Genomic DNA, 56,130 nt, shown 5'->3' on the forward strand with positions numbered 1-56,130 from the left:
CCTTTCGTATTCAGTTGTGGCCGGCACGCGCGCCGACCGGTGCTGAACAGATAAATGCGGGCGTGCGGACGCGTAATCGCAGGGCGGACGGAAAACCTTGCAGATCGTTCGCACTTGCCGAGAACCAGCCAAACCGGCTCACCAAGCTGTGTTTGGCCAGTTGATCAGTCCCCGCTTAGGCTGAACGTGTCTATGGTGGAGAAAGCGGATGATCCGATTTGCCTTGATCTGGGTTTTGTTGGCCGGCCATGCGTTGGCACAGGAAGCCGAGCCACCGATGACCTACGAGAGACTGGGCAAGATCATCTTTGCCCTCGACCCCGATGCCGAGCCGCAGGGTCCGGGCTTTACCATGACGATTTCCGATGTGCCGGTGCTGGTTGTTACTGATGTGCTTGCAGACCGGATGCGGGCAATGGTTGCGATCAGCGGCACCTCAGAGCTTTCGGCCGAAGACTTGCAGCGCATGATGCAGGCCAATTTCGACAGTACGCTGGACGCGCGCTATGCGATCGCCAACGGTACCTTGTGGGCCGTGTTCATCCACCCGCTGTCACGGCTGAACAAGGATCAACTGATCTCGGGCCTGGCGCAGACCGTCAATATCGCTCGGACCTATGGCACTCTCTATTCCGGGGGTGCGGCCGAGTTCGGCGGAGGGGACAGCCATGATCTGCAACGCGAACTGATCGACGATCTTCTGAAGAAAGGCGAGGACATCTGAGGCTGCCTCGGAAGGCTCAACCGTCATCGCTGTCCGTTCAGTGCAAGGGAAGCAGGTCGTGACCATGCGTTGCTTTGGCAAAGGCGCCCGTTTGGGCCCACTTGATGCCGCCATTGGCCCTAGCTGGATGCCTGAAAGCTGCTATAGTTTCCCTCAGCGATAAGGGGAGGTCGCCACCGAGGCCCGGCAAAACGGGCAGGCGGCCGCATAATCCTCACAGCCAACAGGGACAGAACAACATGAATAATCGTTTGCAAAAAATCACCATCGTGGGTGGCGGTACGGCCGGCTGGATGACGGCGCTGCTACTCGAGATGGTGTTTTCGCGCACGTCAGCACCCAAGGACCGTCCGCGGATATGCCTGATCGAAAGCCCGAACATCGCCACGGTCGGCGTTGGTGAAGCGACCGTGCCACGTATGCCAGTCACGCTCCGTCAGGCTGGAATTTCCGAGCGAGACTTTTTCCGCGAAACCAATGCTTCGTTCAAGCTGGGCGTCAAATTCTGCAACTGGAACAAGGACGCAAAGGGAAAGCGCATCGACTACGTGAACCCATTTGCCCATGGCCAGATGCTGGAGGGCCTCGAGGCCGCCGAATACTACCTTCGGTTTGGCAATGGGGACCGAGATTTCACTCAGTCCATCTCGCCGCATGATGACCTGGCTCGGCTGTGCAGGGGCGCGCGGCTTCTGGGGCAACCCGAATTCGAGCAGCGGTTTGGCTATGCCTATCACCTGGACGCCGTTAAATTCGCAGGCATGCTGACAAGGGTCTGTACGCAGCGTGGCGTCGAACATATCCGCGATGAGGTGCAGTCGGTCGAGTTGAATGAACAGGGCAATGTCAGCCATCTGATGCTTGAGCGTGCAGGCCGCCACGATATTGAAATGGTTGTGGACTGCACCGGTTTCCGCGGCCTGATCATCAATCAGGCACTGGGCGAGCCGTTCATGGATTATTCGGACTATCTGCCGAACGACCGTGCCATGGCGTTGCAGATCGAGCACCCCAATCCGCGGAAGATCGAAAGCGTCACGCGATCGACTGCACTTGGCGCTGGTTGGACTTGGCGCGTGCCTCTCTACAACCGAGTGGGCACGGGATACGTGTATTCATCCGCGCACCGGACCGATGATCAGGCGGCGGACGAATATCTGGAGTGGCTGGGTGACAGCGGCAAAGGCGCGACGCCGCGGGTGATCCCTATGCGGATCGGGCGCGTCCGTAACGCGTGGGTCAAGAACTGCGTTGCAATCGGGCTGGCCGGTGGGTTCATCGAGCCGCTGGAAAGCACTGCGATCCATATGGTCGACCATGCCGTACGCTGGTTCGCCGAGCATCTGCCGACCCGCGATATCGAACCCTCGCTTAGGGATAGATACAATCGTCAGATGAACAAGCTCTATGACGAGGTGCTGGATTTCATTTGCCTGCATTACAAGCTGAACAATCGTACCGATGATCAATACTGGATCGACGCGCGGACCGAGATGAAGGTGCCGGACAGGCTGGCTGAAAACCTCGAGCTTTGGAAGAACCGCCTTCCGATGCAGCACGATGTCGAGTTTGCAACGCTGTTTGACCATCGCGTCTATCAGACGGTTCTGCTGGGCAAGCAGGTCTATGATACGGGGTATGGCACTGGAATTCGTGATCGCATTCGACCATTGCGGAAGGACATCTGGTTCCAATGGTGGAAGGGCGCGAAAGTGGACCTTGCGCAGATCCTGAAAGCGATGCCGGATCACAAAACCCTTCTGCGCGACATTCGCGGAGAGCTCAAGCAACCCACCTTTGCGATGGCCAAGGCGGCACAGCCGACCGTTCCGATGCCGGGTGCCGCGCCCGAACCGGTGGTCATCCAGAACATGCCGAACCTGGCCGAGATTCAAAGCGGCAAGAAAGACCTGCAACTGTTCTAGGTCTCTCGGCTTCGGCTGATATTGAGAGCTTCGAAATGGTTGAGGGCAGGGTTGCAGAACCCTGCCTTTTTTGACCTCAATCCGGGGTTGCGCACTAAAATAATGTTACGTAATAACATACCATATCAGTTGGGACGTTTCCCCAACCCATTCCATCCGGTCCAGTTCCCGCTCTGAAAACTCGCATTGGTACAGTCGATGCCCATGACCAATCAAAGACGCAATCTGCGCAGCCGCCTGAACCGCCGGAGACGGCAACGCCCCGCGATGCAGGCCTATGACACCCTTCCGCCTCAGTTGCGTCAGTGGCTTGCGAATGCCTGTTTGCCGTGGAGTCCGAACTCGGCCCTCAAGATTTGGAAGGCAGCCGGTGGGGCAAAGGCCCCGGCCGACGCTCTGGCACGTTTGAATGCGATCGAGCAGGCCATGCTGCTGAGGGATGCCCGGATTTGGGAGGAGTAGCTGGCCCGGAAAACGCAAGCGGAATCCCGCGTCGGCTTGCAACAAGGGCCTTTATGCTTGCGCTGCGCCCAGAATCCGCCTATACGCGCGCTGTCTGAACAAGGGCGGTCAACGCCCGGACGACGTATCTGAGCAGGGCCGGGTTTCCTCGGCCCTTTGTGTTTGTTTAGCCAGATGCGCACCGGGTCACGCCAGAGGACATCATGAAACAAGACCGGCGGAGACAACCGCTCGGCCAGCAAAAACGTTATGTAAAGGAAAACAACGCCACATGGCTAACGCATCCATGGAGGAATTCGAAGCCCTCCTGAACGAAAGCTTCGAAATGGACACCCCCGAAGAGGGTTCGGTTGTCAAAGGCAAGGTCATCGCGATCGAAGCGGGCCAGGCCATCATCGACGTAGGCTACAAGATGGAAGGCCGTGTCGATCTGAAAGAATTCGCAAATCCCGGCGAAGCTCCTGAAATCGCTGTTGGCGACGAGGTCGAAGTCTACCTGCGCGCCGCAGAAAACGCCCGTGGCGAAGCCGTCATCTCGCGCGAGATGGCCCGCCGTGAAGAGGCATGGGACCGTCTGGAAAAAGCATATGCCGACGACCAACGCGTCGAAGGTGCAATCTTTGGTCGCGTCAAAGGTGGCTTCACCGTGGACCTGGGTGGCGCAGTTGCGTTCCTGCCCGGCAGCCAGGTTGACGTTCGCCCCGTGCGCGACGCTGGCCCGCTGATGGGTCTGAAGCAGCCGTTCCAGATCCTGAAAATGGACCGCCGCCGTGGCAACATCGTTGTCTCGCGTCGTGCAATTCTGGAAGAATCGCGTGCCGAACAGCGTGCCGAGGTCATCGGCAACCTGTCCGAAGGTCAGACCGTCGAGGGTGTCGTCAAGAACATCACCGAATACGGTGCATTCGTTGACCTGGGCGGCGTTGACGGCCTGCTGCACGTCACGGACATGGCATGGCGCCGCGTGAACCACCCGTCCGAGATCCTGACGATCGGCGAAACCATCAAGGTTCAGGTTATCAAGATCAACAAGGAAACCCACCGCATCAGCCTGGGCATGAAGCAGCTGCAGGAAGATCCGTGGGATCTGGTTGGCGCCAAGTACCCGCTGGGTTCGGTGCACAAGGGTCGCGTCACCAACATCACCGACTACGGCGCGTTCGTCGAGCTGGAGCCCGGTGTCGAAGGTCTGGTGCACGTGTCCGAGATGTCTTGGACCAAGAAAAACGTCCACCCCGGCAAGATCGTTTCGACCAGCCAGGAAGTCGACGTCATGGTTCTGGAAATCGACGGCGCCAAGCGTCGCGTGTCTCTGGGCCTCAAGCAGACCCAGCGCAACCCGTGGGAAGTGTTTGCAGAAACGCACCCCGAGGGCACGCAGGTCGAAGGCGAAGTCAAGAACATCACCGAATTCGGTCTGTTCATCGGCCTGGAAGGCGACATCGACGGCATGGTTCACCTGTCCGACCTGTCGTGGGACGAGCGTGGCGAAGATGCCATCCAGAACTACCGCAAGGGCGACGTCGTTCAGGCGGTTGTCTCGGAAGTTGACGTCGAAAAAGAGCGGATCTCGCTGTCGATCAAAGCCCTGGGCGGTGACAAGTTCGCCGAAGCCGTGGGCGGCGTGAAGCGTGGCTCGGTCATCACCGTCGAAGTGACCGCGATCGAAGATGGCGGTATCGAGGTGGAGTACGAAGGCATGAAGTCCTTCATCCGCCGTTCGGACCTGAGCCGCGACCGTGCCGAACAGCGCCCCGAGCGTTTCTCGGTCGGTGACAAGGTCGACGTCCGCGTCACCAACGTGGACAGCAAGACCCGCCGTCTGGGCCTGTCGATCAAGGCGCGCGAAATCGCCGAAGAGAAAGAGGCCGTGGAACAGTACGGTTCCTCCGACTCGGGTGCATCGCTGGGCGATATCCTTGGCGCAGCGCTGAAGTCCGGCGACTAAGCCAGACTTGCAGTTTTGAACACTCAGACGGCCCCGCTCATCCCGAGCGGGGCCGTTTCTTTTGCGAATCAATGTGTTCCGGTTTTGCGAGTTATTCGGTGATAGGTGCAGGCATGAACCGCCGGATTCGCGTCTCTACAGGCGAATTTCCGGTGCTTTCTTGGAAAATGCACCCCGGACACACAGAGTTTACATTCCACCCGGCACCGTTTTTTCCTATACTGACCAAACCAGTAGACGAGATGACACGGTGACCTGGGAGGGTAGCACGCATGATCCGTTCAGAACTGATTCAGAAAATCGCCGACGAAAATCCACATCTGTACCAACGTGATGTCGAGCGGATCGTGAATACCGTATTCGAGGAAGTCACAGACGCGATGGCGCGCGGTGACCGTGTCGAACTGCGGGGCTTCGGAGCTTTTTCGGTCAAGAAACGGGATGCGCGGGTCGGCCGGAACCCACGCACTGGCGAGACGGTTCAAGTCGAGGAAAAGTGCGTGCCGTTTTTCAAGACCGGCAAGTTGCTAAGGGATCGTTTGAACGGTAAAGCGTGATCTCATGATGCGCTACATTCGATACGGTTTTCTTGCGGTCCTGGGGATCGTCCTTGTCTCGGTCTCGTTGGCCAATCGCCAGATGGTTCAGTTGCAGTTGATGCCGGACGCCTTGTCTGACTTGCTTGGCTTCAATCTGGCCACTTCGCTGCCGTTGTTTCTTGTAGTTCTTGGCGGGATTGTGGCCGGCCTTGTCATCGGTTTTCTGTGGGAATGGCTGCGTGAGCACAAGCACCGCAAGGACGCCACCGTCAAAAAGACCGAGGTCAAGAAGCTCGAGCGCGAGGTCAAGAAGCTCAAGAAGAAGCAGAACGAAGGCCAGGACGATGTGCTTGCCCTTCTGGACGAGGCCAGCTGAGAGCCGATGTCTTCCGAGATCAGCGTAAAAATATGCGGCTTGACCGCACCCGAGCATGTGCGTGCCGCCGTTGAAGCAGGTGCGCGTTACATTGGGTTCAATTTCTTTCCCAAGTCGCCACGCTATGCACCGATTGCCCAGGCAGCCGCGCTGGCCAGTGACGTGCCTGTCGGCGTGGCCAAGGTGGCCTTGGCGGTGAACTTCACGGATGCGCAGTTGGATGAGATCGTAGCGGGGGTTCCACTGGACATGCTGCAGCTGCATGGCGCCGAAAGCCCCGAGCGCGTGGCCGAGGTCAAATCACGCTACGGCTTGCCGGTGATCAAGGCGATTGGAGTGGCGGAAGCCGAGGATTTGGCCGCAATAGACCTGTATTCGGACGTGGCCGATCAGTTGTTGGTTGACGCCAAACCGCCGAAGAACTCTGAGCTGCCCGGCGGCAACGGTTTGCCCTTTGATTGGCGTCTGCTCGCCGGTCGCAAATACTGGCGGACGCCGTGGATGCTGTCGGGGGGACTCAACCCGGGCAACGTAGCCGAGGCGATCCGTATGACCGGTGCAAGGCAGGTTGATGTGGCATCGGGCGTGGAAAGCGCCCCGGGTGTCAAGGATCCGGGCCTGATCCGCTCATTTATTGAAGCGGCACGGTGATCTGACCAGAACGCGCTTGCGTATCCTTCTCAAAGGGGAGGATGCGGGATGCTGGCTGCAATTGGAGCGGTTTCACTCAAGCGATGGTACCATGGGCCAGAGTTTTTCTGGCGCGCGGGCAAGGCCTTGCGCCAGGCCAAGGGCGATCCCTTGTGCCTCCATGCCGAGGTGTTTTCGCATGAGGGCGCGTATTTCTCGCTGAGCGTTTGGCACGACGTCGAAGCCATGCTGACCTTTGCCCAGTCGAACCCGCACCGAGGGGTGATGCAAGCCGCCCCGCGTTTGGCCAATACCTACCACTTCCGTCACTTTGCCTGCATCGCCATTCCGACCCGGGAACAGGCGCTGACTATCTGGATGAACGGCAGTACCGCGGCGGAATAGTGCGATTTGCGATGGCAAATCCCGCCGGCACCTCCTAATAACAACAGGCACGACGATGGAGACCACCATGGCCAATGATCTGTTCAATTCCTTCATGTCCGGCCCGGATGAAAACGGCCGCTTCGGTATTTTCGGCGGGCGGTTCGTCAGCGAGACTCTGATGCCGTTGATCCTGTCGCTGGAGGAGGAATACGAGAAGGCTAAGACCGACCCGAGCTTCTGGGCCGAGATGGATGATCTGTGGGCCAACTATGTGGGCCGTCCGTCGCCACTGTATCACGCCGAGCGCCTGACCGAGCATCTGGGCGGCGCCAAGATCTATATGAAGCGCGACGAGTTGAACCACACCGGCGCGCACAAGATCAACAACGTGCTGGGCCAGATCATCCTGGCGCGCCGCATGGGAAAGACCCGGATCATCGCCGAAACCGGGGCCGGGCAGCACGGCGTCGCTACCGCGACCGTCTGCGCCAAGTTCGGCCTGAAATGCGTGGTCTATATGGGCGCACATGACGTTCAGAGGCAAGCGCCCAACGTGTTCCGCATGCGTCTGCTGGGGGCCGAGGTGATTCCGGTGACATCCGGTCGCGGCACCCTGAAGGACGCGATGAACGACGCGCTGCGCGATTGGGTGACCAATGTGCGCGATACCTTCTACTGCATCGGCACCGTGGCCGGCCCTCACCCTTATCCGGCGATGGTGCGCGACTTTCAGTCGATCATCGGCAAGGAAGCCAAGGAACAGATGATGAAGGCCGAGGGTCGCTTGCCCGACACCATCATCGCCGCCATCGGTGGCGGCTCGAACGCCATGGGGCTGTTCTATCCCTTCCTCGACGACAAATCGGTCAACATCATCGGCGTCGAAGCGGGTGGCAAGGGCGTCAACGAAAAGATGGAGCATTGCGCCTCGCTCACGGGCGGCCGGCCTGGTGTTCTGCATGGTAACCGTACCTATCTGCTGCAGGACGACGACGGCCAGATCCTCGAGGGGTACTCGATTTCGGCCGGGCTCGACTATCCGGGCATCGGCCCCGAACATTCCTGGCTGCACGATATCGGGCGCGCGCAGTATGTCTCGGTCACCGACAAAGAGGCGCTTGAGGCGTTCCAGCTGTGCTGCGCGACCGAGGGGATCATCCCCGCGCTCGAACCCAGCCACGCGCTGGCGCATGTCATGAAGATCGCGCCCGATCTGCCCAAGGATCACATCATCTGCATGAATATGTGCGGACGCGGCGACAAGGATGTTCAAACGGTCGCCAAGTATCTGAACTTCGACATGTCTGATACCGAGGGTCGCGACGCAACCTAAGGGCAGCCCAAGTATCCGGACCCGGCACGCTTCGACCGTGCCGGGTTTTTCATTCCCGGTTCACTGTCCAGAGTCTGCGCGGTGGCTGGTCAGAACGTGCAGCGGCACGATTTCCAATGCGCGCTGGTGAGTCGCCTCAAGATGGACCTTTGGCGCACAGCCTTCGTCATGGGCCTGCATGAACCGCGCGGCACACAGGCACCAGCTGTCGCCAGGCTTCAGGCCCGGGAAATCGAATTCGGGCCGTGGCGTGCTCAGGTCGTTGCCGACATATTTTGAATAGGCCAGAAACTCGGCCGTCATCACAGCGCAGACCGTGTGGCTGCCGCGATCCTCAGGGCAGGTGTTGCAGGCCCCGTCGCGGAAAAAACCGGTCAGGGGCTTTCGTGAACACGGAGCCAGCACGCCGCCCAGAACATTTATGCTGTCCTGCTTTTGCATGCAGCCACCTTACAGGTTTTGCGCGATCTTGCGGAACATTTCGATGTTCTGCTCATTAACACCGGGCTCGCGGAACTTCCGATCAGCGCCCGTGGCTACGATCAGCACGCCGCGCGACTGGTCGAAATACATGTACTGGCCATAAACACCGCGTGCCAGAAACTCACCGTCATGGGCGCCAACGGGGATCCACCACTGATATCCGTAGCCGATCTTTCCGGGTTCGGTCGGCGCGCTTGGCAAGGTGGATTCCTTGATCCAGTCGGCCGGAACGATCTGGCGCCCATCGCGCACGCCGTTCTGCAGGATCATTTGGCCAAAGCGGGCGTAATCCCGCGTCGTGAAATTCAAGCCACCCAGAACAAAGGCGACGCCTGCGCCGTCGGTGATATAGTATCCGTCCCGCTCAAGACCGAGGTGCTGCAGGATCTTTTCGTCCAGCAATGCGGCGACGCTTTGACCCGTCGCCCCTCGGATCACCATTCCAATGACATGGGTATCGATGGAAACATACTGCCAGGTCTCGCCAGGTGCCGCGAAACTGTCCTTCAACGAGGCCGCAAAGTCATCCAACTCGCCCCCCAGGGCGACGACCCGACCCATACGGTTGATGTCGGATTTCGGGTCCAGATAGTCTTCGTCAAAGGTTACACCGCTGGCCATGTTCAGCACGTTGCGGATCGTGGCTGTTTCATAGGCGCTGCCCTGCAGCTTGGGGGCATATTTGATGACCGGATCATCCAGCGAGGCTATGGCACCCTCCTCAAGAAGGATGCCGAACAGAGCGGACAAATAGCTTTTGGCCATCGACCACGAGATCCGGCGGTCCTCCGGCGATGTGCTCAGAAAATACTCCTCGAACCGGATCTGCCCGTCCTGCATCACCAGCAGCGATGTGACGGCGCGCTCTTCGATCCAGTCCTGCGTCTCGGCGGGCAGGTCGAATTCAGCGCCGTAGGGCAGGTCCCAGGTGGGACCATTCCCGCGAGGGAGGTCGACAGTCAGAAACGCCGCGTCCATGTGAGAGAAATTCTGAACGATCTTTTCTTCGGAAAACAGAGAGTTCACCGCCAGAAGGCGCTGGATTTCCTCGCGCTTCCAGAAACCGACAACTGCAGCGGCCAAGACCAGCGTCAGGACGATTCGCAGCAGCCACTTCAAACCTGTTTTCATGATTTTCCTCCCGTTTGGCGGCATTGGATCGTGATGACGGAAATTCTGCAATTGCTACGTTGCGGAAGGTCTTTGCCGCTATCGGAACTTGTCCAACAGCTTCTGCATCGCCGTGCGGTCATCGGGCGTTGGCGTCTCGGCTTGCGGGGCAGGAGAGGTCTTGGTTTCGGATTTGGGCGTCGTGGTGGAACTGCGCGGTGGCGCTGTTCGCAGCGCCACGGCGTTCATGAACTTGGCCGCATCGCCCGCAGCCAGATGGACCGCCCCGTCTGCAACACCTTGCAGAACATCGTCCAGCCAGTCGGCGTCGGCCTTGGCGAAATCGCCCAGAACATAGGGCGAAACCAGCTCTTTGCGTCCGGGATGGCCGATCCCCAGCCGGACACGGTCATACGCGGCACCGATATGGTCGTGGATCGACCGCAGGCCGTTATGCCCGGCATGGCCGCCACCGGCCTTGGCGCGAACCTTCCCGGGTGCAAGGTCCAGTTCGTCATGGAAAACGGTCACATCGGTTGAGTCGAGCTTGAAGAACCGCATGGCCTCGCCGACCGATTGGCCCGAGCGGTTCATGAAGGTCATGGGTTTCAGCAGCAGGACCTTCTCTCGGCCCAGCATTCCTTCGGATATTTCACCCTGAAATTTCGAACGCCATGGCCCAAAGCCATGATCCCTGGCGATGGCATCCACCGCCATGAAACCGATATTGTGCCGGTTGCGGGCATACTTTGCGCCCGGATTGCCCAATCCGACAAACAGCTTCATCGCGAATTCCTTGTGCGTTTCGGTCCGGCGCAGAATTGCACGAGATTCCTTTCCGGCGCCAGCCGGTCTTTCAAAGAAAAACGGGGCCCTGGAAGAGGCCCCGCTTCAAATTCCAATCCGAAGGATCCGGATTTATTCTTCGTCTTTGCCTACGACTTCAACTTCGTCGGCTGCGACTTCCTCTTCACCTTCGCCTTCTTCATCGTCGCTGGACGCCAGGCCGGTCGGTGCCGAGATGTTCGCAATCACGAAGTCACGGTCGATGGTCGGTTTGGTGCCGTTGGGCAGGTCAACAGACGAGATGGTGACAACGTCGTTGATTTCCAGGCCGGTAAGATCGACGGTGATCTTTTCGGGGATGTCGCCGGCGGTGCAGACCAGCTCGACCTCGGGACGGACAACGGTCAGAACGCCGCCCTTTTTGATGCCGGGGGCCTCTTCCTCGTTGATGAATTCGACGGGGATGTACAGGGCGATCTTGGTCGTACGACGCAGACGCATCAGGTCCAGGTGGGTCGGCAGGTCCTTGACGACATCACGCTGAACGTCGCGGCAGATGACGCGGACGTCCTCGTGGCCTTCGACCTTCAGGTTCCACAGGGTCGACTTGAAGCGGCCTGCCTTCAGGCGCTTGAACAGTTCGTTGAACGGAATCTGGATCGGCAGCGGGTCTTTCTCGCCACCAAATACGATGCCCGGAACCATGCCGTCGCGGCGTGCCTGACGAGCGGCGCCCTTGCCCGTCCCCGTCCGTTCCAGAGCTACGAGATCAGGAATCTCACCAGCCATGATAAATCTCCAATGTTAGGGCAGGGTGCCTCCAAGGCTGTCACCCCGCGTGAAGCGGCGTCCTTAGACCGAATCCGGCCATTTGGAAAGGGGTAAAAACGAATTCCGCGTCATTCCTGCCAGCGGCCGCAGAAATCCTGCGGGACAAGCAAGTTGTGCGGCCCCAGATCGGCCACGTTGCGCTCGCCGCACAGGGCCATGGTGGTGTCCAGTTCCTTCTGGATCACCTCCAGCGCGGTGGTCACGCCCTTTTGTCCCATCGCGCCCAGCCCGTAGACGAATGCGCGCCCGATATAGGTGCCCTTGGCCCCCAGCGCCAGCGCCTTGAGCACGTCCTGCCCCGAGCGGATGCCGCTGTCGAGATGCACTTCGACGTCGCCGCCCACCGCATCCATGATCCGTGGCAGCATCCGGATCGAGCTGAGCGCGCCATCCAACTGCCGCCCGCCGTGGTTCGACACCACGATGGCGTCGGCGCCCAACTTGGCCGCCATCTTGGCGTCTTCGGGGTCCAGGATGCCCTTCAGGATCACCTTGCCGCCCCATTGCTCCATCAGTTTCTCGATCTTCTTCCAGTCGAGGCTGGGATCGAACTGCTCGGCGGTCCACGCGCCCAGCGATGAGGCGTCCGAGATGCCCTCGACATGGCCCACGATATTGCCGAACTCGCGTCGTTTCGCGCCCAACATCTCGATGCCCCAGGCCCATTTCGTCATCAGGTTGGCGATCGTTTTGGCCGTCAGTTTCGGCGGGGCGGACAGGCCGTTCTTCAGGTCCTTGTGCCGTTGGCCGAGGATTTGCAGATCCAGGGTGATGACCAGGGCCGAGCATTTGGCATCCTTGGCGCGCTGGATCAGGCGGCGGACGTAATCTTCGTCCTTCATGGTGTACAGCTGAAACCAGAACGGCGCGCCGGTATGTTCGGCCACATCTTCGATCGAGTTGATCGACATGGTCGACAACGTGAAGGGCACGCCGAATTCCAGCGCGGCCTTGGCGGCCTTCATTTCACCATCCGCATGCTGCATCCCGGTCAGGCCCACGGGTGCCAGGGCCACCGGCATGGCAACGTCCTGTCCGATCATCTGCGACGCGGTCGAGCGGCCGGACATGTCCACCGCAACCTTCTGGCGCAGGCGGATGTCGTGGAAGTCCGAGCTGTTGTCGTGGAAGGTCTGCTCGGTCCAGCTGCCGCTTTCGGCATAGTCATAGAACATCCGGGGCACCCGGCGTTCATAGATGCGTTTGAGGTCGTCGATATTGGTAATGACAGGCATGGCCGCGCCCTTCTGCAGATTGGTTAGGTTTCTTTACCAATTCTTCCGCCGCGGCGCAACGGCCAGTTGCGCATGTGGTCAGGTGGGTCAAAGGCGCAAAGAAAAACCGCCGCAGGCGTGCGGCCTGCAGCGGTTGCAATCCGTTTGGGATTTGGCCTCAGGCGCTGTGGGCGCCGTCTGCCAGCGATTTCACGAAGTCCAGAACCTCGGCCACGGGTTTGCCGGCGGCGATCTGACTGACGATGGCCGAGCCGACCACCGCTCCGTCAGCAACGCTGGCGATGGCACGTGATTTCTCGGGCGTATTGATGCCGAACCCCACGATCACCGGAAGATCGGTCGCCGCCTTGATGCGCGCGACCTCGGGGCCGACATCGGTGGCCTTGGCCTCGGCCGCGCCGGTGATGCCGGTGATCGAGACGTAATAGACGAAGCCCGAGGTGTTCTGCAGCACCCGCGGCAGGCGCTTGTCATCGGTGGTGGGCGTTGCCAGCCGGATGAAGTTCAGCCCGGCCGCCTGCGCGGGCAGGCACAGCTCGTCATCTTCCTCGGGCGGCAGGTCGACGACGATCAGGCCGTCGATGCCAGCCTTTTTGGCGTCGGCCAGAAACTTGTCTACGCCGCGGCTGTAGATCGGGTTGTAATAGCCCATCAGTACGATCGGGGTGGTGTCATCGGTTTCCCGGAACGCCTTGGCCAGATCCAGCGTGCGTTGCAGCGTCATGCCGCCGTCCAGCGCCCGTTGACCCGCCGCCTGAATGGTGGGGCCGTCCGCCATCGGATCGGTGAAGGGCAGGCCCAGTTCGATCACGTCCACGCCGGCCCCCGGCAGGCCGCGAACGATCTCAAGCGAGGTGTCATAGTCGGGATCCCCGGCCATGATATAGGCGACAAAGGCCTTCTTCCCCTCGGCTTTAAGGGCGGCGAACTTGGCGTCGATACGGGTCATGGACGATCCTTGCATACAGGTTTGGACCTGATGTGCAGAAACTTTGGCCGAAAATCAATCCCGTCCTGAGCGGTGGGGTCAGAAGTTCAGGTGATACCGCAGCAAGAGCGCGTTCACGCCGGGGTTTTCCTCTTGCGTGCTGGCGTTCGATTTGTGGGTCACGGCCAGCGATATGTCATTGCCGTTGTTCAACGTGTAGCCCAGCCCGAAAAGGCTTCGGATTTCGAAGCTCCCGCCAAGGTCGTTCAATTCGTTGGCTTCGCTGTAGAAACCCGGCATCACGCTGCCTTCCACGAACCATCTGTCGGCAAAGGAATAGACCCCGATCACCCCGGCGCCGATATGTGTGTTTCCATCCTCGTCCACCGACAGCGCGGCCCCCAGCGCAGCGCTGAAGCGGGTGGCCTCGTGAAATGGCCGGTGCTGGTATTCGAGGGAAAAGATCGCCTGGTCAATCGAACTGCTGTCGGAATAGTCGGCGAAGCCGGCGCCGAAAATCACCGACTGCGCCTGCGCGGCTGTTGAAAAAGCCAGAAAAGCGGCGCTTGAAAGGAGGTTTTTCATGGGGATGTTCGCTGTTGATATTCGTTAAATGTTAAAGTTTGACACTATTCTTTCGTGTTCAATGTCAACAAGCACACGTTTTCCCTACATTTTCGTGATGTTGCAGATTGGACTCAGGGCCAGCAGCCGCAGGTGCCTTGCGCATTGCACCGGACCCGCATAGAAGCAGCCCGCGAATGGCATCAGGAGGCCGTCATGGGCTTTAAAATGGGTATCGTGGGTCTGCCGAATGTCGGCAAGTCGACCCTGTTCAACGCGCTGACCAAGACCGCGGCCGCGCAGGCGGCGAATTTCCCGTTCTGCACAATCGAACCCAATGTGGGTGACGTGGCCGTTCCCGATGCGCGTCTGGACAAGTTAGCTGCGATCGCCAAGTCGAAGCAGATCATCCCGACCCGGATGACCTTCGTAGATATTGCAGGCCTGGTCAAAGGCGCTTCAAAAGGTGAGGGGCTGGGGAACCAGTTTCTGGCCAACATTCGCGAAACCGATGCCATCGCTCATGTGCTGCGCTGTTTCGAGGATGGCGACGTGACCCATGTCGAAGGCAAGGTCGATCCGGTGGCCGATGCCGAGACCATCGAGACCGAACTGATGCTGGCCGATCTGGAAAGCATCGAAAAGCGTCGCGCCAACCTCGTGCGCAAGCTCAAGGGCAACGACAAGGAGGCGCAGCAGCAGGATCGGTTGCTGGCCACCGCGCAAGAGATGCTGGAAAGCGGCAAACCCGCCCGTTTGGTCGAGGTGTCTGACGAGGATGCAAAAGCCTGGAAGATGCTGCAGTTGCTGACCACCAAGCCGGTCCTGTATGTCTGCAATGTCTCGGAAGAAGACGCTGCCGAAGGCAATGAATATTCCGCGCGTGTGGCCGAGATGGCCGCGGCGCAGGGCAATGCCCATGTCATCATCAGCGCCAAGATCGAAGAAGAGATCAGTCTGCTGGAGCCTGAAGAGGCGCAGATGTTCCTCGAAGAGATGGGGCTCGAAGAACCGGGCCTCGATCGGCTGATCCGTGCGGGGTACGACCTGCTCAAACTGGAAACCTATTTCACGGTCGGCCCGAAAGAGGCCCGCGCCTGGACCATTCGCAGGGGTACTGCAGCGCCTCAGGCGGCCGGTGTCATCCACGGGGACTTTGAAAAGGGTTTCATCCGCGCCGAGACCATTGCCTATGATGACTTCGTGGCGTGCAATGGCGAACAGGGTGCCAAAGAGGCCGGCAAGATGCGTGCAGAAGGCAAAAGCTATGTCGTCAAGGACGGCGACGTGATGCACTTCCTGTTCAACACCTGATCACGAAACAGCTTTTCTGGGCGGGCATTGGCGGTATCTTACGGTATCGCTCCAATCCGCCCGAGGCCCGCACGTGTTCGAAATCCGCGATCTGCAACTGCTCAGCGCCTTGGCGCGCCACCGCCATTTTGCCAAGGCGGCCGAGGAGTGCGGTATTTCGCAGCCCGCGTTCTCGATGCGTATCCGCAACCTCGAGGATCGGCTTGGCGTGTCCATCGTCCGCCGTGCGAACCGCTTTCAGGGCCTGACCGAAGAGGGCGAGATGATCGTCCGCCGCGCTCGCCGCATACTGGATGACGCCAAAGCGCTCGAGCAGGAGGTGCAGGCGATCAAGGGCGAGATCACCGGTACACTGATCCTGGGCGTGATCCCGACCGCCATCGCGTTTACTGGCCGCTTGGTCAAGCGGCTGCAGCAGGCGCATCCGCGTATCCTGTCGCGGATCGAGACGATGTCGGCCACGGCAATCCAGCACCGTCTGGACGAAGGCAGCCTGGATGCCGGGATCACCTATGGCGACAGCATCGGCACTGATCTGCGCTATGTGCAGCCTTTGTACGAGGAAACCTATGTTTTGCTCGTACCCGAGCATATGACGCAGGGCACGGGCCCGATCCCCTGGGCTCGGGTGGCCGAGTTCCCGCTCAGCCTGCTGGAGCCCCAGATGCAGAACAGGCGCATTCTCGACAGGATATTTGCCGAACAGGGGTTGCATCCGCGTGTGGTGGCCGAAACCAGCGGATTTACTGCCTCGATGGTCATGGCGCGCGAAGGGCTGGCGGCGACGGTCGTGCCAAGAGTTCTGGTGCGGGCGCTCGGCGATTTGAAAGGCACACGTGTCCTGCCTCTGGTTGATCCTGTGGTCAGCAAGCCGATCTGTCTGGCGACGCTGGCGCGGGATCCGGAATTGCCCACCGTTGGCGCATTGCGGCAGGTCGTGACGTCTTTGCGGTGATAAACTGTCGTTATCGTGTCATTGGTTTTTGCGATTTGACGATATGCTACTCTGATGAGAGACGAGGCTCGATCGGAGGGCATCATGGCACCATTGGATACCAAGCCATCAGGCGCGCCAAAAGGCGTCTGGAAGTCAGGTAAAGGCAAGGGGCGGCACACGCCCAAGGGCCGACAATTCACAGACGAGGCGCAGGCCGAGATTCAGCGCCTGCTGGGCGACCGTCCGCGCCGCCGCGACCTGCTGATCGAGTTTCTGCACCTGATCCAGGACACGCACGGCCATATCAGTTCCGACCACATCGCCGCGTTGGCCGTCGAGATGCGGATCGGGCAGGCCGAGATCTACGAGACCGCGACTTTCTATGCCCATTTCGACGTGGTGAAAGAGGGTGAAACTCCTCCCCCGGCCTTGACGATCCGCGTCTGCGATTCCCTGTCCTGTGAAATGGCAGGCGCGCAACAGCTGAAGAAGGCGCTGGAGGACGGGCTGGACCCGTCCGAAGTGCGCGTTCTGCGTGCTCCCTGCATGGGTCGTTGCGACACTGCGCCGGTGCTGGAAATCGGGCACAACCATATCGACCACGCGACCCCTGAAAAGGTGCAGGCCGCCATCACGGCGGGCGACACCCATGCGCATCTGGCCGAGTATGAGACCTTCGCGACCTATGTCGAAAACGGCGGTTACGCCAAGCTGAAAGAACTGCGCGAGGGCGGAGACTGGGAAGCGGTTCAGGAACAGGTTCTGGCCTCGGGGCTGCGCGGTTTGGGCGGCGCCGGTTTCCCGTCGGGCAAGAAATGGGGCTTTGTCCGCATGAATGACGGCCCGCGTTACCTGGCCGTGAACGGCGACGAGGGCGAACCGGGCACCTTCAAGGATCGCTACTATCTGGAACGCACGCCGCATGTTTTTCTCGAAGGCATGCTGATCGCCGCATGGGCAGTCGAGGCACAGACATGCTTCATCTACATGCGCGACGAATATCCGGCGGTGCTGGAAATCCTGCGGCGCGAGATTGCGGCGCTGGAACAGGCCGGGATCGTCGAGAAAGATTACATCGACCTGCGCCGCGGCGCGGGCGCTTACATCTGCGGCGAAGAATCCGCGATGATCGAATCGATTGAGGGCAAAAAGGGCCTACCGCGTCACCGCCCGCCTTTCGTGGCGCAGGTCGGCGTATTCGGCCGCCCGACGCTGGTCCACAATGTCGAGACGCTCTACTGGGTGTCCAAGATCTGCCGGGAAGGCCCGGAAATCCTGAATTCGGTTGAAAAGAATGGCCGCAAGGGCCTGCGCAGCTACTCGGTCTCGGGCCGGGTGGCGAAACCCGGCGTCTACCTGCTGCCGGCAGGGTCGACCATTCTTGACGTGATTGATGCAGCCGGGGGCATGGCCGAAGGTTATGTGTTCAAGGCGTATCAACCGGGCGGGCCGTCGTCAGGTCTTCTCCCCTCCAGCATCGACGACGTCCCGCTCGACTTTGACACCCTACAGCCGCTGGGCACCTTCATCGGGTCTGCTGCGGTTGTGGTTCTGTCCGATCAGGACACGGCCCGCGATGCGGCGCTGAACATGCTGCGGTTCTTCGAGGACGAAAGCTGTGGCCAGTGCACGCCCTGCCGGGCGGGCTGCGAAAAGGCGGTCAAGCTGATGCAGGCCGAGAAGTGGGATACCGACCTGCTGGAAGATCTGTGCCAGGTGATGGGCGATGCCTCGATCTGCGGTCTGGGGCAGGCGGCCCCGAACCCGATCCGCCTGGTCATGAAACACTTCGCCAATGAGATCTGAGGGAGACAGCCATGCTTGATGCAAGCGAAACCAAGACCGTCACCTTCAACCTGAACGGCGAAGACGTGACGGTGCCCGAGGGCACCACGATCTGGGAAGCGGCCAACGGCAAGGGTCTGGTCATCCCGCACCTGTGCCATAAGCCCGCGCCGGGCTATCGCCCCGACGGCAACTGCCGCGCCTGCATGGTCGAGGTCGAGGGCGAGCGTACGCTGGTCGCCTCGTGCATCCGCCCGGTGGCCGAGGGGATGGTGGTGAAAACCGACACCGACCGCGCCGAGAAATCCCGCGCGCTGGTGATGGAGCTGCTGGTGGCCGATCAGCCCGAGCAGCCGCACGATGCATCCAGCCATTTCTGGGACATGGCCAAGCTGAACGATGTCAGCGACAGCCGCTTTCCGGCGAAAGAGCCCGAGAAGATCCCACTGCTGGATGACAGCCATGTGGCGATGCGGGTCAATCTGGATGCCTGTATCAACTGCAACCTCTGCGTCCGCGCCTGCCGCGAGGTGCAGGTGAATGACGTGATCGGCATGGCCGGTCGCGGGCACACCGCGCAGGTGGTGTTTGACCAGAACGACCCGATGGGCGAGTCGACCTGCGTCGCCTGCGGCGAATGCGTTCAGGCCTGCCCGACCGGCGCGCTGATGCCGGCCACCGTGCTGGACGACCAGCAGCGCGGCGACAGCAAAGACTACGACAGCGAGACCGAAAGCGTCTGCCCCTTCTGCGGCGTGGGCTGCAAGGTCAGCCTCAAGGTCAAGGACGGCAAGGTCAAATATGTCGAGGGCATCAACGGTCCCGCCAACGAAGGCCGCCTGTGCGTCAAGGGCCGGTTCGGGTTCGACTATATCCACCACCCGCACCGCCTGACCAAGCCGCTGATCCGGCGCGATGATGCGCCGCCGAAGCGCCTGAACGTCGATCCCGCCGACTGGAGCACCCATTTCCGCGAGGCGACCTGGGACGAGGCGCTGGATCTGGCCGCCAAGGGGCTGATGGAGTTGCGGGATGAAGATCCGCGCAGCGTGGCGGGCTTTGGCTCGGCCAAATGCACCAACGAAGAGGCCTATCTGTTCCAGAAGTTCATCCGGCAGGGCTTTGGCCACAACAACGTGGACCACTGCACGCGGCTGTGCCACGCCTCGTCGGTGGCGGCGCTGATCGAGAACGTGGGCTCGGGCGCGGTAACCGCGACCTTCAACGAGATCGAGAACGCCGATGTGGCCATCATCATCGGCGCCAACCCGATCGAGAACCACCCCGTCGCAGCCACCTATTTCAAGCAGTTCGCTAAGCGCGGCGGCAAGCTGATCGTGATGGACCCGCGCGGCGTGGGCATGCGCAAATTCGCGACCGAGATGCTGCAGTTCCGGCCCGGTGCCGATGTCTCGATGCTGAACGCGATCATGAACGTGATCGTCGAGGAAGAGCTGTATGACAGCCAGTACATCCACCGCTGGACCGAGAACTGGGAGGCCGAGAAGGAGCACCTGCGCCAGTTCACCCCCGAGAAGATGGCACCGATCTGCGGGATCGAACCCGATCAGCTGCGCCGCGTGGCCCGGATTTTCGCCAATGCGAATGCGGGCCTAATCTTCTGGGGCATGGGCGTCAGCCAGCATATCCACGGCACCGATAATTCGCGCTGTCTGATCTCGCTGGCGCTGATGACGGGCAATGTGGGCAAGCCCGGCGCGGGTCTGCACCCGCTGCGGGGGCAGAACAACGTGCAGGGGGCCTCGGACGCAGGCCTGATCCCGATGTTCCTGCCCGACTACCAGTCGGTCACCGACGACGCCGTGCGCGCCAAGTTCAGTCAGGTCTGGAACTCGGGCGACTTCTCGAACGAGAAGGGCCTGACCGTGACCGAGATCATCGACCACGCCTATGCGGGCAAGATCAAAGGCATGTACATCCTGGGCGAAAACCCGGCCATGTCCGACCCCGACGTGCACCACGCCCGCGAGGCGCTGGCCAAGCTGGACCTGATGATCGTGCAGGACATCTTCCTGACCGAGACGGCGAACTATGCCGACATCATCCTGCCGGCCTCGGCGCTGTATGAAAAGAACGGCACGGTGTCGAACACCAACCGTCAGGTGCAGCGCGTGCGCCCTGCGGTGCCGCCGCCGGGCCAGGCGCGCGAGGACTGGGCGATCACCGTCGATCTGGCGCAGCGCATCGGGCTGAACTGGGATTACAAGGATGTCTCGCAGGTGTTCAACGAGATGAAGCTGACGATGGCTTCGCTGGACAACATCACCTGGGAGCGGCTCGAGACCGAGAGCATCACCTATCCGTCGCTGTCCGAGACCGATCCGGGCCAGTCCATCGTGTTCGGCGACGGCTTCCCGCGCCCGGATGGCCGTGCGAAGTTCACTCCGGCCAGCATCATCCCCCCGGATGAGGCCCCGGACGAGGAATTCCCCATGATCGCCACTACAGGGCGGCAGCTGGAACACTGGCACACCGGGTCCATGACCCGTCGTGCCAAGGTTCTGGACGCGGTCGAACCCGAGGCGAACTGTTCGATGAACCCGCGTACGCTCAAGCTGATGGGGATCGAACCCGGCGAGATGGTGCGTCTGACCACCCGGCGCGGCTCGATCGAGATCATGGTGCGTGCCGACCGGGCGATCGCCGAGGACATGGTGTTCATCCCCTTCGCCTATGTCGAGGCGGCGGCGAACATCCTGACGAACCCGGCCATCGACCCCTATGGCAAAATCCCCGAGTTCAAGTTCTCGGCCATCCGTGTTGAAAAGATCGAGGACGCCATCGCGGCCGAGTAACGACTGCCACCACTCACCAAAAGTCTGGAAAGGCGGGCCAGCGTGCCCGCCTTTTTCTTGGCTTGACAGATGCTTGCAGCCAGCCAACCCTTGGGCCGCGCAATCCCGGAAGAGTTCATGGCCCGCCGTTTCGTCGATCTGTCCGTCCCGCTGGAAACTGGCATCGTGTCGGACCCGCCGATCATGCTGCCGCAGATCGAATACATGAGCCACGACCAGACGGCCGAGCAGGTGATGGCCTTTTTCCCCGGCCTGAAGAAGGAGGACCTGCCCGGCGGCGAGGGCTGGGCCATCGAACGGCTGCAGATCGCCACCCATAACGGCACCCACTTGGACGCGCCGTACCATCACCACTCGACCATGAACCGGGGCGAGCGGGCGATCACCATCGACGAGGTGCCGCTGGAGTGGTGCATGAACCCGGGCGTGAAGCTGGATTTCCGGCATTTCGAGGATGGCTACGTCGTCACCGCCGCCGATGTCGCAGCCGAGCTGAAGCGGATCGGGCATGACCTGCGACCGCTGGATATCGTCGTGGTCAACACCTCGGCCGGCACCTGTTATGGCCAGCCGGATTACCTGATGAAAGGCTGCGGGATGGGGCGCGAGGCCACGCTGTACCTGACCGAGCGCGGCGTGCGCGTGACTGGCACCGACGCCTGGAGCTGGGACGCGCCCTTTCCGCTGACCGCGCAGGAATACGCGGAAACCCATGACCCCTCGATCATCTGGGAGGGGCATCGCGCGTCGATGGAGATCGGCTATTGCCACATGGAGAAGCTGACCAATCTGGAAAGCCTGCCGCCCACGGGGTTCGAGATCTCGTGCTTTCCGTTCAAGATCAAGGGCGCCTCGGCCGGGTTCATCCGCGCGGTGGCGATCTTCGAGGAGGAAGACGACGAATGACCCGGGAAAACGAGCTTTTGGGAGGCCATGACGGCCCGTACCCCGCACCGGTCGAAATCACCGGTTTCACGGTCCGGCCCGACTGGATCGACTATAACGGTCACATGAATGTGGGGTATTATGGCGTGGTGTTCGATCTGGCCTTTGAACGGCTGCTGGTCGATCATCTGGGCTTGGGCGAACCGCAGGTCGCGGCGCTGGAGCAGGGGCCGTACATCCTGCAGTCGCATCTGCATTTCCTGCGCGAGGTTCGCGAGGGCGAGGCATTGGTTTTCCGGTTTCGGATGCTGGACGCCGATCACAAGCGCGGTCACTATTTTGCGCAGATGGTGTCGGCCGAGGATGGCGTGGTCTGTGCCACCCAAGAGGCGCTGTTCATGAATGTCAGCCACACAACAGGCCGGTCGGAACCCTACCCGGACTGGGCTGCGGTGCGGCTGGCGCGAATGGTGTCCGACCATGCCGCATTGCCCCCCGAGCCGCAGATCGGCAGACCAATCGGCATTCGGCGCAAATAGCCTGAGAGTGGCCTTTGTTGCCAGAATTCCAGGAGCGGGTTACGCTGACCACCCGGTTCGAGCTTGGTCACGGGAGGGCAACCAAATGTGGATCTTGAGGAAATGCGCACAGGCGCCAGCCTGTATATTGGCGGCATCGCTGATCGTCTTGCCTGCGTCAGCCGCTTTGGCGGAGAAGAAGAAGGAAGAAGACGCGCTGAAGGGCGCCCTGATCGGCGCCGGCGTCGGAGCGTTGATTGGAGATGGCAAAGGCGCGGCCGCAGGTGCGGTTGTCGGTGCCATCATTGGGGCAAACCGCAAGTGACGGGGGTGTCCATGACTGACCGCCATCAGAAAGGAGCCCTGATGCGACTGCTTGATTTCAAACCGGTTCTGGCCGGCTTGATCCTTCTCCCTTCCATCGGCACGGCGGACGAGGCCGCCGACCAGATGGCGCAAGACGCGCTTCCGCTGATGTACCACACCTGCGCTTCGGTCATCGAAGAGGCTGATGGGAATGATGAATACGTTTTCGACGTCGTCAGAAAGATGACCGCTCTTTCGCTCTACAACCGTCAGGTTGATATCGAAGAGTTTGCATCCTCGGACGAAGAAAAGGCCAAGCTACGTGAGGCTTTTCTTTCAGCGTTGACCGCAGGTTGCGCAGGCGATGAGGATGCCCTGTTGGGTGGTGTCGTCGACGATGCCGTTAGATCAACGCTTGGGCTGTAGGGGTCGGGCTCAATAGTGCGGTGGGCGCTCGTCGCCCAGAATGACCCCGCCGGATCCTTCCTGCGCACGTTCGGCTTCGCGCTGCATCAGCATCGCGACGTGGCGGGTCAGGCGATCGATCTCGTCCTGCTGCTTGGCGACCACCATACTCAGGTCATCCACGGTGCGGGTCAGATGGGCAATTTTTTCTTCCAGATGCTGCATCGCTGGGGCTCCTGTGATCTGGTGCGGTCATACCGCTGTGGCGCGCGCAATGCCAGCGCTGGCTTGCCCCGACCCAGACCATGGGATAGACCGCGCGCGCAAGTGATGAAATCCCAAGGACGCCCCACATGGCCAAGCCCAAGAAACAGCCCCGCCCCAAGGCCGTCACGCCGAAAGGGTTCCGCGACTATTTCGGCCAGGAAGTCACGCAGCGCACCGAGATGCTGCGGACGATTGCGGACGTCTATCATCGCTATGGGTTTGACGCGCTGGAAAGCAGCGCCGTGGAAACGGTCGAGGCGCTGGGCAAATTTCTGCCCGACGTCGATCGCCCGAACGAAGGCGTGTTCGCCTGGCAGGAGTTTGACGAGGGCGGCAACGGCGACTGGATGGCGTTGCGCTATGATCTGACAGCACCTTTGGCCCGGGTCTATGCCCAGCACCGCAACGACCTGCCCACGCCCTATCGCCGCTATGCGATGGGGCCGGTCTGGCGCAACGAAAAGCCGGGGCCGGGGCGGTATCGCCAGTTCTATCAGTGTGATGCGGATACTGTGGGTACGGCTAGTATGGCCGCCGATGCCGAAATCTGCGCCATGCTTTCCGACACGCTGGAGACCGTGGGCATCCCGCGCGGCGACTATGTGGTGCGGGTCAACAACCGCAAGGTCCTGAACGGCGTGCTCGAGGCCATGGGCCTCAGCACGGACGCGGCGGCGCGCGATGACGTTCTGCGCACCATCGACAAGTTCGACAAGGTGGGCGAGCAGGGCGTGCGCGAATTGCTGACCAAGGGCCGGCTGGACGCCTCGGGCGCGTTCATCGATGGTGTGGGCCTGTCCGACGATCAGGCCGAGCCGGTGATCGCCTTCCTGACATCCAAGGCTGATGACGCCGCCGGAACGCTGGCTAACCTGCGCGCGGCCGTGGGCGACAGCAAGATCGGCGCCGAAGGCATCTCGGAACTGGAACAGATCGGCGAATTGCTAGCCGCGGGCGGTTATGGCGCCGATCGCATCCAGATCGACCCCTCGGTCGTGCGAGGGCTGGGATACTACACCGGTCCAGTCTACGAGGCCGAGCTGACCTTCGAGATCTTCGACGAAAAGGGCCGCAAGAGGCAGTTCGGGTCGGTCTCGGGCGGCGGGCGCTATGATGATCTGGTGAAGCGTTTCACCGGACAGGAAGTGCCCGCGACGGGTATCTCGATCGGGGTCGACCGGTTGTTGGCCGCGCTGCGCGAAAAAGGGCGGATCAAGTCGCATGACACCGGGCCGGTCGTCGTGACCGTGATGGACCGGGACCGCATGGCCGACTATCAAGCCATGGTGGCCGAACTGCGCAATGCCGGCATCCGCGCCGAGGTCTACCTGGGCAACCCCAAGAATTTCGGCAATCAACTGAAATACGCGGACAAGCGGAACTCGCCCGTCGCGGTGATCGAGGGCGGGGACGAGAAGGACCGCGGCGTGGTTCAGATCAAGGACCTGATCCTGGGTGCCAAGATCGCCGAGAGCGCCACGCTCGAGGAATGGAAGGAACGCCCCAGCCAGTTCGAGGTGCCGCGCGGCGATCTGGTCGCCAAGGTGCGCGAGATTCTGGACAGTCAGGACTGAGCCATGCCCAACCGATCCCAGATCCAGGCCCGGGCCGCGATGATGCGCGTGCTTTTCGAGGCCGCCGGGGCGCAGGTCGTCGACACGCCGCTGCTGCAATCGGCCGAGACGCTGCTGGACCTTTACGGCGAGGATATCCGCGCGCGCGCCTATGTCACCTCGGACGCGCTGCGCGGCGAACAGATGCTGCGCCCGGATTTCACCCTGCCGGTGGTGCAGATGCACATGCGCGACGGGGCCGAACCGGCCCGCTATACCTATTCGGGCGAGGTGTTCCGCCGTCAGGAACACGACCCCGACCGCGCCAATGAATACATCCAGGTGGGCTATGAGGTTTTTGACCGCGACGATCCGGCAGGGGCCGATGCCGAGGTGTTCTCGCTGTTTGCCCTGCAATTGCGGGGCCTGCCGCTGCGCGCGGCGACCGGCGACATCGGCATTCTGACCGCAGCCGTACAAGGCCTGCGCACCTCCGACCAACGCAAGGCCGCGCTGATGCGCCATCTGTGGCGTCCGCGCCGGTTCCGGTCTCTGCTCGACCGGTTCGCGGGCCGCAAGCCCGAGCCGGACCACCGCGCCGCGTTGCTTGAGGCGGACGACCCGATGGCCTGCGACGCGCCGATGATCGGCAAGCGCCGACCGGCCGAGATCGCCGCCCGCATCGACGCCCTGCGCGCCGACCGTGACACACCGCCGATTTCCGATACGGAGATGGCCGGGCTGGATTCGTTGCTGGGCGTGCGCGAGACCATGCCCTATGCGCTGGAGCATCTGCGCGACATCGCGGTCGATCTGCCCCAGATCACCCCCGCGCTGGACCGGCTCGAGGCGCGGATCGCCGCCCTGCAGGCGCGTGGCGTCGATGTCAGCAAGCTGGATTTCGAGGCCTCGTATGGGCGCACCTCGATGGAATATTACGACGGGTTCGTCTTCGGCTTCTACGCCGAGCGCCGCCCCGACCTGCCGCCCATCGCCACCGGCGGGCGCTATGACGCGCTGACGCGGCGGCTGGGCAACGGGGCCGAGATCCCGGCGGTGGGTGGAGTGCTGCGCCCCGACCTGATGCTGGAAATCGAGGAGGCGGGCCAATGACCCTGAAGCTGGGCGTGCCGTCCAAGGGGCGGCTGATGGAGAAAACCTTTGCCTGGTTCGCCCGCCACGGTATCGAGCTGTCGCGCGCCGGGTCCGACCGGGAATACGCAGGCAAGGTAGACGGGATCGAGGATGTCTCGCTGATCCTGCTGTCGGCCGGAGAGATCCCGCGCGAACTGGCCGCTGGCCGTATTCACCTGGGCGTGACAGGCACCGACCTAGTACACGAGAAATTGCCGCGCTGGGAACAGCAGGTCGAAGAAATCGCACCGCTGGGCTTTGGCCAGGCCGATCTGGTGATTGCGGTTCCGGCCTGCTGGGTCGATGTCGAGACGCTGGATGACCTGGACGCCGCCGCCGCCGCCTTTCGGGCCACGCACGGACACCGCCTGCGGATCGCCACCAAGTACCACCGTCTGGTGCGCGAGTTCCTGACCGATTCCGGGGTTGCCGATTATACGCTGGTCGACAGCCAGGGGGCGACCGAGGGCACGGTGATGAACGAAACCGCCGAGGCGATTGCCGACATCACCTCGACCGGCGAGACCCTGCGCGCCAACCACCTCAAGATTCTGTCAGATGGATTGATCCTGCAATCGCAGGCCACTTTGTGGCGCAGCCGGGTTGCGGAGTACGGCTCCGCGGAAAAGGCCGCCTTGGCAGAAGTGATGCGCCGTCTGGGCTGAGGTCAGAGCACGCCGATTTCAGCCAACGAACGGTTCAGATCCTCGGGCAGGGCGTCGTCCTGCGCGCGGCTTTCGGGCAGGTCTGCGGGGCTGTCTTCGGGTTTCAGATAGCGCCAGCCCTGAAACGGCCGTTTCTGCGCGCCCTGGGTGCGGTGGACCTGCGGGTCCAGCACGATGGCGCAGCGGCGGATGCCGTCCTCTCCTGTCACCTCGTCCAGCCGCAAGATGCGCTGGCGGCACTGTATGACACCCTTGATGACCCAGAAGATCGATCCGCCGTTCAGAATCTCGGCCTCGCGCTTGGGCCACATGCGGGTGATGTGGCGGGGCAGGCCGTCCGCGAACCGCCGGCGATAGCTGTCCTGCCAGGCGATCAGGCTGTCCACGCTCTCGGACCCGACCGAGAGTTTCACGAGGTTGATGTACTTATCCACAGCTTTCCCACAGAGTCGTCCCACGAACTATCTTTATATTGTAGCCTACCGTTGCGCGCTATCAAGCTGTTGTGGTTCGACGCTGGTTTGGTCTAATCTGGATGCCTCTTTCAAGACAGGGAATCACCAATGAGCCGCTTTGCCGCCTCCATCGCCGAGCAGATCTGGGACATGAAATACCGCTTCAAGAAGGCGGATGGCACGCCGATCGACAAGTCGGTCGAGGATACGTGGCGGCGGATTGCGCGCGATCTGGCACGGGTGGAAAAGGACCCCGCGCATTGGGAACAGAAGTTCTACGAGGCGCTTGAGGACTTCAAATACCTGCCCGCCGGGCGCATCACGGCCGGAGCGGGTACCGCGCGGCAGGTGACCCTGTTCAACTGTTTCGTCATGGGCACGATCCCTGACAGCATGGGTGGCATTTTCGACATGCTGAGAGAGGCCGCGCTGACCATGCAGCAGGGCGGGGGGATCGGCTATGATTTCTCGACCATCCGGCCGCGCGGCGCAGATGTGCATGGGGTGGCCGCCGACGCCTCGGGGCCGCTGTCGTTCATGGATGTATGGGACGCGATGTGCCGCACGATCATGTCGGCGGGCTCGCGTCGGGGCGCGATGATGGCGACGATGCGCTGCGACCATCCGGATATTGAACAGTTCATCACCGCCAAATCCGACCCGGCCCGCCTGCGCATGTTCAACATGTCGGTGCTGGTGACCGATGCCTTCATGGAGGCGGTCAAGGCCGATTCTTCGTGGGATCTGATCTTTGACGGCAAGGTCTATCACACGGTGCAGGCCCGCGATCTGTGGAACAAGATCATGCAGGCCACCTATGACTATGCCGAGCCGGGCGTGATCTTCATCGACCGGATCAACCAGGCCAACAACCTGAGCTATGCCGAGACCATCGCCGCCACCAACCCGTGCGGCGAGCAGCCCCTTCCGCCCTACGGCGCCTGCCTGTTGGGTTCGATCAATCTGGCCCGGCTGGTATCGGCACCGTTCGAAGACGCGGCCCATCTGGACGAGGTGGCATTGCAGGAGCTTGTCGCCACGGCCGTTCGCATGATGGACAACGTGGTGGACGCCTCGAAATTCCCGCTGCCGCAGCAGGCCGCCGAGGCGCAGGCCAAACGCCGTATCGGTCTGGGCGTGACCGGGCTGGCGGATGCGCTGTTGATGCTGGGCCTGCGCTATGGCTCGGACGAGGCGGCACGTCAGACCGAGCGCTGGTTGCACGCGATCGCCCGCGCCGCGTATCTGGCGTCGGTGGATTTGGCCAAGGAAAAAGGGGCGTTTCCCCTGTTCGATGCCGAGAAATACCTGGCCAGCGGCACCATGCAGCAGATGGATGACGATGTGCGCGAGGCCATCCGCGAGCATGGGATCCGCAATGCTCTGCTGACCTCGATCGCACCAACCGGGACGATTTCGCTCTATGCGGGCAACGTGTCGTCAGGGATCGAGCCGGTCTTTGCCTATGCCTACACCCGCAAGGTGCTGCAGAAGGACGGGTCGCGCACCGAGGAAGAGGTGGTGGACTATGCCGTGCAGATGTGGCGCGACAAGTTCGGCGACGTCGAACTGCCCGACTATTTCGTGAACGCACAGACCCTGACCCCGGCCGAGCATGTCAAGATGCAGGCAGCGGCCCAAAAATGGATCGACAGCTCGATCTCGAAGACGATCAACTGCCCCGAGGACATCTCGTTCGATGCCTTCAAGGACGTGTACATGCAGGCCTGGGATATGGGCTGCAAGGGCTGCACCACCTATCGCCCGAACGACGTGACGGGTTCGGTTCTGACCGTTTCGGAAAGCGACGACAAGGTGCCGGGCGAGAGCGCCGACGCGCCACACGAGGTGGAAGGCGGCGACGTGATCTACATGTCCGAACCGCTGGACCGCCCGCAGTCGCTGGAAGGGTCGACCTACAAGTTGAAATGGCCCGACAGCGAGCACGCGATCTATCTGACGATCAACGACATCGTCATCGGTGGCCGACGGCGTCCGTTCGAGGTGTTCATCAACTCGAAGAACATGGAGCATTACGCTTGGACGCTGGCGTTGACGCGGATGATCTCGGCCGTGTTCCGGCGCGGGGGCGACGTGTCTTTCGTGGTCGAGGAACTGAAGGCCGTGTTCGACCCGCGCGGCGGGGCCTGGGTGCAGGGCAAGTACATCCCCTCGATCCTGGCGGCCATCGGCGGCGTGATCGAGCAGCACATGATCGCGATCGGGTTCCTTGAGGGGGAAGGGATGGGGTTGAAGTCAGACCCGCAGGCGCAGGTGGTCAACATGGATGCCCCACGCGGCAAGGCCTGCCCGTCCTGCGGCCAGTATGACATGGTGATGATCGAGGGCTGCATGACCTGCCGCAGCTGCGGACACTCGAAATGCGGTTGACGAGTGCCACATAACTGTCGTTAAAGTTGTATTGTGTTTCGCCGGAGTCTCAATTTGATTTGACTCTCCGGCAACATTCTCGTGAAAGCTGCAATTCCGTCTCTTTTCCGCCGGATTCATCGTTGATACACCGCTAGTGTACGGGGTGATGAGTTTGAAAGGTCGGGCGGGCAGATGACAGCCGGGTATAACGGTCGCGTAGCAGTATTTTGGTCCCAGACGGAAATTGACGGGCTTGAAGCAGCGCCTGTGGCAGATTTGGCCATTGGAGCGTCTTGGTCGTGGCATGGGTGCATGACACGCTTGCCGGACTGTAGCGCGGAATATTCCGTTCAGACTGGACATGATCAGGCGTTGATGGCGCTGGCCGGGCATGGCCCCGAAGCCGCAACGCTGAAGCCGGTCGCCACGCTTGCGGTTGTCTCATTGACGAATGGGGCGCAGACCTACGAGGCCGAGTTGACGTTGGTCGAGGGTCAGAAAGACGCAGTTTTTCTGTTCCAAAATGGCTGCCCCGCGCGGGGTCAGGAATTCTGGGTGTGCGCCGTCGAAGAATATGCCCACGCAAGCCAGTCGGATGCAGGCAATGTCGTTTCCTTCCCAACGCATCGCAGGTCGACGGAGCAAACGTTGGTTCTTGCGCCGCATTTGGCTGCGACCGCCGCTGAATAGACGGCCCATTCCTTAGGAACTATTTTTTCGTCCGCGCATCGCCGCGTGTTGACTCTGGTCTGTTCGCAGATATAAGCGCGGCTTCATTGGTGTTGGTGGCCCCCGCAAGGGGATGCCTGTCATGGGGGAAACCTCAAGAGGACAACGCCCTTCATAGTGGCCCCGCGGGGCCTCGACCTAACGAAGGAGATCAGCCGTGACCAAACGCACGTCTGCCAAGTACAAAATCGACCGCCGGATGGGCGAAAACATCTGGGGTCGTCCGAAATCCCCGGTCAACCGTCGTGAATACGGCCCCGGCCAGCACGGCCAGCGCCGCAAGGGCAAGCTGTCGGACTTTGGCCTTCAGCTGCGCGCCAAGCAGAAGCTGAAAGGCTACTACGGCGACCTGACCGAGAAGCAGTTCCGCCGCATCTACGCCGAAGCCGAGCGTGTGAAGGGCGACACCGGTGAAAATCTGATCGGCCTGCTGGAGCGCCGTCTGGACGCTGTCGTCTACCGCGCCAAGTTCGTGCCGACCGTGTTCGCCGCACGTCAGTTCGTGAACCACGGCCACGTCAAAGTGAACGGCAAGCGGGTCAACATCCCCAGCTACCGCGTCAAGGAAGGCGACGTGATCGAGGTCCGCGACAAGTCCAAGCAACTGGCCGTCGTTCTGGAAGCCGTTGGCCTGGCCGAGCGTGATGTTCCGGATTACCTGGAAGTCGACCACTCGAAGATGACCGCGACCTTCGTGCGCACCCCGTCGCTGGGCGACGTGCCGTACCCGGTCATGATGGAACCGAACCTGGTCGTCGAATTCTACGCGAAGAACTGATCTTCGCAGACAGTTTTAGAAAACGGGCCGTACCTGCGAAGGTGCGGCCCTTTTTCATGGCAAGCACTCAGATCGGCAAAGGGCGGTCTTCTGCGATCGCCTCCATCGCGAAATACGAGGTCACGCTGTCCAGTTCGACCTTCTCGATCAGGCGCTGATAGACTTTGTCATAGGTCGCCATATCCTGTGTCACGACCCGTAGCTGATAGTCGTAGTCGCCGCCGATACGGTGGAAATCCACGACTTCCGGAATGGTCAGGACATGGCTGCGAAAGGCCTGCAGCCACTCGGCCGAGTGGTGACGCGTGCGCAGCATCACGAAGACCACCAGGTTCAGCCCCAGTTTTTCGCGCATGATCCGAGCTGTCGACCCTGTCAGGACGCCTGCATCGTTCAGCGCCTTCAACCGCCGCCAGCAGGCGTTTTGCGACAGGCCGACTCGCTCGGCCAGTTCGCGCTGGGAAAGGGTTGCGTCCTTTTGCAGTTCGCGCAGGAGGCGCTTGTCAATTTGATCTATCTTTTCATTCATTTCAGATCATATGACCCAAAATTCTTATAATTCAAGCAAAGATAGGTGAAGTTTACTCGGCTCAAGTAGATCATATTGGAAGTGCAATATGGAGCCAATGACATGACCCTGTCCCATTTTCGTGCAGAAATCCAAGCCGCCACTCACAATTCGACCCTGCGCGACGGGCTGATCGGAGAGAACGTTCTGATCCCGGGTCTGCATGGGGACGTGCCGCTTGTGTACGCGGACTACGTTGCCTCGGGCCGCGCATTGCGGCAGGTCGAGGATTTTGTGGCCCAGCATGTGTTGCCTTTCTATGCGAACAGCCACACCGAGGCCTCCTATTGCGGTTCCTACATGACGCGACTGCGCCGCGAGGCGCGCGCGGAAATAGCCCGCATCGTTGGCGCGAGGGGAGATGACGCGGTGATCTTCACCGGGTCCGGTGCCACTGCGGGGCTCAACCGGCTGGTCAGTTTGATGGGAGTGCAAGAGGCTGACCGGCCGGTTGTCTTGATTGGTCCGTACGAGCACCATTCGAACATCCTGCCCTGGCGCGAGAGCAAGGCGCAGGTCATCGAGATCCCCGAAGGCCCCGAGGGCGGGCCGGACATGGCGGTGCTGGAACAGACGCTGATCGAGCATTCGGATTCGGATCTGGTGATCGGGTCATTCTCGGCGGCGTCGAATGTCACGGGCGTGATCACCGACCCTGATCCGGTGACGCGGCTGCTGAAACGGCACGGGGCGCGCGCGGTCTGGGATTATGCCGGGGGCGGGCCCTACCTGCCGATGGATATGGGGCCGGACGATGCGCGCAAGGATGCCATCGTCGTGTCTCCGCACAAGTTTCCGGGCGGGCCGGGGGCTTCGGGCGTTCTGATCGTGAACCGGGGCGCCGTGCGCCGCACCTGTCCTAGTTGGCCGGGCGGGGGCACGGTCAGCTTCGTTTCGCCCTGGCGCCACGACTACAGCACCGATCTGGCCACCCGCGAAGAGGCCGGAACCCCGAACGTGATCGGAGATATCCGCGCGGCGCTGGCCTTTATCGTCAAGGATGCCGTGGGTACCGACGAGATCGCCCGGCGCGAGGCGCTGTACAACCGCATGGCGCTGGATGGGTGGCGTGACAACCCGAACCTGACCCTGCTGGGGGTGGACCATCCTCACCGCCTGCCGATCTTTTCCTTCCTGGTGCGCGACAACACCGGGCAGCCGGTACACCAACAGCTGTTCACACGGATGCTCAGCGACATCTACGGCATTCAGGCGCGCGGCGGGTGTGCCTGCGCGGGCCCCTATGCGCATCGGCTGCTGGGCATCGACAAGGCGGCCTCAGAGGCGCTGCACGCGGCGTTGTCGGCCGGAGAAGAGATGAAGAAACCGGGTTGGGTGCGGCTGAACTTCTCGTACATGATGACCGAGGACACGGTTCAGTTCATCATCGATAGCGTCAATGACCTGTCGCGCCGTACGCAGGAATACGCCCCGTTCTACGCCGCCGATCCGGCAACCGCCCGCTTCAAGGCGGCGTGACGGAATTGCCGCTTTTCCCAAGGCCTTGAGACCTGTATGAGGGGCGCAACCAACGGAGCCCCTCATGAACAAGATCACCCCGCAACCCGGCATCATGGATATCGCGCTGTATCAGGGCGGTCAGTCGCATGTCGAGGGCGTGGAAAACGTCATCAAGCTGAGTTCCAACGAAAACCCCTTTGGCCCCAGCCCCAAGGCGATCGAAGCCGTGCGCGACAGCGCCACGATGCTGCATCGCTATCCGGTGACCGATCACAACAACCTGCGCGCCGCGATTGGCGAGCGGCACGGGCTGGACCCCGACCGGATCATCTGTGGGGTGGGCAGCGACGAAGTGCTGCAATTCGTGGCCCAGGCCTATGCCGGGCCGAGGGACGAGGTGATCCATACCGAGCATGGATTCTCGATGTATCCGATCATCGCCCGCATGGCCGGCGCGACCCCGGTCGAGGTGCCCGAGCGTGACCGCAAGGTCGATGTCGATGCGATCCTGGCCGCGGTGACCGACCGCACCCGGATCGTGTTCGTGACCAACCCGGGCAATCCGACCTCGACCATGATCTCGGACGCCGAACTGACGCGCCTGGCTGAGGGCCTGCCGCAGACCTGCCTGATGGTTCTGGACGGCGCCTATGCGGAATTCGTGCCGGGATTTGACGGCGGCGCCGGTCTGGTGGACCGGTTCGACAACGTGATCATGACCCGGACCTTCTCGAAGATTTACGGGCTGGGCGGGATGCGGGTCGGCTGGGGCTATGCGCATCGCGAAATCATCGACGTGCTGAACCGCGTGCGCCAGCCCTTCAACCTGTCGCTGACGGCCATCGCGGCGGCCGAGGCCGCCGTGGCCGATGTGGAATATGTCGAGTTCTGCCGGGCCGAAAACGCCCGCCTGCGCGAAAGGCTGTCGGCCGAGCTGGCCAAGATCGGCGTTCCGTCCGATCCGTCCTGCACCAATTTCATCCTTGCGCGTTTCGCGGATCAGGCCGAGGCCGAGGCCTGCGACGCCTATCTGCAATCGAAAGGTTTGATCGTGCGCCGGGTTGCGGGCTACAAGCTGCCCAACGCTCTGCGGATCACCGTGGGCGACGAAAAGGCCTGTCGCCGCGTGGTTGCGGCCATCACCGCGTTCAAAGGGGGCGCCGCATGAGCCAGATCTATGACCGCGTGGCGCTGATCGGGTTGGGTCTGATCGCCTCGTCGATGTACTGGGCGATCAAGCGCGCCGGGTTGGCGGGCGAGGTGACTGGCTATGCCAGGTCCGAGGCCACCCGCGACACTGCGCGGCGCATCGGGCTGTGCGACCGGGTCTGCGACACCGCGCAAGAGGCGGTCGAGGGTGCCGATCTGGTCGTGCTCTGCGTGCCGGTGGGCGCAATGGGCTCCGTCGCCAAGGACATCGCGCCGGTGCTCAAGCCCGGCGCGACCGTTTCGGATGTAGGCTCGGTCAAACGTCACGTCATTGAAGAGGTTGGCCCGCATATTCCTGAAGGCGTGCATTTCGTGCCCGCGCACCCGCTGGCCGGGACCGAGCATTCCGGCCCCGAATCCGGCTTTGCTGAGCTGTTCGACAACCGCTGGTGCCTGCTGGTTCCGGTCGAAGGGTCTGACCCCGAGGCCATCGCCCGCCTGCGCGCCCTGTGGGAAGGGATGGGGTCGAATGTCGACGAGATGGATGCCGATCACCACGATCTGGTTCTGGCCGTCACCAGCCACGCGCCGCACCTGATCGCCTATACGATGGTGGGCGTCGCCGACGACCTGCGGCGCGTCACCGACTCCGAGGTCATCAAGTACTCGGCCGCCGGTTTCCGTGATTTCACCCGGATCGCGGCCTCGGACCCGACCATGTGGCGCGACGTGTTCCTGACCAACAAGGACGCGACGCTGGAAATCCTCGGCCGTTTCACCGAAGAGCTGTTTGCCCTGCAGCGCGCGATCCGCACGGGCGACGGTCAGCACTTGTTCGACTATTTTACCCACACCCGCGCAATCCGGCGCGGCATCATCGACGCGGGTCAGGACACCGACGCTCCTGATTTCGGGCGCGTAAAGGCCAAGTCATGAAACTGATCAAAGGCAAAGCTCTGACGGTTATAGCGATGGTATGGGCCGGCGCAGCCACTGCATCGGCCCCCGACACATCACCGGTTCCGGTTGCGCGGCCATCCCCGGTGTCAGAGCTGGTGCAGGCCGCTTATGTCCCGGCAAGTCCGGCGACGCCGATCGCTGTACCAGCGAAGATGCGACCCGTGGTGCGGCCCGTATCCCCTCAGGTGCTGGCCGTGGCAGCGCGCCCGGCCGACCTTCCGCTGCTTGGACCGGATACCTCGCTCAAACCCTATCTGCGGCCCGAGGCGTTGGAACAGCAAGTCCTGTTCAAAAAGCGAAAACTGCGCAAAGGATCGGTGTGCGGTGACATCGCCATTCAGGGCAAGGCCGTGGGCTCGGTTCCCGGCAAGATCAAAGCCTGCGGGATCAAGGATGCCGTCCAGATCACATCGGTGTCAGGCGTGGTTCTCAGTCGCCCATCGACGATGGATTGCGGCACGGCGATCGCCTTGAACAAATGGGTCGACAAGACCGTCAAACCGACGTTCAAACGGCGCGGTCCAGTTGTCGAATTGCAGGTTGCTGCGCACTACGCTTGCCGTACCCGGAACAACCGGAAAGGTGCCAGGATCTCGGAACATGGCAAGGGTCGGGCCATTGATATCTCGGGGTTCAAAATGGCCGATGGCGAGGTGGTGACGGTTCTGGACGGTTGGCGCAAGAACCCCTCGAAGAAACAACTGACCAAGATCTGGCGCGGAGCGTGCGGGCCCTTCGGCACGGTTCTTGGCCCGAATTCAGACCGCTATCACCAGAACCATTTCCACCTTGATACCGCCCGTTACCGAAGCGGACCCTACTGCCGCTAACGCAGGATCAGACGCGGGGCCGGGCCCAACGGCAACGGTCCCAAAGCCACGAACCCGTCGCGGAAATTCAGCTGCAGGTCCAGCGCGTTGGGGTTGCCCCCCAGACCTGCCAGCAGGTTCAACGCCCGCGTGACCGGATCAACGGCCTGATCGGGCAGGGCACCTGCAGCATTGGCCATGGCAATCATGTCACGCCAGTTCTCGGCTTTGACCGCAATCTCTCCGACCGGAATGCCCTGTTCATCGACCTCCAGTTCGCCGGTTGCAAACAGACGCAATTCGCCCCATTGCACCTCGGCCAGATGCAGGTCGATCAAACGAGGTTGAGGGCGACGTTCTTCCAGCGCGGAACGGTCCCAGGTTTTGTCGAAGGTGACATTCATGTCCAGTTCGAGTGTCTCGAAGGCTTGGGGCAGCGAAGCAGCCGTTCGCATCAGCGCGCGCAGGTCTTCACCGGGCGTAAAGGCATCCGAACTGACCCCGATCGCATAGCTCTCGGGCTGGGTGCCTTGTTCCATGACCAGGGCAAGTGACTGACCGGCAGCCATGTCGGTTCCGTCCTGGGTCACCGACCAGTTGCCCGATGTAAGGGCCATCTTCTCCAACTCCAGCGCGACGCCCGGACGCAGATTCAGTTCCGCCTGAAGGCTGTCGGCCAGGATGATTGCGGTCTGGTCGAAATAGGACAGCCGCTGCGGCGTATCCGCAAAGCGCAAGATCTGTCGTCCGGGCCAGATGGCGGGGCTTTCGAATTCGATCCAATCCGCGCTCCAGGCTGTGCCATTCACCGGATCGGCCAGCGCGACACTGTTCAATCGGGTCACGTGGTGCAGCGGAAATCCGGCGATTTCCACGTCGGAATAGTCGGCCTGCCATCCAAGATCCTGCTGATGCGCGAACCAACCGGTGATGGCGCTGCGCAGCCCATACCCGGCTATGGCCCAATACCCTCCCCAGAGGATGGCCAGAAATATGAACACTCGTACCAATCGGCGCATCGCAAATGGCCCTTTTTCCTGCCTTGGAATTGATGTTTATAGGCCTAAACGGGCAAGGACCAGAACTATGACGATGTGGGTATTCGGATACGGGTCGCTGTTGTGGAATCCGGGCTTTCCGGTGGCCCGGCGCGAGCAGGCGACACTTCACGGCTATGCGCGGTCATTTTGCATGCGGTCGATCCATCACCGCGGAACCGAGGAAAACCCCGGACTTGTCCTGGCCTTGGACGAACACCCGGATGCCCATTGCAAGGGCTTGGCGCTGGCGGTCGAACCGGGCCATGAGGAACGCACCCTCGAGGAATTGCGCGAGCGCGAATTGATCTCGTCAGCCTATGTGGAGAAGATGCTGGATGTGCATCTGGACAACGGCCAGACCGTGACGGCAGTGACCTATGTGATCGATCCCGACCACGTGCAGTATTGCGGGGGCCTGCCGCTGGAGGAGCAGGCGCAAATCATCGCGCGGGCCGTGGGCGGCCGCGGCCCCAACCCCGAGTATCTTTACAATACCGCTGAACACCTGTCCGAGATCGGGTTGCACGACCCGGATCTTGAGTGGTTGGCGCAACGGGTGCGCAGCCTGACCGCATAAACCCTTGGCCTTGCCACCAGATTTTCGATAGATTCGCCTCAGAGCAGGCAAAACCGGGAAAGACGCGCATGGCGCATGTACAGCAGGGCGCGAGACCGCATTTCTCGCAACCGATCCGTCAAATCGTGATGATGCTGATCGCCATCGGGCTGTCGGGTCTGGGCGTGTTCATGGCTCTGCCCTACGTCCTGCCGGTTTTTTATGCCAACCCCTATCTGAACGGATTCATCCTGCTGGTCTTCGTCATCGGCGTGGTGGCCTGTTTCTATCAGGTGACCCAGTTGATCGGCTCGGTTCGCTGGATCGAAGCGTTCGTTGGCGGCGTCGTGCGCGAAGACGCTCGTACACCGCAGCTGTTGGCCCCTCTGGCGTCGCTGCTTCGCGCACGCGGCGCGAAATCGCAGATCAGCTCGACATCGACCCGGTCGATCCTGGATTCGGTCGCGGAACGAGTCGAGGAAGAGCGGGAATTCACCCGTTACATCACCAACGTGCTGATCTATCTGGGTCTTCTGGGCACATTCTTCGGCTTGGCAACAACGGTTCCTGCAATTGTCGATACCATTCGCAGCCTGAACCCCCAAGAGGGCGAAGAAGGCCTGGCCGTATTCAATCGTCTGATGAGTGGCCTCGAATCCCAGCTGCAAGGCATGGGCGTGGCGTTCGGGTCCTCTCTGTTGGGGCTTGCCGGATCGCTGATCGTGGGTTTGCTCGAACTGTTCGCCGGCCACGGGCAGAACCGCTTCTACCGCGAGCTTGAGGAATGGCTGTCGTCGATCACGCGCGTCGGATTTGCCGCCGGAGATGAAGGCGGTGCGGAACTTGCGGTGCTGACCCCGGTCCTTGATTCCATGTCCGAGCAGATGGACGCGCTGCAGGATCTGTTCGCGGCCCAGGAGGCGGATCGCGCCGAAGTATCGGCCAAGCTGGGTGCATTGGTCGATGTCATCGCGGACATGAACCAACGGCAGGCGGAAACCGAAGGGGTCACCGCCGCGCTTGAGCGGATCGCGTTGGGGCAGGACGCGCTGCTGGATCATATGCGTGAACATGGTGCGGGCGAGGGGATCGACGCCGAAAGCCGGATGCGGCTGCGGTCGATGGACGTGCAGCTTCTGCGCATTCTCGAAGAAATCTCGGCTGGGCGCCAGGACAGCATGAACGAACTGCGCAAGGATTTCGAACTGCTGGTCAAGGCGCTGACGCTTCCGCGCGGGGCGGCGCGCCACACACCGGGCGGAGAATAACACATGGCCCTGTCTCGTCGAACCGGTCAGCGTTTCCAAGGCTCGGTTTGGCCCGGCTTCGTTGATGCAATCACGGGGCTGCTGATGGTCATGACCTTTGTGCTGACCATTTTCATGGTCGTGCAGTTCGTGCTGCGTGAAACCATCTCCGGACAGGAAGACGAGCTGACGGCCCTGTCGGACGAAGTGGCCGCCCTTGCGGATGCCTTGGGCCTGGAAGAGCGCGAGAACAGCCGCCTGCAGGCACGGTTGGGGGCACTGAACACGACGCTGTCGCAGGCCGAAGAGGATCTGAGCCAGGCGCAGGCCTTGATCTCATCACTCACATCGGAGCGTGACCAGCGCGCGGCCGAGTTGGAAGAGGCGCAGACTCGTATCACAGGGTTCGAAGCGCAAGTTGCCGCGCTTTTGGCTGATCAGGCGCGCGCGCAGGGCGATATTGCCGAATTGGAATCCCAACGCGAGCAACTGCTGTCCGAGCAGGAGGCATTGAACCTTGCCTTGGCTCAAAGCCGTGCGGAGGTGGATGCCCAGGCCGAGGCAGCACGGCTGGCGGCTGCACGCCGCGAAGCGCTTGAGGCCTTGGTGGCCGACCTTGAGAAAGCGGACAGCGCGCGCGCGGCCCAGATCGCGGAATTGCAAAGCCAACTGTCTGAAGAGGAAGCCGCCCGCGTCGCCGAAGCTGCTGCCGCTGAGGCACTGCGCAACAGATTGCAGAATGCGGATGCCGAATTGACGGCCATGACCCTGGCACTGGAAGAGCAGCGTAAACAGGCCGAGGAAACACTGACACTGTTGGCCGCCGCTCAGACGGCCAAAGCCGAGCTTGAGCGGCAATTCGGTGAGTTGAATGACGAAGAGCTCAAGGCTCAGCTTGAAGCAGCCCTTGCGGCGCGAACCGAAGCTGAGGCCGAGGCCGAAAGTCAGCGGACGCTGGCCGAGCAGCGTGACGCCTTGCTTGCCGTTGCCCGGGAAACGATCGCCACCGAAAAGGCTCTTTCCGCCAAGGCGCAACGCCAGACGGCCTTGTTGAACCAGCAGATCGCCGCATTGCGCGGCCAATTGGGGTCGTTGCAGGCGCTGCTGGATGACTACAAGGACAGGAATGCCGAGGCCGAGGTGCAAATTCAGACCCTTGGTCAGGACCTGAACGCGGCCCTTGCCCGGGCCGCTTCCGAAGAACGGCGCCGCCGCTTGCTGGAAGAGGCCGAACGCGTCCGTCTGGAGGCCGAAGCCGAGAAACTGGCCGGCCAGAATCAGGAACTTACGGCACAGGCCGAAGACCTGCAGCGGTACCGCTCCGAGTTCTTTGGTCGCCTGCGCGACGTACTGGGCAACCAGGAAGGCGTTCGGATCGAGGGCGACCGCTTCGTATTCTCGTCCGAGGTGCTGTTCCCACCCGGTTCGGCGGTTCTGTCCGAGGATGGCCGGCGCGAGGTCGCGAAAGTGGCGGGCATTCTGAGTGGGATTGCGGCGGACATTCCGCCCGAATTGAACTGGGTCATCCGGGTCGACGGTCACACGGACAATATCCCGCTGAACGGAACAGGACGGTATCGAGACAATTGGGAGCTCAGCCAAGGGCGGGCGCTGTCGGTCGTGCGCTACATGGTCGAACAGTTGGGCATTCCGCCGGAACGTCTGTCAGCAAACGGATTTGGAGAGTTTCAACCTGTCGATACGGCGGACACTCCGGAAGCGCGGGCAAAGAACCGTCGCATCGAATTGAAGCTGACCGAACGCTAAGCCAGTGTCAGCGCGGCCCGAAGCGGAAGCTGGGATCGGGTGTGCCCGCAAAACAGCGTGGAACAACCGGGTAGTCATCGGTCAGAAAATACGCGTAGGTGCCCGAAGGAAACTCGGTCGAGACGGTCATGGCGCCATTGCATTCACCGAGCGTTCCAAGCCCCGCCACGAACTCGTAGTCTTCGTTGAACGTTCCATCATGTCGTCCGTCAGGGGCGGCGCCGCCCGGGCGCTGTCCGGCCTTCAGCCGGTAGGAAGAGGTCATTTGCGTGACCTTGCCGCCCACCAAACCGGTTCGGGCGTAAATCGGAAACCCGTCCGCTGCATATCCGATCAACGGAGAGTGTTCTTTCGGTGACCAGCCCTGCATTTCGATCAGGCCGGTCGGAACCCCGTGGTAGTGATATTTTCCGTTCGGTTGGACATGCGCGAAATTGGCATCGAGTCCAAGGGCGATCGCGCCGCCCAAGGCATTGTAGGACCAGCCCGACCGGGGATCGCCGTGCCAGAATTCAGCGGCCAGTGGGTCAAAGACGACCCCAGTCAGGGACACGCCAAAATTCCACCCCATGCGCAGAGGCGTCGGGGTTGCATTCGCCCTCGGAACGGCCGGCAGGTTCAACTTGACCGACTGCTCGGCGATTTGATGCGGGTTGCCTTTGTTCGGAAAGCGACCGACCAGATGATTGGGGATGCCATTGCCGGTAATCGACAAGGCGCGGCCTTGTTCGGTGATCTCTGACCTGTTGACGCCTGGGTTGACGGTCGCCGGTTCCAGGTTCAACGGTTCCGCACGGGTTTCGTCATGAAAGCGAAACCGATGCTGTGCAGAGGCGATTACGCCTACGACCGAGGCCGCGAAGGCGATGCTCCAAATGACGGCGATTTTTCTGGACACTGTGCTGCTCCACTCCAAAGGCTTTGGTCTGAAACGTGGTGCGCAAGGATTTCCGTCGCTGGGAACTGTCTTTTTGGCGAATACTTGCGGGAGGGGGGGCTCTAAAGAAATCGCCCGGCAGAACTGACTGCCGGACGACGAGACTTTTTTGATTGAACCGAGGTCTAGTCCGCGGTCAGCAGCGGCGGCTTGTCGCCCGAGATCCGCGGATTGTCGGGGCCGATAATCTCGAGATCCAGATCGCCTCTCTTGACCGAGACCCGCACAACACCGCCCTTGGCCAGCTTTCCGAACAGCAGTTCTTCGGCCAACGGTTTCTTGATGTGCTCCTGGATGACCCGGCCCAGAGGCCGTGCGCCCATCTTGTCGTCATAACCCTTGTCGGCCAGCCACTCGGCAGCTTTCGGGGTCAGGTCGATGGTGACGCCACGATCCAGCAGTTGCGCCTCAAGCTGCAGGACGAATTTTTCGACCACCTGCAGGATGACCTCTTTGGGCAGCGGCGCGAACGAGATTACCGCGTCCAGACGGTTGCGGAATTCAGGGGTGAACATCCGTTCGATCGCGGCGGTATCTTCACCTTCACGCCGGTCGCGGGCAAAGCCGATTGCGGCCTTGGCCTGTTCTTGCGCACCTGCGTTCGAGGTCATGATCAACACCACATTGCGGAAGTTCACCGTACGGCCGTTGTGATCGGTCAGCTCGCCGTGGTCCATCACCTGCAGCAGGATGTTGAACACGTCTGGGTGGGCCTTCTCGATCTCGTCCAGCAGCAGCACGCAATGCGGGTGCTGGTCGACGCCATCGGTCAGCAAACCGCCCTGATCGAAGCCGACATAGCCCGGAGGCGCACCGATCAGACGGCTGACCGCGTGTTTCTCCATATATTCCGACATGTCGAAGCGCAGCAGTTCCACGCCGAGCGTATCGGCCAGTTGCTTGGCGACCTCGGTTTTGCCGACACCGGTCGGGCCGGCGAACAGGTAGTTGCCGATCGGTTTTTCCGGCTCGCGCAGACCGGCCCGTGCCAGCTTGATTGCGCTGGACAGAGCCTCGATTGCCTGGTCCTGCCCGAACACCACCCGTTTCAACGAGTTCTCAAGGTCCTTCAGTACCTCCGCATCGTCCTTGGTGACGTTCTTCGGCGGAATGCGCGCGATCTTGGCCACCACGGCCTCGATCTCCTTGACGCCGATGGTCTTGCGCCGCTTGCTTTCAGCCACAAGATGCTGGGCCGCACCGGCCTCGTCGATCACGTCGATCGCCTTATCAGGCAGTTTGCGGTCGTTGATGTAACGCGCAGACAGCTCGACCGCGGTCTTGATCGCGTCGGCGGTGTATTTGATGTCGTGATGCTCTTCGAAATAGGGCTTGAGACCGCGCAGGATCTTCACGCTGTCCTCGACCGAAGGCTCGTTCACGTCGATCTTCTGGAACCGACGCGACAGCGCGCGGTCCTTCTCGAAGTGCTGGCGGAACTCTTTGTAGGTGGTCGAGCCCATGGTGCGCAGCTTGCCGCCCTGCAACGCAGGCTTCAGCAGGTTCGAGGCATCCATGGCGCCGCCCGAAGTTGCACCCGCACCGATCACGGTGTGAATCTCATCAATGAACAGCACGGCGTCTGGGTGATCCTCAAGCTCGGTCACCACGGCCTTGAGCCGCTCTTCGAAGTCGCCGCGATAGCGCGTGCCGGCCAGCAATGCGCCCATGTCCAGCGAATAGATGGTGGTGTTGGCCAGAACGTCTGGCGCGTCGCCTTGGACGATCTTATAGGCCAAACCTTCGGCAATCGCCGTCTTGCCCACGCCCGGATCACCCACCAGCAGCGGGTTGTTCTTACGGCGGCGGCACAGAACCTGGATGCAGCGCTCGACCTCGTCGGCGCGACCGATCAGCGGATCGACGTCGCCGGCGCGGGATTTGGCGTTCAGGTCCACGCAATACTTGCCCAACGCGCTTTCCTTCTGGTCGGCGTCACCGGAGGCGTTCTGCGCTTCCTCTTCACCCTGATCAGCGCCGGTTACCGGACGATTTTCACCAAATGCCGGGTCTTTGGCGACGCCGTGGGCGATGAAATTCACCGCGTCATAACGCGTCATGTCCTGCTCTTGCAGGAAGTATGCCGCGTTGCTTTCCCGTTCGGCAAAGATGGCCACCAGAACATTCGCCCCGGTCACCTCGGTCCGGCCCGAGCTTTGCACATGGATCGCGGCGCGCTGGATAACACGTTGGAACGCAGCTGTCGGTACGGCTTCGGACCCGTCGATGTCTGTCACCAGATTGGACAGATCCTCGTCGATGAACTCGACCAGAGAGCTGCGCAATTCGTCCAGATCCACGCTGCACGCCTTCATGACGCGCACCGCATCGGGTTCTTCCAGCAGCGCCAGCAACAGATGCTCCAGCGTTGCGAATTCATGACGCCGTTCGTTTGCAGCCGCCAGGGCCGCGTGAATGGCTTGTTCCAGTGTGCTCGAGAATGAAGGCACGCGGGTGCTCCTCTGTATTGGGTCGGAAGGGGTTCGAGTATTGGCCGGATCCCCATCCCAACCATGACCTCATACTATTAGAGTTTGGTTGATCATGGCGCGGCTTCAAGGGTTTTCTTTCACTTGACAGTCACATTTAACGTGACCGTGGCCGTGAAGAAGACCAATTAGGCATCAGAAGCGGTCTTTTCTACCCCGGATCTCGGCAAAAACGGCGACCGGGTCAGCCCCCACCATTCCAAGCTGTGCCTGAATCTTGGGATCAGTGGCGCGCAGGAACGGATTGGTCGCCTTTTCCACGCCCAGATTTGACGGCACGGTCGCGCGGCCCTCTGCCCGAGCCTGATCGATCTCATGCACCCGTTGCTGCAACGCTGTGTTGTCAGGATCAACGGTTACCGCAAATCGTGCGTTTGACTGGGTGTATTCGTGACCCGAGCAGACCGACGTCTCGTCGGGCAAAGCCGCGAGTTTCGAAAGCGAGGTCCACATTTGCGCTGCGTCTCCTTCGAACAAGCGCCCGCATCCCAGCGCCATCAGGCTGTCGGCCGTGAACACCACCGCGCTTTTGGGCATGTAATATGCCACATGTCCCACCGTATGCCCCGAGACATCCAGAGCCTCGACGGGTTCGCCCCCAATCTCGAACCGGTCACCGTCAGCCACCTGTTTGTCGAGGGGAGGAAGCCGGTGAGCGTCGGCCGCCGCACCAATCACCTGTGCTGGGTGCTGCTCGAGGATGCCCGGCAAGCCGTCGACGTGATCCCAGTGGTGATGGGTCAGAAGGACATGGCTCAGGCGCCAGCCGCGTGCGGTCAATTCGGCCAGAATGGGTCCGGCCTCCGGGGCGTCGACCAGGGCTGTCTGTCCGCTTGCATGGTCATGTGCCAGAAAAGCATAGTTGTCGCTGAGACAGGGGATGGTGACGATCTCAAGAGGCATGGCCTTTTGCCCTTTCGTTGCTAGACTGCGCTCAGCTAAGCCGATCGACCGGGTATCTGCAATGCATCTTGATGTGCAGGATCTTAGGAACTTCTATTACCGCAGCACGCTGGGGCGTGCGGCGCAGGCTGCCATTCGTGGCCGGCTGATCGAGCTGTGGCCCGAGGCCAAGGGCCAGACGGTGGCCGGATTCGGATTTGCGGTGCCTCTGTTACGCCCTTATCTTGCGGACGCGCGGCGTGTCATCGGCCTGATGCCCGGACCGCAAGGGGTGATGCCCTGGCCCGCTGGTATGCAGAACGTATCGGTGCTGACCGAGGAAACCCGGTGGCCGATCGAAACCGGTCATGTAGACAAGCTGGTGGTCATGCACGGGCTCGAGACCTCGGAACGACCCAGTCAACTGCTTGAAGAGTGCTGGCGTGTTCTGGGGCCGGGTGGCCGGGCGGTGTTTGTCGTTCCCAATCGGGCCGGGCTTTGGTCCCGAACCGACCGTACGCCCTTCGGCTACGGACATCCGTATTCGGCAACCCAGTTGGAGAACCAGCTGCGCGCACATCATTTCGTGCCCGAGATGCACTGCTCCGCCCTTTACCTGCCGCCCTCGTTCCGGCGGTTCTGGCTGCGCTCGGGTGGGCTGATCGAAAAGACAGGGCAACGGATCCCGACCATCATGGCCGGTGGTGTTCTGATGGTCGAAGCCAGCAAGCTTGTGCGGCCACCAAGCGGCAGCGTGACCAAGGATGCCGAAAAACGCCCCATCAAAGCGCTGGACGGATTGCTGAAGCCGGCGTGAACCGGCGCGCATCCACAAGCGCGGGATTCCCGGAAACATGAGGGAAAAAGGCCACAGGAATCGCAAAAACAGGCAACTTGGTAACATTTTTCACGCCGGCGAATGGGTTCAAACCGTCGCAGTTTCCGTAACCGATTGAAAAGAAAGATTTTGTGGATAAAGCTGAGCCCGGCATAACATATTGCTAGGTGGCTTAGGCTCTGCTACATCCCCGGTGATTTTGATCCCCGCCCTTTCAGGACGGGGTTTCCTCACGCCCCCGGTTCAGCTGCCGCACGCGAAATCGGGGCCCAAAATATCGGAAGGGTGGACGTGTCCGAACCAGCTTCGATTTCGACGGGCATAGCCAAACGCTATGCAACGGCGATCTTCGAGATCGCAAAAGAGAACAAGGACCTTGCAGGTCTGGAAACCGGCATCAATGACCTTTCGGCTGCATTGAGTGAAAGCGCGGACCTGCGCGAGGTGATCTCTTCGCCGCTGATCTCCCGGGCCGACCAGCAGGCGGCCATCACCGCCGTGGCCGACAAGATGGGCCTGCACCCGATCATGCGCAACACGCTGGCTCTGATGGCGCAGAAGCGCCGTCTGTTCGTGCTGCCGCAGCTGATCAAGGTTCTGCGCGAAATGCTGGCCGACGAGCGCGGCGAAGTGACTGCCGAAGTTGCCTCGGCCAAGGCGCTGACCAAGACCCAGCTGGAAAAACTGTCCAAGACACTGTCCGAGCGCGTGGGCAAGGACGTGACCATCAATGCGACCGTCGATGAAAGCCTCATCGGTGGTCTTGTCGTCAAAGTGGGCTCGCAGATGATCGACAGTTCGATCCGCTCCAAGCTCAACTCCCTACAGAATGCAATGAAAGAGGTCGGATAAATGGGTATCCAAGCCGCAGAGATTTCTGCAATCCTGAAAGACCAGATCAAGAATTTTGGTCAAGAAGCAGAGGTGGCCGAAATCGGCCGCGTGCTGAGCGTCGGTGACGGTATTGCCCGTGTTTACGGCCTGGACAATGTGCAGGCGGGTGAGATGGTCGAGTTCCCCGGCGGCATCATGGGCATGGCGCTGAACCTCGAAGCCGACAACGTCGGTGTCGTGATCTTCGGCTCGGACCGTGACATCAAGGAAGGTGACACCGTCAAGCGCACCAACTCGATCGTGGACGTTCCGGTTGGTGACGAACTGTTGGGCCGCGTTGTTGACGGTCTGGGCAACCCGCTGGACGGCAAAGGCCCGATCAATGCCAAGCAGCGCGGCGTCGCAGACGTCAAGGCGCCGGGCATCATCCCGCGTAAGTCGGTGCATGAGCCGATGGCGACCGGCCTGAAGTCGGTTGACGCGATGATCCCGATCGGCCGTGGCCAGCGTGAGCTGATCATCGGCGACCGTCAGACCGGCAAGACCGCTGTGGCTCTGGACACCATCCTGAACCAGAAGGTCTACAACGAAGCCGCTGGCGACGATGAATCGAAGAAGCTGTACTGCGTCTACGTGGCCATCGGCCAGAAGCGTTCGACCGTTGCTCAGCTGGTGAAGAAACTGGAAGAATCCGGCGCCATCGAATACTCGATCGTCGTGGCCGCAACCGCGTCCGACCCGGCGCCGATGCAGTTCCTGGCACCTTATGCCGCAACCGCGATGGCTGAATACTTCCGTGACAACGGCCGCCACGCTCTGATCATCTATGATGACCTGTCCAAGCAGGCCGTCGCCTATCGTCAGATGTCGCTGCTGCTGCGCCGTCCGCCGGGCCGCGAAGCCTATCCGGGTGACGTTTTCTACCTGCACTCGCGCCTGCTGGAGCGTTCGGCCAAGCTGAACGAAGACTTCGGCGCCGGTTCGCTGACCGCTCTGCCGGTCATTGAAACCCAGGGCGGCGACGTGTCGGCCTTTATTCCGACCAACGTGATCTCGATCACCGACGGCCAGATCTTCCTGGAAACCGAGCTGTTCTATCAGGGCATCCGCCCCGCCGTGAACACCGGTCTGTCGGTTTCGCGCGTGGGTTCGTCGGCTCAGACCAACGCGATGAAGTCGGTTGCTGGTCCGGTGAAACTGGAACTGGCCCAGTACCGCGAAATGGCTGCATTTGCGCAGTTCGGTTCGGACCTCGACGCCGCAACCCAGCAGTTGCTGAACCGCGGTGCGCGTCTGACCGAGCTGATGAAGCAGCCGCAGTACTCGCCGCTGACCAATGCGGAAATCGTCTGCGTGATCTTCGCCGGCACCAACGGCTATCTCGACAAGATCGACGTTTCGGACGTTGGCCGCTACGAAGCTGGTCTGCTGGCGCATCTGCGCGGCAAGCATGCCGATCTGCTGCAGTGGATCACCGACGAAGATCCCAAGATCAAGGGCGAGGCTGCCGACAAGATCAAGGCTGCGCTGGACGAATACGCCGCAACCTTCGCTTAAGGAGACGCGGCGATGCCAAGTCTAAAGGACCTTAAAAACAGGATCGAGTCGGTCAAATCGACCCGCAAGATCACCAAGGCCATGCAGATGGTCGCGGCTGCAAAACTGCGCCGCGCCCAAGAATCTGCCGAAGCCTCGCGCCCCTATGCCGAGCGGTTCAATGCCGTGATGGCGGGGCTGGCGGCGTCGGTCGGGGGCAGCGACAGCGCCCCCAAGCTGCTCCGTGGTTCGGGCAGTGATGATGTCCATCTGCTGGTTGTGATGACAGCTGAACGCGGCCTGTGTGGCGGCTTCAACTCGAACATCGCCAAGCTGGCCCGCCAAAAGGCGGAAGAGCTGCGCCTCAAAGGCAAGACGGTCAAGGTTCTGACCGTCGGCAAGAAAGGCCGCGACGCGCTCAAGCGTGATCTGGGCGATCTGTTCGTCGGTCATGTCGACCTGAGCGAAGTAAAACGCATTGGTTACACCAACGCGCAGGACATCGCGAAGGACATCCTGTCCCGCTTTGACGGGGGTGAGTTCGATGTTGCCACGATCTTCTACTCGAAGTTCGTCAACGTTGTGACCCAGATTCCGACGGCACAGCAGGTCATCCCCGCCTCGTTCGAAGACGAAGCGACGGGTGACGACAGCGGTGCCATCTTCGACTACGAGCCCAGCGAAGAGGCCATCCTGGCCGACCTGCTGCCCAAGGGGGTCGCGACAGCGATCTTCTCGGCTCTGCTCGAAAACGGTGCGTCTGAACAGGGTGCACGGATGTCCGCGATGGACAACGCGACACGCAATGCGGGCGAGATGATCGACAAGCTGACGATCCAGTTCAACCGCTCGCGTCAGGCCGTGATCACCAACGAGCTGATTGAAATTATTTCCGGCGCCGAAGCGCTGTAAGAAAACCGGAGACGAAACATGGCGAATGCAAAAGGCAAAGTCACACAGATCATCGGGGCCGTCGTCGACGTGCACTTCGAAGATCAGCTGCCTGAAATTCTGAACGCGCTGGAAACTTCCAACAATGGCAAGCGCCTGGTGTTGGAAGTTGCTCAGCACCTGGGTGAAAACACCGTCCGTACCATCGCGATGGACGCGACCGAAGGTCTGGTCCGCGGCGAAGCCGTGACTGACACCGGCGCACCGATCTCGGTTCCGGTTGGCAACGCCACCCTGGGCCGCATCCTGAACGTGGTCGGTGAACCGATCGACGAAAAAGGTCCGGTTGAAGCGTCTGAGGCCCGCGCGATCCACCAGCCCGCGCCGACCTTCGACGAACAATCGACCGAGTCGGAAGTTCTGGTCACCGGCATCAAGGTTGTCGACCTGCTGGCCCCCTACGCCAAAGGCGGTAAGATCGGCCTGTTCGGCGGCGCCGGCGTTGGTAAAACCGTTCTGATCATGGAACTGATCAACAACATCGCAAAAGTGCACTCGGGTTTCTCGGTGTTCGCGGGTGTTGGTGAACGGACCCGTGAAGGGAACGACCTGTACCACGAGATGATCGAATCGAACGTCATCAAGCCCGACAACCTGTCGGAAAGCCAGGTGGCCCTGGTCTACGGTCAGATGAACGAACCTCCGGGGGCGCGTGCCCGTGTTGCTCTGACCGGCCTGACCCTGGCCGAGCAGTTCCGCGACCAGTCCGGTACCGACGTTCTGTTCTTCGTCGACAACATCTTCCGCTTCACGCAGGCGGGCTCCGAGGTGTCGGCTCTGCTGGGTCGTATTCCTTCGGCGGTGGGCTACCAGCCGACGCTGGCCACCGACATGGGCGCCCTGCAGGAACGCATCACTTCGACCAAGAAGGGCTCGATCACCTCGGTGCAGGCGATCTACGTGCCTGCGGACGACCTGACCGACCCCGCGCCGGCAACCTCGTTCGCACACCTGGACGCAACAACCGTTCTGAACCGTGCGATCTCGGAAAAGGGTATCTACCCGGCCGTGGACCCGCTCGACTCAACCTCGCGCCTGCTTGACCCGGCCATCGTCGGCGAGCGTCACTACAAGGTTGCGACCGACGTTCAGCAGATTCTCCAGCGCTACAAGTCGCTGCAGGACATCATCGCCATCCTCGGCATGGACGAACTGTCGGAAGAGGACAAGTTGACCGTGGCCCGCGCCCGCAAGATCGAGCGCTTCCTGTCGCAGCCGTTCGACGTGGCCGAAGTCTTCACCGGTTCGCCGGGTGTGCAGGTTCCGCTAGAAGTCACCATCGACTCGTTCGAGCGTGTCGTGGCCGGCGAATTCGACCACCTGCCCGAAGCGGCCTTCCTGATGGTTGGTGGCATCGACGAAGTGATCGCCAAAGCCGAGAAGATGGCCGCAGCTGCTGCCTAAGGAGTATCCCCGATGGCAAACACGATGCAATTCGACCTCGTCAGCCCGGAGCGGAGCCTTGCTTCGCTTCAGGCCAGCGCGGTCCAGATTCCCGGTGCGGACGGGGACATGACGGCGATGCCCGATCATGCCCCCACCATTACCACGCTGCGTCCGGGCATCCTGAAGGTCGAAGCGCCCGAAGGGACCAGCGAATACCTGGTCACCGGCGGGTTTGCCCAGATCAACGGCGATGCTCTGTCGGTGCTGGCCGAAAAGGCCATCCCGGTTGACGAAGTGACCCGCACGCATCTGGACGAGCTGATTGCCGAGGCTCGCGCCTTGCACGAGGCGGCGAAGGAAAACGGCGAACAGACCATTGTCGACGAGGCAGCCAAGCTGCTGGCCGACATGGAAGCGCTGGGAACGCACATGAGCCTGTAACGGCTGATGCACCGTCAGAATTGGAAACGGCCCTGCTGCTGCGGGGCCGTTTTTTTGTCGTGATTTCGCCGAAAGGTCAGGATAAGTTGCGGAAATTCATAGGAATTGATGCGCAATGAAGAAATTCTTGACCCACCCCATCGGAATTGACCGAGGTGAAGAGGTTCTGTTCTCGGAATTCGCAGATGGCGGAGACATGTGGACGGGCGAGGGGCCGCGGGAACGACGCCGGCCCGTCACCTTCAGCCAACCCTTCCGCACCCCGCCCGTCGTGCAGATTGGAGTGTCCTTGTGGGATGTCGATACCTCATCGGCCTTGCGCGCCGAGCTGCTGTCCGAGAATGTTACAACCACGGGCTTTGATGCGGTGTTCCGGACGTGGTCGGACACCCGTATCGCCCGGATCCGCGTGGCATGGACCGCGATCGGGGAAGTTGCGCACGAGGACGACTGGGACATCTCCTGACCCGCCGTTCCCAGCGGGCCATCCGCAATGATTTAGGGTTCGATCATTGCCACGCGTTTCGCGTGCCGGCCGCCTTCGAATTCGGTGCTCAGAAAGGCATCGACAATATCCAGCGCCAATCCAGTGCCAACAACACGCGCGCCGATCGACAGCATGTTGGCGTCATTGTGCTGGCGGATCATGCGAGCAGAGAACGTATCCGAACAGACGCCGCAGCGGATGCCGGGAACCTTGTTTGCAGCCATCATGATACCTTGCCCCGTGCCGCACAGGACAATGCCCAATTGGCACTCGCCCGAGACGACGGCCTCGGCGGCGGCTTTGCCGTGCTTGGGGTAATCGGTGCTTTCGGGGCTGTCAGGGCCGAGATCCAGAACGTCCCAGCCTTGTGCCGCTGCAAAAGCGGCAACTTCCTTGCGCAGGTCGATGGCAGCGTGATCGCTGGAAAGAACCAGACGTTTGTTGGCGGTCATGGGAATGGCTTTCCGGTTTCTTCAGTCTGTGTGGTACAGGGATTCGTAGATCGGGATCAGGGTCTTGTCTTCGAACAGCGACGACACTGATGTGCCCTGCCAGATGTTCAGAATGGCCTGTGTGAAGATCGGGGCCGTCGGCACCGTGCGGATATTTTTGGCCTTCTTGATGTCTTCGGTCGGCATGATCGTGTCGGTCAAAACAAGCGATTTCATCACCGAGTTCGAGACGCGTTCAACGGCCGGGCCGCTCATGACGCCATGGGTGATGTACGAGTGAACCTCGCGTGCGCCGTTGTCTATCAGCACCTGCGCCGCCTTGCACAGCGTACCGGCCGTGTCGCAAATGTCGTCGACGATCAGGCAGATCTTGTCCTTCACGTCGCCGATCACGGTCATCTCGGCCACTTCCCCGGCTTTTTCACGCCGTTTGTCGACGATCGACAGAGGAGCGCTGATCCGCTTGGCCAGCTCGCGGGCACGAGCCACACCGCCGACGTCCGGCGAAACCACCATCAGGTCGTCCATCTGGTCGCGGAACTGGTCCTTCACGTCCAGCGCAAAGATCGGAGAGGCATACAGGTTGTCGACCGGCATGTCGAAGAACCCTTGGATCTGTGCCGCATGCAGGTCCATCGTCAGGATGCGTTCGATCCCGGCGCCGGTCAGCATGTTGGCCACCAGCTTGGCGCTGATCGGGGTGCGCGCCTTGGTGCGGCGATCCTGGCGGGCGTATCCGAAATAGGGGATAACCGCGGTGATCCGCGCCGCCGACGATCGGCGCAGCGCATCGGCGATGATCAGCAGCTCCATCAGGTTGTCATTGGCCGGGTTCGAGGTGGGCTGGATAATGAACATGTCCTCGCCCCGGACGTTCTCGAAAACCTCGACAAAGATCTCGCCATCGTTGAACCGTTCGACCCGCGCATCTACCAGACGCTGGTTGACGCCGCGGTGCAGGCTCATGCGGCGCGCGATGGTTTCGGCAAGCGGAAGGTTTGCGTTCCCAGCAATAAGCTTGGGTTCGTGATGTGTCGGCATCGGCTGAGGTCCCCGGGCAGCAGTGGCAATGTGACAGATTCGTGATGTTGACACCGCTTAGCATGGCCTTACGGTTCCGCAAAGGTAACTGGGTGGAGAAAGTGCACATGGCCGACATTGACTACTTTTTTGCGACACTGTCGCCCTATTCCTACCTCGCCGGACTGCGGCTGGAGGAGATCGCGGCCAAGCACGGCGCCACCATCGCCTACAAGCCGGTCGACATCATTGCGCTGTTCGGGCGCACCGGCGGCGTGCCCCCCAAGGACCGCCATCCGTCGCGCATCGAATACCGGGCGCAGGAACTGGTGCGTCAGGCCAAGAAGACGGGCCTGCCGTTCAACCTGCAACCTGCACATTGGCCGACCAACGCGGCGCCGTCCTCATACGCCATCATCGCGGCCATTCAGGATGGGTCGGGTGATGTGGGAAAACTCTGCCATTCTTTTCTGCGCGCCTGCTGGGCCGAGGACAAGGACATCGCGCAGGACGACGTGATCCGCGACTGTCTGGCCGGGGCGGGCTTTGATCCGGCGCTGGCCGACAGCGGACTGCTGGTCGGGGCCGAGACCTATGCGGCCAACCTCGAAGAGGCGGTGGACCGCGGCGTGTTCGGCGCGCCTTTCTATATCACGCAGGACGATCAGCGGTTCTGGGGGCAGGACCGGCTTGTGGATCTGGACGAGCATCTGGCCACGCTCAAAGCATGACCGTGGCCAAGGCCGTGCTGCCGCCCGTCCACGTTCGCACTCTTGGGGCGGGTGCCCGAAAGGTGCTAGCGCTGCATTGCACGATCGCGCATTCCGGTGCGTGGTCCGGTCTGGCCGTTGCCTTGGGCGATCAGGCAACGCTGATCGCACCCGACATGCTGTCGCACGGACGCAGTCCGGATTGGGACGGGCAGGGGGATTTCTTCGACCTCACCACAGCTTTGTCGCGGGCGCAGTTGAGCGAACCGATGGACGTGATCGGGCACAGTTTCGGCGCGATGGTCGCCCTGCGGCTGGCCATCGAATACCCGGACCGTGTGCGCAGCGCCGTTCTGATCGAACCGGTGTTCTTCGCGGTCGCCCACCAGGACGCACCAGCGCTTGCGACGCGGCACGCGGCCGAATCCCAGCCATACAAGGCTGCCCTTGCCGAAGGCGACGCGCCCCGGGCCGCCCGCCTGTTCAACCGCATGTGGGGCACGACCGACCGCAGCCCGCGCTGGCCGGACCTGCCGGAGCGGACCCGAAATGCGATGATCCGGGGCGTCGGCGTGGTCGGCGCGGTCGAGGGGCAGCTGTTCCGCGACACCTCCGACCTGCTGGCCCCGACGGCCATGGCACGGGCCGAAATGTCGATCCTGCTGCTGCATGGATCGGCCTCGCACCCGATCATGGCCGTGGTCAATGCCGGGCTCTGCGCCCGCTTGCCCAATGCGCGGCAGAGCGTTGTCGAGGGGGCAGGGCACATGCTGCCCATCTCGCACCCGGGCGAGACGGCAGCGCAGATCGACGCATTCTGGAGAGCTTAAAGCAGCGCGAGGAACCGGTCGATTTCTTCGGTCGGAGTCGACCAGTCGCAGACGAACCGGCAGGCCAGCATCTCGTCCTCGTCCGGGCCGTCCAGTGGGTCGCCCCACAGGTGATAGACGGCACCGGCCGTGTGCAGGCGCCTGTGCAGGCTGCGAGGAAAGCTGGCAAAGATGATGTTGGCTTGGGGTTCATGCAGGAACTGCGCACCCGCAGCCCGCAGCCCATCGGCCAGACGCGCACAGTTGGCGTTGGCCTTACGGGCCGAGCGCAGCCACAGATCATCGCGCAGATAGGCCGCCATCTGGGCCGACAGATACCTGTGCTTGGAAAACAGATGCGCCCCGCGCTTGCGGCGCAGCTCGAACTCCCAGGCCTTGCTTTCGTCGAAGAAGATCACTGCTTCGACCCCCATCAGCCCGTTCTTGGTGCCGCCAAAGCTGACTGCATCCACGCCCGTCTTCCATGTCATCTCGGCCGGGGAACAATTCAGCGCAACCAGCGCATTGGTGAACCGCGCGCCATCCATGTGGACGGGCAGACCGAACGCCTTGGCGACCCCGCACAGGGCCTGCAGCTCGGCCAGAGAATAGACCGAGCCGCGCTCGGTCACCTGTGTGATCGACACCGGACCGCGTTGGGGCCCATGCACGCCGCGTGTCTCTTCAGCGGCGATGGTGCGGCGCAGTGCATCCGGCTGCATCTTGTCGCCGCCCGGAACCAGCGTCAGCTTGGCGCCGGTGTAGAATTCGGGCGCGTTGCACTCGTCCTCATGAATATGCGCGACGGGCGAGCAGAATACGGTCTCCCACGGCTGCGACAGGGTCGCAAGAGCCAGCGAGTTTGCCGCCGTTCCGGTCGCCACCAGATAGACCGCCGCCCCGGGCGCCTCGAATATGCCCCGGATCCGGTCGCGCACTTCGTTCATCAGGTCATCGGCGCCATAGGCCATCTGATAGCCCTGATTGGCCTCGGCCAGCGCGGTCAGGACCTCGGGGTGGATGGGCCCGGAATTGTCAGAGGCGAAATGCATCAGGTTGGCTCCTCGATAATGTAGTCTTCCCACTCTTCCTCGGGCGTCTCGAATTCGGACACGGTAAGCCCTTGAACCGAAACGCCGGCGGCGTGGACGCTGTCGGGCGACCCTGACAGCAACGGGTGCCAATCGTAAAGGGGCTTGCCCTCCCACAACAGGCGGTAGGCGCAGGTCTGAGGCAACCAGTAGGCGTGTTCGTGAATGTTGTCCGGGCGCATGACGATGCATTCCGGTACGAACTGGTGGCGGATGTCATACTGGGTGCATCGGCACGTCGCGTCATCCAGCAGCCGGCAGGCGACACGGGTCAGGGCAACCTCGCCACTGTCCTCGTCTTCAAGCTTGTTCAGACAGCATTTGCCGCAGCCGTCGCACAGGGCTTCCCATTCGCGCGGGTTCATCTTCTGCAGGGGTTTGCGCTCCCAGAAACGCGGGGCCAGCCCGGCGCGGTCGATCGGATCCTTGCTCATGTCGCGGCCAGGATCTTGCGCGCGCGATCGCAGTCTTCGGTCATCTGGGCGATCAGAGCATCGAGGCCGTCAAAGGTCATCTCGGGGCGCAGGAA

The 56,130-nt window shown here is 61.6% G+C and carries 58 protein-coding genes (1 of these 58 running past the window's edge); 39 read left to right on the forward strand and 19 right to left on the reverse strand.

Translation table 11 applies throughout. From position 1 onward, the window contains the following. Positions 1-208 precede the first annotated feature (208 nt). The 9 genes from ACR3EK_RS02855 (at position 209) to trpB (ending at position 8,324) form a co-directional block, all read left to right on the forward strand. Positions 209-724 (forward strand): hypothetical protein, encoded by a 516-nt coding sequence (locus ACR3EK_RS02855; protein WP_222457325.1) that lies wholly within the window; start codon positions 209-211, stop codon positions 722-724. 239 nt (positions 725-963) lie between these two features. Beyond that, entirely contained in the window at positions 964-2,649 is a 1,686-nt protein-coding gene (locus tag ACR3EK_RS02860) for a tryptophan halogenase family protein (RefSeq protein WP_480632632.1), read from the forward strand. A gap of 204 nt (positions 2,650-2,853) precedes the next feature. Further along, the gene (locus ACR3EK_RS02865) at positions 2,854-3,111 is read left to right on the forward strand and encodes a DUF6525 family protein (RefSeq protein ID WP_244952315.1); all 258 of its coding nucleotides are present in this window, start codon (positions 2,854-2,856) and stop codon (positions 3,109-3,111) included. Between the two features lie 271 nt (positions 3,112-3,382). Next, a complete protein-coding gene (rpsA, locus tag ACR3EK_RS02870; RefSeq protein ID WP_170340458.1) occupies positions 3,383-5,059 on the forward strand; it encodes a 30S ribosomal protein S1 in 1,677 nt (558 codons plus the stop codon). A gap of 272 nt (positions 5,060-5,331) precedes the next feature. Further along, positions 5,332-5,616: an integration host factor subunit beta gene (ihfB, locus tag ACR3EK_RS02875; protein ID WP_050603110.1), complete on the forward strand. Its 285-nt coding sequence runs from the start codon at positions 5,332-5,334 to the stop codon at positions 5,614-5,616. 7 nt (positions 5,617-5,623) lie between these two features. Next, on the forward strand, positions 5,624-5,974 hold the full coding sequence (locus tag ACR3EK_RS02880) for a lipopolysaccharide assembly protein LapA domain-containing protein (RefSeq protein WP_170340535.1): 351 nt from the start codon (positions 5,624-5,626) through the stop codon (positions 5,972-5,974). A gap of 6 nt (positions 5,975-5,980) precedes the next feature. Then, positions 5,981-6,625 (forward strand): phosphoribosylanthranilate isomerase, encoded by a 645-nt coding sequence (locus ACR3EK_RS02885; protein WP_170538017.1) that lies wholly within the window; start codon positions 5,981-5,983, stop codon positions 6,623-6,625. A gap of 48 nt (positions 6,626-6,673) precedes the next feature. Continuing rightward, on the forward strand, positions 6,674-7,009 hold the full coding sequence (locus ACR3EK_RS02890) for a hypothetical protein (protein WP_480632633.1): 336 nt from the start codon (positions 6,674-6,676) through the stop codon (positions 7,007-7,009). Positions 7,010-7,076: 67 nt separating this feature from the next. After that, positions 7,077-8,324: a tryptophan synthase subunit beta gene (gene trpB, locus ACR3EK_RS02895; protein ID WP_170365359.1), complete on the forward strand. Its 1,248-nt coding sequence runs from the start codon at positions 7,077-7,079 to the stop codon at positions 8,322-8,324. 60 nt (positions 8,325-8,384) lie between these two features. Here the strand turns inward: trpB and ACR3EK_RS02900 are convergent, their stop codons facing one another. The 7 genes from ACR3EK_RS02900 to ACR3EK_RS02930 all read right to left on the reverse strand — a co-directional run bounded on the left by ACR3EK_RS02900 (position 8,385) and on the right by ACR3EK_RS02930 (position 14,282). Further along, complete coding sequence (locus ACR3EK_RS02900) at positions 8,385-8,765, reverse strand: DUF2237 family protein (protein WP_093964605.1); 381 nt, start codon at positions 8,763-8,765, stop codon at positions 8,385-8,387. A 9-nt stretch (positions 8,766-8,774) separates the two neighbouring features. Continuing rightward, a complete protein-coding gene (locus ACR3EK_RS02905) occupies positions 8,775-9,938 on the reverse strand; it encodes a serine hydrolase domain-containing protein (protein WP_480632634.1) in 1,164 nt (387 codons plus the stop codon). A gap of 78 nt (positions 9,939-10,016) precedes the next feature. Beyond that, on the reverse strand, positions 10,017-10,703 hold the full coding sequence (gene pth / locus ACR3EK_RS02910; RefSeq protein WP_170369721.1) for an aminoacyl-tRNA hydrolase: 687 nt from the start codon (positions 10,701-10,703) through the stop codon (positions 10,017-10,019). Between the two features lie 132 nt (positions 10,704-10,835). Further along, the gene (locus ACR3EK_RS02915; protein ID WP_093964607.1) at positions 10,836-11,492 is read right to left on the reverse strand and encodes a 50S ribosomal protein L25/general stress protein Ctc; all 657 of its coding nucleotides are present in this window, start codon (positions 11,490-11,492) and stop codon (positions 10,836-10,838) included. 110 nt (positions 11,493-11,602) lie between these two features. Next, entirely contained in the window at positions 11,603-12,769 is a 1,167-nt protein-coding gene (locus ACR3EK_RS02920; RefSeq protein WP_480632635.1) for an alpha-hydroxy acid oxidase, read from the reverse strand. Positions 12,770-12,926: 157 nt separating this feature from the next. Beyond that, on the reverse strand, positions 12,927-13,718 hold the full coding sequence (gene trpA, locus ACR3EK_RS02925) for a tryptophan synthase subunit alpha (RefSeq protein ID WP_480632636.1): 792 nt from the start codon (positions 13,716-13,718) through the stop codon (positions 12,927-12,929). A 78-nt stretch (positions 13,719-13,796) separates the two neighbouring features. Continuing rightward, positions 13,797-14,282, reverse strand: coding sequence for an acyloxyacyl hydrolase (locus tag ACR3EK_RS02930; RefSeq protein WP_480632637.1), 486 nt, complete (start codon positions 14,280-14,282; stop codon positions 13,797-13,799). 195 nt (positions 14,283-14,477) lie between these two features. Here ACR3EK_RS02930 and ychF point away from each other — a divergent pair, with 195 nt between their 5' ends. The 8 genes from ychF to ACR3EK_RS02970 all read left to right on the forward strand — a co-directional run bounded on the left by ychF (position 14,478) and on the right by ACR3EK_RS02970 (position 23,248). Next, positions 14,478-15,575, forward strand: coding sequence for a redox-regulated ATPase YchF (gene ychF, locus ACR3EK_RS02935; RefSeq protein WP_170357094.1), 1,098 nt, complete (start codon positions 14,478-14,480; stop codon positions 15,573-15,575). Positions 15,576-15,648: 73 nt separating this feature from the next. After that, complete coding sequence (locus tag ACR3EK_RS02940; protein WP_170357095.1) at positions 15,649-16,530, forward strand: LysR family transcriptional regulator; 882 nt, start codon at positions 15,649-15,651, stop codon at positions 16,528-16,530. Positions 16,531-16,614: 84 nt separating this feature from the next. Continuing rightward, positions 16,615-18,318, forward strand: coding sequence for an NAD(P)H-dependent oxidoreductase subunit E (locus ACR3EK_RS02945; RefSeq protein WP_480632638.1), 1,704 nt, complete (start codon positions 16,615-16,617; stop codon positions 18,316-18,318). An 11-nt stretch (positions 18,319-18,329) separates the two neighbouring features. Then, positions 18,330-21,113 carry a formate dehydrogenase subunit alpha gene (gene fdhF / locus ACR3EK_RS02950; protein ID WP_480632639.1) on the forward strand — a complete coding sequence of 928 codons (2,784 nt, stop codon included), beginning with the start codon at positions 18,330-18,332 and terminating at the stop codon, positions 21,111-21,113. Between the two features lie 117 nt (positions 21,114-21,230). Next, positions 21,231-22,019 (forward strand): cyclase family protein, encoded by a 789-nt coding sequence (locus tag ACR3EK_RS02955; protein ID WP_170357098.1) that lies wholly within the window; start codon positions 21,231-21,233, stop codon positions 22,017-22,019. Then, positions 22,016-22,537, forward strand: coding sequence for a thioesterase family protein (locus tag ACR3EK_RS02960; protein WP_480632640.1), 522 nt, complete (start codon positions 22,016-22,018; stop codon positions 22,535-22,537). The genes ACR3EK_RS02955 and ACR3EK_RS02960 overlap by 4 nt, the downstream gene beginning before the upstream one ends. A 166-nt stretch (positions 22,538-22,703) precedes the next feature. After that, positions 22,704-22,841 (forward strand): YMGG-like glycine zipper-containing protein, encoded by a 138-nt coding sequence (locus ACR3EK_RS02965; RefSeq protein ID WP_480632641.1) that lies wholly within the window; start codon positions 22,704-22,706, stop codon positions 22,839-22,841. A 41-nt stretch (positions 22,842-22,882) separates the two neighbouring features. Beyond that, positions 22,883-23,248, forward strand: a complete 366-nt coding sequence (locus ACR3EK_RS02970; RefSeq protein WP_480632642.1) for a hypothetical protein — start codon at positions 22,883-22,885, stop codon at positions 23,246-23,248. A gap of 9 nt (positions 23,249-23,257) precedes the next feature. Here ACR3EK_RS02970 and ACR3EK_RS02975 read toward each other — a convergent pair whose 3' ends face one another. Beyond that, on the reverse strand, positions 23,258-23,452 hold the full coding sequence (locus tag ACR3EK_RS02975) for a SlyX family protein (RefSeq protein WP_093964614.1): 195 nt from the start codon (positions 23,450-23,452) through the stop codon (positions 23,258-23,260). A 128-nt stretch (positions 23,453-23,580) separates the two neighbouring features. On the opposite strand from ACR3EK_RS02975, the gene hisS reads away from it, so the two are divergent. Genes hisS through hisG form a run of 3 tightly spaced genes read left to right on the forward strand, consistent with a single transcriptional unit; the run spans position 23,581 to position 26,846 of the window. Beyond that, positions 23,581-25,068 carry a histidine--tRNA ligase gene (gene hisS, locus ACR3EK_RS02980; RefSeq protein ID WP_170390872.1) on the forward strand — a complete coding sequence of 496 codons (1,488 nt, stop codon included), beginning with the start codon at positions 23,581-23,583 and terminating at the stop codon, positions 25,066-25,068. A 3-nt stretch (positions 25,069-25,071) separates the two neighbouring features. Continuing rightward, positions 25,072-26,160 (forward strand): ATP phosphoribosyltransferase regulatory subunit, encoded by a 1,089-nt coding sequence (locus ACR3EK_RS02985; protein ID WP_480632643.1) that lies wholly within the window; start codon positions 25,072-25,074, stop codon positions 26,158-26,160. Continuing rightward, positions 26,157-26,846 (forward strand): ATP phosphoribosyltransferase, encoded by a 690-nt coding sequence (gene hisG, locus ACR3EK_RS02990; protein WP_170364873.1) that lies wholly within the window; start codon positions 26,157-26,159, stop codon positions 26,844-26,846. Before ACR3EK_RS02985 ends, hisG begins: the two co-directional genes overlap by 4 nt. A 2-nt stretch (positions 26,847-26,848) precedes the next feature. Here hisG and ACR3EK_RS02995 read toward each other — a convergent pair whose 3' ends face one another. Further along, positions 26,849-27,280 (reverse strand): DUF1489 family protein, encoded by a 432-nt coding sequence (locus tag ACR3EK_RS02995; RefSeq protein WP_480632644.1) that lies wholly within the window; start codon positions 27,278-27,280, stop codon positions 26,849-26,851. Positions 27,281-27,409: 129 nt separating this feature from the next. On the opposite strand from ACR3EK_RS02995, the gene ACR3EK_RS03000 reads away from it, so the two are divergent. From ACR3EK_RS03000 to rpsD, 3 genes are all read left to right on the forward strand, one after another. Then, a complete protein-coding gene (locus ACR3EK_RS03000; RefSeq protein ID WP_480632645.1) occupies positions 27,410-29,692 on the forward strand; it encodes an adenosylcobalamin-dependent ribonucleoside-diphosphate reductase in 2,283 nt (760 codons plus the stop codon). 294 nt (positions 29,693-29,986) lie between these two features. Continuing rightward, positions 29,987-30,364: a hypothetical protein gene (locus ACR3EK_RS03005; RefSeq protein ID WP_480632646.1), complete on the forward strand. Its 378-nt coding sequence runs from the start codon at positions 29,987-29,989 to the stop codon at positions 30,362-30,364. A 196-nt stretch (positions 30,365-30,560) separates the two neighbouring features. Continuing rightward, on the forward strand, positions 30,561-31,181 hold the full coding sequence (gene rpsD / locus ACR3EK_RS03010) for a 30S ribosomal protein S4 (RefSeq protein WP_170357108.1): 621 nt from the start codon (positions 30,561-30,563) through the stop codon (positions 31,179-31,181). A 67-nt stretch (positions 31,182-31,248) separates the two neighbouring features. On the opposite strand, the gene ACR3EK_RS03015 is transcribed toward rpsD, so the two are convergent. Continuing rightward, a complete protein-coding gene (locus tag ACR3EK_RS03015; RefSeq protein ID WP_170357109.1) occupies positions 31,249-31,710 on the reverse strand; it encodes an Lrp/AsnC family transcriptional regulator in 462 nt (153 codons plus the stop codon). 102 nt (positions 31,711-31,812) lie between these two features. Here ACR3EK_RS03015 and ACR3EK_RS03020 point away from each other — a divergent pair, with 102 nt between their 5' ends. From ACR3EK_RS03020 to ACR3EK_RS03035, 4 genes are all read left to right on the forward strand, one after another. Then, complete coding sequence (locus tag ACR3EK_RS03020; RefSeq protein ID WP_170404904.1) at positions 31,813-33,228, forward strand: aminotransferase class V-fold PLP-dependent enzyme; 1,416 nt, start codon at positions 31,813-31,815, stop codon at positions 33,226-33,228. Positions 33,229-33,292: 64 nt separating this feature from the next. Next, positions 33,293-34,378 (forward strand): histidinol-phosphate transaminase, encoded by a 1,086-nt coding sequence (hisC, locus tag ACR3EK_RS03025; RefSeq protein WP_480632647.1) that lies wholly within the window; start codon positions 33,293-33,295, stop codon positions 34,376-34,378. Next, on the forward strand, positions 34,375-35,295 hold the full coding sequence (locus ACR3EK_RS03030) for a prephenate/arogenate dehydrogenase family protein (RefSeq protein ID WP_093964624.1): 921 nt from the start codon (positions 34,375-34,377) through the stop codon (positions 35,293-35,295). The genes hisC and ACR3EK_RS03030 overlap by 4 nt, the downstream gene beginning before the upstream one ends. Further along, positions 35,292-36,149 (forward strand): extensin-like domain-containing protein, encoded by an 858-nt coding sequence (locus tag ACR3EK_RS03035; protein WP_170371726.1) that lies wholly within the window; start codon positions 35,292-35,294, stop codon positions 36,147-36,149. The genes ACR3EK_RS03030 and ACR3EK_RS03035 overlap by 4 nt, the downstream gene beginning before the upstream one ends. Here ACR3EK_RS03035 and ACR3EK_RS03040 read toward each other — a convergent pair. Further along, entirely contained in the window at positions 36,146-37,147 is a 1,002-nt protein-coding gene (locus ACR3EK_RS03040; protein WP_170339936.1) for a DUF2125 domain-containing protein, read from the reverse strand. The genes ACR3EK_RS03035 and ACR3EK_RS03040 overlap by 4 nt on opposite strands. A 67-nt stretch (positions 37,148-37,214) precedes the next feature. On the opposite strand from ACR3EK_RS03040, the gene ACR3EK_RS03045 reads away from it, so the two are divergent. From ACR3EK_RS03045 to ACR3EK_RS03055, 3 genes are all read left to right on the forward strand, one after another. After that, positions 37,215-37,745, forward strand: coding sequence for a gamma-glutamylcyclotransferase (locus ACR3EK_RS03045; RefSeq protein WP_170340516.1), 531 nt, complete (start codon positions 37,215-37,217; stop codon positions 37,743-37,745). 68 nt (positions 37,746-37,813) lie between these two features. After that, positions 37,814-38,992: a biopolymer transporter ExbB gene (locus tag ACR3EK_RS03050; RefSeq protein WP_170340518.1), complete on the forward strand. Its 1,179-nt coding sequence runs from the start codon at positions 37,814-37,816 to the stop codon at positions 38,990-38,992. Positions 38,993-38,995: 3 nt separating this feature from the next. After that, positions 38,996-40,738 (forward strand): peptidoglycan -binding protein, encoded by a 1,743-nt coding sequence (locus ACR3EK_RS03055; RefSeq protein WP_480632648.1) that lies wholly within the window; start codon positions 38,996-38,998, stop codon positions 40,736-40,738. 7 nt (positions 40,739-40,745) lie between these two features. On the opposite strand, the gene ACR3EK_RS03060 is transcribed toward ACR3EK_RS03055, so the two are convergent. From ACR3EK_RS03060 to gloB, 3 genes are all read right to left on the reverse strand, one after another. Next, on the reverse strand, positions 40,746-41,636 hold the full coding sequence (locus ACR3EK_RS03060) for a YHYH protein (protein ID WP_480632649.1): 891 nt from the start codon (positions 41,634-41,636) through the stop codon (positions 40,746-40,748). Between the two features lie 164 nt (positions 41,637-41,800). Next, the gene (clpA, locus tag ACR3EK_RS03065; RefSeq protein WP_170357119.1) at positions 41,801-44,125 is read right to left on the reverse strand and encodes an ATP-dependent Clp protease ATP-binding subunit ClpA; all 2,325 of its coding nucleotides are present in this window, start codon (positions 44,123-44,125) and stop codon (positions 41,801-41,803) included. A 174-nt stretch (positions 44,126-44,299) separates the two neighbouring features. Further along, positions 44,300-45,067 carry a hydroxyacylglutathione hydrolase gene (gene gloB, locus ACR3EK_RS03070; protein ID WP_480632650.1) on the reverse strand — a complete coding sequence of 256 codons (768 nt, stop codon included), beginning with the start codon at positions 45,065-45,067 and terminating at the stop codon, positions 44,300-44,302. Between the two features lie 61 nt (positions 45,068-45,128). On the opposite strand from gloB, the gene ACR3EK_RS03075 reads away from it, so the two are divergent. From ACR3EK_RS03075 to ACR3EK_RS03105, 7 genes are all read left to right on the forward strand, one after another. Then, complete coding sequence (locus ACR3EK_RS03075; RefSeq protein WP_170339950.1) at positions 45,129-45,863, forward strand: class I SAM-dependent methyltransferase; 735 nt, start codon at positions 45,129-45,131, stop codon at positions 45,861-45,863. Between the two features lie 312 nt (positions 45,864-46,175). Further along, a complete protein-coding gene (locus ACR3EK_RS03080; RefSeq protein WP_093965027.1) occupies positions 46,176-46,736 on the forward strand; it encodes a F0F1 ATP synthase subunit delta in 561 nt (186 codons plus the stop codon). Further along, a complete protein-coding gene (atpA, locus tag ACR3EK_RS03085) occupies positions 46,737-48,275 on the forward strand; it encodes a F0F1 ATP synthase subunit alpha (protein WP_170339951.1) in 1,539 nt (512 codons plus the stop codon). It abuts the gene before it with no gap. A gap of 12 nt (positions 48,276-48,287) precedes the next feature. Continuing rightward, entirely contained in the window at positions 48,288-49,166 is an 879-nt protein-coding gene (locus tag ACR3EK_RS03090; RefSeq protein WP_170369672.1) for a F0F1 ATP synthase subunit gamma, read from the forward strand. Between the two features lie 18 nt (positions 49,167-49,184). Then, positions 49,185-50,609, forward strand: a complete 1,425-nt coding sequence (atpD, locus tag ACR3EK_RS03095) for a F0F1 ATP synthase subunit beta (protein ID WP_480632651.1) — start codon at positions 49,185-49,187, stop codon at positions 50,607-50,609. Positions 50,610-50,621: 12 nt separating this feature from the next. Continuing rightward, a complete protein-coding gene (locus ACR3EK_RS03100; protein WP_170390887.1) occupies positions 50,622-51,032 on the forward strand; it encodes a F0F1 ATP synthase subunit epsilon in 411 nt (136 codons plus the stop codon). A 115-nt stretch (positions 51,033-51,147) separates the two neighbouring features. Beyond that, entirely contained in the window at positions 51,148-51,498 is a 351-nt protein-coding gene (locus ACR3EK_RS03105) for an H-type lectin domain-containing protein (protein ID WP_093964638.1), read from the forward strand. Positions 51,499-51,530: 32 nt separating this feature from the next. Here the strand turns inward: ACR3EK_RS03105 and rpiB are convergent, their stop codons facing one another. Both rpiB and ACR3EK_RS03115 read right to left on the reverse strand, forming a co-directional pair. After that, complete coding sequence (rpiB, locus tag ACR3EK_RS03110) at positions 51,531-51,971, reverse strand: ribose 5-phosphate isomerase B (protein WP_170340531.1); 441 nt, start codon at positions 51,969-51,971, stop codon at positions 51,531-51,533. Positions 51,972-51,992: 21 nt separating this feature from the next. Next, positions 51,993-53,012 carry a ribose-phosphate pyrophosphokinase gene (locus tag ACR3EK_RS03115; protein ID WP_093964640.1) on the reverse strand — a complete coding sequence of 340 codons (1,020 nt, stop codon included), beginning with the start codon at positions 53,010-53,012 and terminating at the stop codon, positions 51,993-51,995. A 107-nt stretch (positions 53,013-53,119) separates the two neighbouring features. Here ACR3EK_RS03115 and ACR3EK_RS03120 point away from each other — a divergent pair, with 107 nt between their 5' ends. Next, the gene (locus ACR3EK_RS03120; protein WP_170444569.1) at positions 53,120-53,722 is read left to right on the forward strand and encodes a 2-hydroxychromene-2-carboxylate isomerase; all 603 of its coding nucleotides are present in this window, start codon (positions 53,120-53,122) and stop codon (positions 53,720-53,722) included. After that, a complete protein-coding gene (locus ACR3EK_RS03125) occupies positions 53,719-54,531 on the forward strand; it encodes an alpha/beta fold hydrolase (RefSeq protein ID WP_480632652.1) in 813 nt (270 codons plus the stop codon). Before ACR3EK_RS03120 ends, ACR3EK_RS03125 begins: the two co-directional genes overlap by 4 nt. Here the strand turns inward: ACR3EK_RS03125 and ACR3EK_RS03130 are convergent. The 3 genes in view from ACR3EK_RS03130 to ACR3EK_RS03140 are tightly spaced (each overlapping or abutting the next) and all read right to left on the reverse strand, a layout consistent with a single transcriptional unit that may run on beyond the window. Further along, positions 54,528-55,562 carry a threonine aldolase family protein gene (locus ACR3EK_RS03130; RefSeq protein WP_480632653.1) on the reverse strand — a complete coding sequence of 345 codons (1,035 nt, stop codon included), beginning with the start codon at positions 55,560-55,562 and terminating at the stop codon, positions 54,528-54,530. The genes ACR3EK_RS03125 and ACR3EK_RS03130 overlap by 4 nt on opposite strands. Then, positions 55,562-56,035: a YcgN family cysteine cluster protein gene (locus tag ACR3EK_RS03135; RefSeq protein WP_170340543.1), complete on the reverse strand. Its 474-nt coding sequence runs from the start codon at positions 56,033-56,035 to the stop codon at positions 55,562-55,564. The genes ACR3EK_RS03130 and ACR3EK_RS03135 overlap by 1 nt, the downstream gene beginning before the upstream one ends. Then, positions 56,032-56,130, reverse strand: the final stretch of a protein-coding gene (locus tag ACR3EK_RS03140) for a bifunctional riboflavin kinase/FAD synthetase (protein ID WP_480632654.1). 834 nt of this gene lie beyond the right edge of the window; 99 of the gene's 933 nt are visible here — the last part of the coding sequence; its start codon lies beyond the right edge, outside the window; the stop codon is at positions 56,032-56,034. Before ACR3EK_RS03140 ends, ACR3EK_RS03135 begins: the two co-directional genes overlap by 4 nt.

This window comes from Ruegeria sp. BC8 (assembly GCF_056535705.1).

Coding starts and splice junctions, on each gene's coding strand:
- rpsA (WP_170340458.1), top strand. CDS start 3,383: ATGGCTAACGCATCCATGGAGGAATTCGAAGCCCTCCTGAACGAAAGC.
- ACR3EK_RS03100 (WP_170390887.1), top strand. CDS start 50,622: ATGGCAAACACGATGCAATTCGACCTCGTCAGCCCGGAGCGGAGCCTT.
- ACR3EK_RS02905 (WP_480632634.1), bottom strand. CDS start 9,938: ATGAAAACAGGTTTGAAGTGGCTGCTGCGAATCGTCCTGACGCTGGTC.
- ACR3EK_RS02970 (WP_480632642.1), top strand. CDS start 22,883: ATGCGACTGCTTGATTTCAAACCGGTTCTGGCCGGCTTGATCCTTCTC.
- ychF (WP_170357094.1), top strand. CDS start 14,478: ATGGGCTTTAAAATGGGTATCGTGGGTCTGCCGAATGTCGGCAAGTCG.
- ACR3EK_RS02920 (WP_480632635.1), bottom strand. CDS start 12,769: ATGCCTGTCATTACCAATATCGACGACCTCAAACGCATCTATGAACGC.
- ACR3EK_RS02975 (WP_093964614.1), bottom strand. CDS start 23,452: ATGCAGCATCTGGAAGAAAAAATTGCCCATCTGACCCGCACCGTGGAT.
- ACR3EK_RS03120 (WP_170444569.1), top strand. CDS start 53,120: ATGGCCGACATTGACTACTTTTTTGCGACACTGTCGCCCTATTCCTAC.
- ACR3EK_RS02855 (WP_222457325.1), top strand. CDS start 209: ATGATCCGATTTGCCTTGATCTGGGTTTTGTTGGCCGGCCATGCGTTG.
- ACR3EK_RS03125 (WP_480632652.1), top strand. CDS start 53,719: ATGACCGTGGCCAAGGCCGTGCTGCCGCCCGTCCACGTTCGCACTCTT.
- ACR3EK_RS03005 (WP_480632646.1), top strand. CDS start 29,987: ATGACACGCTTGCCGGACTGTAGCGCGGAATATTCCGTTCAGACTGGA.
- ACR3EK_RS02955 (WP_170357098.1), top strand. CDS start 21,231: ATGGCCCGCCGTTTCGTCGATCTGTCCGTCCCGCTGGAAACTGGCATC.
- ACR3EK_RS03015 (WP_170357109.1), bottom strand. CDS start 31,710: ATGAATGAAAAGATAGATCAAATTGACAAGCGCCTCCTGCGCGAACTG.
- ACR3EK_RS03035 (WP_170371726.1), top strand. CDS start 35,292: ATGAAACTGATCAAAGGCAAAGCTCTGACGGTTATAGCGATGGTATGG.
- ACR3EK_RS02865 (WP_244952315.1), top strand. CDS start 2,854: ATGACCAATCAAAGACGCAATCTGCGCAGCCGCCTGAACCGCCGGAGA.
- ACR3EK_RS03020 (WP_170404904.1), top strand. CDS start 31,813: ATGACCCTGTCCCATTTTCGTGCAGAAATCCAAGCCGCCACTCACAAT.
- atpA (WP_170339951.1), top strand. CDS start 46,737: ATGGGTATCCAAGCCGCAGAGATTTCTGCAATCCTGAAAGACCAGATC.
- ACR3EK_RS03000 (WP_480632645.1), top strand. CDS start 27,410: ATGAGCCGCTTTGCCGCCTCCATCGCCGAGCAGATCTGGGACATGAAA.
- ACR3EK_RS03105 (WP_093964638.1), top strand. CDS start 51,148: ATGAAGAAATTCTTGACCCACCCCATCGGAATTGACCGAGGTGAAGAG.
- ACR3EK_RS03135 (WP_170340543.1), bottom strand. CDS start 56,035: ATGAGCAAGGATCCGATCGACCGCGCCGGGCTGGCCCCGCGTTTCTGG.
- fdhF (WP_480632639.1), top strand. CDS start 18,330: ATGCTTGATGCAAGCGAAACCAAGACCGTCACCTTCAACCTGAACGGC.
- ACR3EK_RS03055 (WP_480632648.1), top strand. CDS start 38,996: ATGGCCCTGTCTCGTCGAACCGGTCAGCGTTTCCAAGGCTCGGTTTGG.
- atpD (WP_480632651.1), top strand. CDS start 49,185: ATGGCGAATGCAAAAGGCAAAGTCACACAGATCATCGGGGCCGTCGTC.
- ACR3EK_RS03075 (WP_170339950.1), top strand. CDS start 45,129: ATGCATCTTGATGTGCAGGATCTTAGGAACTTCTATTACCGCAGCACG.
- ACR3EK_RS02985 (WP_480632643.1), top strand. CDS start 25,072: ATGCCCAACCGATCCCAGATCCAGGCCCGGGCCGCGATGATGCGCGTG.
- ACR3EK_RS03045 (WP_170340516.1), top strand. CDS start 37,215: ATGACGATGTGGGTATTCGGATACGGGTCGCTGTTGTGGAATCCGGGC.
- rpiB (WP_170340531.1), bottom strand. CDS start 51,971: ATGACCGCCAACAAACGTCTGGTTCTTTCCAGCGATCACGCTGCCATC.
- ACR3EK_RS03130 (WP_480632653.1), bottom strand. CDS start 55,562: ATGCATTTCGCCTCTGACAATTCCGGGCCCATCCACCCCGAGGTCCTG.
- gloB (WP_480632650.1), bottom strand. CDS start 45,067: ATGCCTCTTGAGATCGTCACCATCCCCTGTCTCAGCGACAACTATGCT.
- hisC (WP_480632647.1), top strand. CDS start 33,293: ATGAACAAGATCACCCCGCAACCCGGCATCATGGATATCGCGCTGTAT.
- ACR3EK_RS02860 (WP_480632632.1), top strand. CDS start 964: ATGAATAATCGTTTGCAAAAAATCACCATCGTGGGTGGCGGTACGGCC.
- pth (WP_170369721.1), bottom strand. CDS start 10,703: ATGAAGCTGTTTGTCGGATTGGGCAATCCGGGCGCAAAGTATGCCCGC.
- trpB (WP_170365359.1), top strand. CDS start 7,077: ATGGCCAATGATCTGTTCAATTCCTTCATGTCCGGCCCGGATGAAAAC.
- ACR3EK_RS02880 (WP_170340535.1), top strand. CDS start 5,624: ATGCGCTACATTCGATACGGTTTTCTTGCGGTCCTGGGGATCGTCCTT.
- ihfB (WP_050603110.1), top strand. CDS start 5,332: ATGATCCGTTCAGAACTGATTCAGAAAATCGCCGACGAAAATCCACAT.
- ACR3EK_RS03030 (WP_093964624.1), top strand. CDS start 34,375: ATGAGCCAGATCTATGACCGCGTGGCGCTGATCGGGTTGGGTCTGATC.
- ACR3EK_RS02885 (WP_170538017.1), top strand. CDS start 5,981: ATGTCTTCCGAGATCAGCGTAAAAATATGCGGCTTGACCGCACCCGAG.
- ACR3EK_RS03090 (WP_170369672.1), top strand. CDS start 48,288: ATGCCAAGTCTAAAGGACCTTAAAAACAGGATCGAGTCGGTCAAATCG.
- ACR3EK_RS02930 (WP_480632637.1), bottom strand. CDS start 14,282: ATGAAAAACCTCCTTTCAAGCGCCGCTTTTCTGGCTTTTTCAACAGCC.
- ACR3EK_RS03115 (WP_093964640.1), bottom strand. CDS start 53,012: ATGCCGACACATCACGAACCCAAGCTTATTGCTGGGAACGCAAACCTT.
- hisS (WP_170390872.1), top strand. CDS start 23,581: ATGGCCAAGCCCAAGAAACAGCCCCGCCCCAAGGCCGTCACGCCGAAA.
- hisG (WP_170364873.1), top strand. CDS start 26,157: ATGACCCTGAAGCTGGGCGTGCCGTCCAAGGGGCGGCTGATGGAGAAA.
- ACR3EK_RS03040 (WP_170339936.1), bottom strand. CDS start 37,147: ATGCGCCGATTGGTACGAGTGTTCATATTTCTGGCCATCCTCTGGGGA.
- ACR3EK_RS02890 (WP_480632633.1), top strand. CDS start 6,674: ATGCTGGCTGCAATTGGAGCGGTTTCACTCAAGCGATGGTACCATGGG.
- ACR3EK_RS03050 (WP_170340518.1), top strand. CDS start 37,814: ATGGCGCATGTACAGCAGGGCGCGAGACCGCATTTCTCGCAACCGATC.
- ACR3EK_RS02900 (WP_093964605.1), bottom strand. CDS start 8,765: ATGCAAAAGCAGGACAGCATAAATGTTCTGGGCGGCGTGCTGGCTCCG.
- trpA (WP_480632636.1), bottom strand. CDS start 13,718: ATGACCCGTATCGACGCCAAGTTCGCCGCCCTTAAAGCCGAGGGGAAG.
- ACR3EK_RS02915 (WP_093964607.1), bottom strand. CDS start 11,492: ATGGCTGGTGAGATTCCTGATCTCGTAGCTCTGGAACGGACGGGGACG.
- ACR3EK_RS02960 (WP_480632640.1), top strand. CDS start 22,016: ATGACCCGGGAAAACGAGCTTTTGGGAGGCCATGACGGCCCGTACCCC.
- ACR3EK_RS02945 (WP_480632638.1), top strand. CDS start 16,615: ATGGCACCATTGGATACCAAGCCATCAGGCGCGCCAAAAGGCGTCTGG.